This is a genomic window from Paracoccus yeei ATCC BAA-599 (assembly GCF_000622145.1).
Lineage (GTDB): Bacteria > Pseudomonadota > Alphaproteobacteria > Rhodobacterales > Rhodobacteraceae > Paracoccus > Paracoccus yeei.
This window is the reverse complement of the sequence record NZ_JHWH01000013.1, coordinates 1-55,474: the sequence shown is the minus strand read 5'-3', so window position 1 is coordinate 55,474 and position 55,474 is coordinate 1. Positions and strand designations below refer to the sequence as shown.

Sequence of the window (55,474 nt, the reverse complement as noted above, 5' to 3'; positions counted from 1 at the left end):
ATCGTTTGCGATTACGTAGGCGGGCGCGTTTGCAAGCAGAAAGGTGTCACCGGCTTCCAGCGCGAACGGCGCTTCGCCCGGCAGAATTATCCAGCATCGGCCCCTTAGCACGGCAACGAATTTCAACGCCGGCTTTGGCGGAAAGCGAAATGCCCACCTGCCTCCGACTTCGAACCGCGTGCATCTTGCGCTCTCTATCTCGACGAGCGAAAACATGTCGGACAGGGGATCGATCATGATGTTCTGGACGATCGCGACGAAAAAGAGGAGCATTCAGCATATATACTCCTTCTAGTCCGTGCAATCCTTGGGCAAAAGCCAAGGAGCAGCAGATGTCATCGATCAAGGACAAGGTGATCGCCATCACGGGCGCAAGCAGCGGTATAGGAGAGGCGACCGCGCTGATACTGTCAGAGCGCGGTGCGAGGCTCGTGCTCGGCGCTAGGCGGCAAGAACGCTTGGAGGCGCTTGCGAAGAAGATTGCCAATAATGGTGGTGAAGCAGCCCATCTGTCTCTAGACGTCAAAAAGCGATCTGATCTTGAAGCCCTTGTGGCACTGGCCTCCAACACTTTCGGGAAACTGGACGTTCTCATCAACAATGCAGGCATAGGACCCATCTCATTGATGGACGAGTTGCGCGTCGAGGATTGGGAAGAGATGATTGACGTCAATATCAAGGGACCGCTCTACGGCATTGCCGCCGCCTTGCCCGTCTTTCGCCGCCAAGGTTTCGGCCATATCGTCAACACCTTGTCGACGGCAGGCATCACTATCAGCCCCACCATGGCCGTCTATGCAGGCACCAAGAATGCAATGCGCACCATTGCCGAGGGTCTGCGTCAGGAAGCCGGGCCAAATCTGCGAGTCACCAATGTTTCACCCGGATTCATCAAGACGAACTTCACGGACTCGATGACGAACGATACGATCAAAGCCGAAATCGCCGCTAGCATGGACGAGATGGCGATCAGCCCCGACGCGATCGGGCGAGCTATCGCTTTCGCAATAGAACAGCCCGCTCATGTCGATGTCGGCGATATCGTCATTCGCCCGACCGCGCAGGCGTGAACATCCCGGCGCTTGCGGTTAGCACAGTGAATTTCCCTGTCGCGCAGGCCCCTCCTAACCAGTAAGCGCGCCGGAAGAAGAAATTTACGTATCCGAATTGTCCGCTCAAGCTATGGCTTTTGCATCGTAGAAGGCGACGCGCAGTCCGGGCCTGTCCTCAGAGACGAGGATATTGATGCGATAGCTTTGCCAACTGTCCTGTCCATCGCGAAGCGTGATGTCGGTATCGCCGATCCGGTAGATTTCGGCATCATCCCACCATTCCTTGGTTTGCTGAACGGCTTGAAGAACCTCGTTGAGGATGGAGCCCAAAATTGGGCTCTTCCCGCCCGTCAGATAGTCGTGGCGTGCCTTGAGCAGGACAAGCCTCGCGGCGAACTGCCAGTCTTGAATCCTTTGCCGGTAATGCTCGGAAAAGAAGACAATGCGAAGCATATTCGCTCGCGGCAATTTAAAGTCTTCGAACAAAAGACTGGCCGCCTCATTATGCGCAAGGATATCCCAGGAATTGTTCATGATGTAGGCGGCTTGATCGAGAGCATTGATCATTCTTACGAGCGACTGAGGAAGTTCAGCACTTTCAGTTCCATCCACGAATGTCTCGCGGCCGGCTAGTGCAAAAAGATGCTCCCTTTCGGCTCGGTCGAGCCGAAGTCCTCGCGCCAATCGATGCAGGAAATCATCCGATACCGCTATGTCGCGTCCCTGCTCAAACCAAGTATACCACGTCAAACCGACACCTGCCAGCGCGGCGACTTCTTCGCGGCGAAGGCCTCTGGTTCGCCGACGGCGCACCTGCGGCAACCCAAGCGATTCAGGCGAAATGCGTTCTCGGCATTTGCGGATGAAATCCGCAAGCGCCTCTCTGGCGGGAACGCGCGTTAAACGATCAGACGCCATTTCTCTCCTCTCAACGCATTACATTAGTAATAGCATAAAAAACACATTGTAACACGATAACTTGTCGGTAGGCTCTTGGACATGGCTAGTAACGAAATTCCGAAAGTCGGAAGGTTGGATGGAATGCTACTCTACCAGTTTCAAAAGGGGACGAACCCGCGGCGCGTAATCATCTACCTGAACGAAAAGGGCATCGACGTTCCGCGATATGAACTTGATTACGCGAGCGGAGAGCACAAATCGCGCGAGTACCTCGCGATCAATCTGAGCGGACGTGCTCCGACCCTCGTCACGGACGAGGGTGTGCCGATCACAGACTCGGCCGCCATTGTCGAGTATCTGGAGGAACTCTATCCCGACAAGCCAATGATCGGGACGGACGCCATTTCTCGCGCGAAAATACGTTCGCTCGAGCGCCTGGGAACCGATCTGGTGGTTAGGGCTCAACTTTGGCTTTGGAATGTCACCCAATCATTTCCTGCCAAGGAGCCGTCGCCTTCACTGGAGGTCGCTTCCAAACTCTTTGGATACATCACCGAAATATTGAATGTTCTGGAGACGACGATCGGCGATAACGAGTTCCTTGCAGGAAACCGACCTACGATCGCGGACTGCACAGTATTTTCAATTTTTCAAACATGCCGAGAGAGGTTCGACCAACCCTTCGGCTCGACTCATCCGCGCCTTGACGTCTGGTACAAGAATTTTCGCCAGCGGCCGAGCGCCGAATACTAAGACCTGGTTATCTTGGCAAATTGAGAGCTATGATCTGCAAATCGAAGAATATAAAGGCACAGGACGACACTACTGCCGTTCCCATCAAGCCGTCCAAGATCAGAATGACAATCATCATGATTGTATTCGTTTATCCTATCGTGACACTCCTACTATATATGTTGAGTCCGTTAGCCGACAACTGGGCATTGTGGCATCGAACACTGGTTCTGACGCCCGTCACAGTAGGTCTTATTGTCTTTGTTGTGAGCCCGTTGATAGCAAAACATTTCGACTGGTTCCTGCGGCCTCGTTCGGAGCTCTGAAGAATCATCCCGGAAGCGACACTAACCTACGCTTGGAAAGGAAATCGAAAATGGTAATGAACCGGCGCGCATTCTCGGCTACTTTCATCGGAGGAGTGGCGGCTACCCTCATTATGACGAAGGGCATGGCAGCTCCCGCATTAGGTCGTCCGCCTAAGGCCCGGAATATTGTATTCGTTCACGGCCTCTTTGCCGATGGCTCTTGTTGGAACGATGTCATATCCCTCTTGCAGCCGAAGGGGCTCAACGTCACTTCCGTCCAAAACCCCCTGACGACCCTGCCTCAATCGGTTGCAGCCGCAGAACGCGTGCTCGCCCGCCAGGACGGTCCAACGGTCTTGGTCGGTCATTCATTCGGTGGAATGATCGTCACCCAGGCCGGGATGCATCAGAATGTCTCGGCCGTTGTCTATATCGCCGCTCGCGCACCCGATGCGAACGAAGACTTTGCAGCGCTTGCCAAAAATTACCCCACTCCTCCCGCCACCGCAGGCATCGTCTATGATGGTGATGAAGGCAGGCTCTCTGAAGAAGCGTTCTTGCGTGATTTCGCCGGCGACGTCCCTCCCGCGAGGGCGAAGGTTCTTTATGCATCGCAGTATCCTTTCCAAAAAACCTTGCTCGAAGGACGAGTCACAGATGCAGCCTGGCGGTCGAAACCTGCCTATTATGCGGTATCGGCCGAGGACCGTACCATCAACCCGGAGTTGCAGAGATATCTGGCCAAGAGGATGGGAGCACAGACGATAGAACTGCCCGCCAGTCACCTTTCGATAATCTCGCGCCCGCGCGAAGTCAGCGAGCTTATTCTGGAAGCTGCAGGTCACGGCTAAGCGCTCTTGTGGGAGGAATGCAAGGATCATCGCAAGGATCGATTTCGGTCTCACTTTGCGGGCGAGACTGAAAGGCGACGCGTCTGCCAAATTCGTACAACTGGAAATCCCAGCCGTTCGGGCAACTGGTCTCGATGGATCGCCAGTTCAAAGGCGAAGAGCTCGACTATCGGTCGTCTGTATTGAACCCCTACCTGATCATCTCAGAGGATTGCGCGATGCATTCCTCTGAGACCGAACCCATTCCTGGGAACAGCCCGCTCAGTGCGTGGCAGGTGGACGATAAACCGGCCAAAGAGACCCACGGCGAACACGAGCAGTATCAAGGAGGCCGGAACGCATGCCAGATATGTCTCTCGACCTTCGGTACCTTCGTTACGCGATGGTCGCTGCCGAGTACGGGAGCTTTCGCCGCGTCGCTCAGGTTCTCGGCGTGCCACAGTCCACTGTCAGCCGACGTATTTCAATTCTGGAGCACAAAATCGGCTTTAGTCTTTTTGAGCGGAATTATCACGGTGTCCGAGTGACCAAAGTCGGTTCTGAGTTTTTGAAGCAAGCAGCCATGGGCGTGGGGCATTTCGAGCAGGCGATCAGGTTTGCAGTGTCTACACAGCGCGGCGATCGCGGCGAGATCAGGATCGCAATGTTGACCGCACTAGCAGCTGACCATTTCAACCGCATATTTCGTCAGTTCCATCAGAGTTATCCAAGCATCAAGGTACACATACGCGAAGGAACCTCACAGGAGAATATCCAGTGGCTGACGAGCGGTGAAGTCGATATCGTGTTCATCACAGGAACATATTCAATCCCGGGGCATGAGTCGGTTGTGCTTTGGTCCGAAGGGGTATTTCTTGGGTTGCCTGATACCCACCCTTTGACTGAGCGGGACGATCTCATATGGGCTGACTTTAGCAACGAGTGTTTTGTGGTCAGCAGCGGCGGGCTGGGACCGGAGGTTCGTGACTACCTCATACAGCGGCTAGCGCGGCTCGGCTTCAGCCCAACAATCGACGTGCATGACGTCGGTCGCGACAGCCTGATGAATCTTGTGGCCATTGGATATGGCTTGACCGTCTCCAGCGAGTCGACCTTTGGGATCGAATGGCCCGGCGTCGTCTTCAAACGAATGGTTTGCCCGGAGGGTGACCTTCCCGTGAGCGCGGTATGGTCCTCGACGAACTCGAACCCAGCATTGAAGCACCTGATGTCAATCGCGAGCGGCGTCTCGCGGAAAGTACGCGGCGCTCCTGGAAGGCAAAAAACTACTGCTTTCGCCAGCAAGCATTATAAAGCCTAAGCGGCCTCCCGCTCCACGGCACGATGAACGCCGTGGCCGATCTTCACCATTAAACACTTTTGGCACGTCCTTGTCAGATAATGCGAGGGCGATGCCATTGGCGGTAACTCGCGAATCTTCACGGTCTCACGCCCACAGGCCCAGCACAAGCTCGATCGGGAGGAATGGCTTCATACATCGGTAGCGGGCACGCGCGGTGCTGATTACTCATCGCAGAAAAGGAGGTCAGGACAGCACGGTTCAGCCTGCCGTGTTCCGAGTCGGGCACAAGATCAGCACCTCAGCGCCATAGCGCCCGCTGCGACAAGGATTGCGCCAACTTCCATGCTTCCGCGGAGGCCACATCAGCCAGCATCTGGTTGTGAGCTGATGAGCTCGTCACCTAGGCGGTGAGGACAGTTGTCTAAGTCACAGGACGATGGATCGATAGAACCCGAGGTCTGAGCTTATAGCAGCCGCAGCCGCCGAGGTGCGCGAGACGCTGACAATGCTGATGCCGCTCGGCCACATGGGGCGGGCCGGCGAGGTCGCTTTGGGGGGCGGTATTCCTCGCCAGTGAGGAAAGCAGTCTCATCACGCGCGCCGGACTGCCGGTCGATGGCTGCATGGCGCTGAAATCCAGACGGCTACTGGGTGGAGATCAACGATCATCTGAAGCCGAAGAGCGGCCAATGGAATTACGTCCAATCGTCGACGACTTCACGGTTTCGATTACGATCTCGCGGCATGCGCATCGTATGACCGCAGAAACCTGATGAAAGCCGTCAATTGCGGTGGAGGGCTACGGCGGCCAGGATAGTAGAGCATGTACCCTTCTTCCTCGGCGGTCCACCCCGGGAACAAGTCGACGAGCTCGCCAGCGGCGAGCCGCGCCTCGATTGTGTCTCTCAGGACGTAGGCAATGCCGAGCCCGGCTAGCGCGGCTTCAACCATGAGGACCATCCGGTCGAGCGTGAGTTGCCCGGGCACATCCAATTCGAGCTCGTCGTCGCCGCAGGAGAACTCCCACATGTACCGGCGTCGGTCGGGCATACGGATGCGTATGCAGCGGTGAGTCATGAGATCGTTCGGATGCTCGGGGCGGCCGCGTTGCTCGATGTAGTCGGGCGAGGCTACGGCGATCCAGCGGAGAGGCTTGCCGAACCGCACGCCGATCATGTCGCCCGGGACAGTCTTGCTCAGCCGGATGCCGGCATCGCATCCCTGCGCGACGACATCGATGAGCCGTTCTTCATGATGAAGCTCGAGCTCGACCAGCGGATGACGCAGTTCGAACGCCGGGATGATCTCTGAGAGAAGATAGAGCCCTGCTGACAAAGGCGCATTGATTCGAAGTACTCCCCGAACGTGGTCGTCTCCGCGGATCGGTGCTGCAAGCGCCTCTCCCAGGCCGGAGACGAACGGCTCGATCTTCGCCAGAAAGGCTGCCCCTTCGGGCGTTACCGCAACGCTTCTGGTCGTTCGATTGAAGAGGCGAAATCCAAGACCTCTCTCGAGCGACGTCATTGCGTGGCTAAGGGTCGATGGTGCGAGATCGAGCCGTTTGGCCGCCTCGCGGAAGTTGCCGGTATCGGCAATGCAGAGGGCGATGCGGAGGGCTTTCAGGTCAGGTTCAGGCATAGGTGGCAATCTTCGAACAGGGTGTGCACGACTATTGGTATTTTTCTTTCAATGCGACAAGTCCATGTTTGCGTGGCGGCCCCAATCGCGGGAGCCCGTCAACCAAAAGGAGCAGATCATGCCAGTCGGTAACGAGACCAATTTGAGAGCAGATGATCCCACCCTGTCGCAGCGTGCACGCGAGCTTATTCGGATTGGCGAGATCGGAATCGCTCGCGAGAACGCGGCCGAAATGAGCAAATTCTTCCACCCCGATTTCCGATTTTACGGTCCCGACGGCGGTGCGTTGACCCGCGAAGAGCTTTGGGACTTCTTCGCGGCCTGCCGGGCGGCGTTCGATGATTTTGCGGTCACCCGGCAGCAGATCTTCGAAGATCGACAATATCTCGGCGCTCGCACGACCTTTTCGGGCATCTTCGCTAGGCCATTCACGGCTTCGCCCGTTGAAACGATCCAACCAAGCGGTAAGCCGATGTTTTTCAACATCAACAACGTCTTCGGCTACGCACCCGACGGGACTCTGATCGAGGAATGGGCGCAATACGACAGCCGCCTATTTCTGGAGCGGCTCGGCGTCCGGCTGATCCCAGCCTCGGCCTAACCCCATCGGGAGGCCTTTCCGAAGATGCAACTACGACCATTACCTGGAGCCGGCGAGCAATCTACCTCGGCCCCGTCGAACCTCTAAAGAAGGTGGTGCGGATGGTCGGAAGCGAACCAACACTCCTTTCGGAACCGGATTTTAAAGGGAGTCACGTTTGCTGAATGCGTCCCGTCGTAGCGGGCCTACACGTTTCGAGCTTATCCATCAGCGCCTGTTCGCACCTACGCTGCACCTAGCCAGTCAGGAAGAACCCGCCGATGTGTACGCTATAGCCCGAAAACACCGTACGGCGTTTCGAAGGGGCTTCCAATATCAGCATCTATCATTCTCAATCGCCTCAGCAATGCAGGAGATTGAGCATGGAGAAGATCGAAACTACGCAAATTCGAAGAACAATCCGGCGGCAGCAGTTGCGGGAGATGGTGCCGATGGCTGACAGCACTATTTATGAAATGGAGCAGCGTGGCGAGTTTCCCCGTCGGTTCGCGCTCTCGCCGCGTTGTATCGTCTGGGACCTGGCCGAGGTCGAGGCGTGGCTAATGGCACGGCGGGCTGCCCCGATCCGTCGAGCACAGCACCCTGACGTCAACAAGCGCAAATCCCGCCCGGTCAAAGGGCGGGATCCAATTCCATCAAGGGCATAGCTTGCGGCAAAAGCGTGGGGGCATACTTCCGGCCGTCGATCCAGGCGTCCACGGTATCCGCCCACTGCTGCATCATATGCCGACGCTGCACCTCATACTCGGCCTTGTTATAGACGCCGCGCGACGAACGCCCGTCCTCGTGCGCCAGGCACTTTTCGATCCAGTCGCTGTTAAAGCCCAGCTCGTTTAACAGCGTCGAGCCCGTCCGCCGCAGATCATGGACCGTGAATGGCTCCAGCGGCAGCCCCTCCTTCTTGGCTCGCTCGACGACGGCGTAGGTGATCCGATTGAAGGTCGCGCGAGACATTGGCGCGTCCGCATCGTACCGGGACGGCAACAGATATCGGGAGTTGCCGGAGCAGGTCTTGAGCGCGATCATGATGTCTAACGTCTGCCGGCACAGGTAGACGTTGTGCGGCTTCGACCGCTTCATGCGCTCCTTCGGAATGGTCCAGACGGCGTTATCGAAATCGATCTCGTCCCAAACTGCATCCTGCAATTCGCTCTTACGGACCATGGTGAGGAGGAAAAGTTTCATGCCAAGGCGGATCGTCGGCAGCGTCGCGACATGCTCGAGCTGCCTGAACATGATGCGGATCTCGGTGGGCGAAAGTGCACGGTCCTTTGGCGTAAAGGTGGCGATCGAGGCCGGACCGACATCATCGGCTGGGTTGGCGACCTTCTCGCCGTGCAGAATGGCATAGCCATAGATCTGCTTCAGGATATCCCGAACATGGATGGCGGTCGCAGGCGCGCCCCGTTCGACGATCTTGCCGCAGTGAGCGCGCAGGTCGTCGGGTGTGATTTCTGTCAGGAGACGGTTTCGCCAGACAGGCATGAGTTCGCGCTCGAAGATAGAGCGGCGCATCGCTCGCGTGCTGTCGGCCATGGTCGCATTGGTCAGCCACTTCTCGCCGAATTCGCCGAAGCTCTTTGCTTCCTTGATCCGGCGCTTCTCCCTCTGCTTTTCGATGGCAGGGGACCGCCCCTCGGCGATCGCCCGACGGGCGTCGATGCACAGCTCGCGAGCCCTGGCGAGCGATATCCCGTCACGGGCATACCTACCGAGGTAGACGGTCTCCCGCCTGCCGTTCAGCCGATAGTCGAGCCTGAACGAGATGGCGCCCGACGGTGCAACGCGCACATACATGCCGTCACGATCAGATACCTTGTACATTTTTGCTTTTGGTTTCAAAGACTTGAGTGCTGCATCGGTCAACATTTAGGGCCTCCTTGCGGAAAAGTACCGTCACGCGGTTTTTGGAGGCCTATGGCGTAGAAAACGCTTATAATTCAGCGTTTTATATCAAAAAAAGTACCGTCATGAGCCTCATTGCTCCTGACGGTACTTTCGTTTTTCCGGTTGATCAATGGGGGCGAGGCCCGTCAGCGAGGCCGCCAAACGCCATCTATGCCCACCGATAGATGTCGATAGGCACAGACAGAATTTATTTTTGTTTTCAGTTGGTTATATCGTACTTCAGCGTAAATTCGGCGGCGTTTGGATGGGCCTGAATCATTCCCACTCGATCGTGCCCGGCGGCTTCGAGGTGATGTCATAGGTCACGCGGTTGATGCCCTTGACCTCGTTGATGATCCGCGTCGCCGTCTCGCCCAGGAATGTGTGGCTGAAGGGATAGTAGTCCGCCGTCATTCCGTCGACCGAGGTGACAGCCCGCAGCGCGCAGGCATAGTCATAGGTCCGCCCATCGCCCATCACGCCCACGGTGCGCACCGGCAGGATCGCGACGAAGGCCTGCCAGATCTCGTCGTAAAGACCGTGCCTGCGGATCTGGTCGATAAAGACCGCATCGGCCTTGCGCAGGATCTCCAGCTTGTCGCGGGTGATTTCGCCGGGGCAGCGGATCGCCAGGCCGGGGCCGGGGAAGGGGTGGCGACCGATGAATTTTTCCGGCAGGCCCAGTTCGCGGCCCAGGGCGCGGACCTCGTCCTTGAACAGCTCGCGCAGGGGCTCGACCAGCTTCAGGCCCATCTTCTCGGGCAGCCCCCCGACGTTGTGGTGGCTCTTGATCGTGACCGAAGGGCCGCCGCTGAAGGAAACCGACTCGATCACGTCAGGGTAAAGCGTGCCCTGGGCCAGGAATTCGGCGCCTTCGATCTCATTGGCATAGCGCTGGAACACGTCGATGAACAGCTTGCCGATGGTCTTGCGCTTGACCTCGGGGTCGGACACACCTTCCAGCGCGCCGATGAACAGATCGGCCTCGTCGGCGTGGATCAGCGGGATGTTGTAATTGTCGCGGAACATGGTCACGACTTCTTCGGCCTCGTTCAGCCGCAGCAGACCATGATCGACAAAGACGCAGGTCAACTGGTCGCCGATCGCCTCGTGGATCAGCACCGCGGCGACCGAACTGTCGACGCCGCCCGAAAGACCGCAGATCACCTTGCGGTCTCCCACCTGCTCGCGGATCTTGCGGATCGCTTCCTGGCGATAGCTGGCCATGGTCCAGTCGCCGGTAAAGCCCGCCATGCGGACAAAGTTCTCCAGCATGGTGCGGCCGTTCGGCGTGTGGTGCACCTCGGGGTGGAACTGGACCGCGTAAAAGCCCCGCGCCTCGTCCGCGATCATCGCATAGGGAGCGTTGGGCGAAGTGCCGATCACCTGAAAACCGGGGGCAAGCTGCGTCACCCGGTCGCCATGGCTCATCCAGACCTCCTCGCGGCCGGTAGCGAACAGGCCGGCAAAGATGCCATCGCCCTTGTGGCCTTCGGCCGGTGCGATGAAGGCGCGGCCGTATTCCGCGTGATGGCCGGATTCGACCCGCCCACCCAGTTGCTCCATCATCACCTGCTGGCCGTAGCAGATGCCGAAGACCGGCACTCCCATATCGAAGACCGCCTGCGGACACCGGGGCGATCCCGCCTGCGTCACCGAGGCCGGCCCCCCCGACAGGATCACTGCCTGCGGTGCGAAGTCTTTCAGGAAAGCGTCGTCGACCGCATTGAACGGATGGATTTCGCAATAGACATTCAGCTCGCGCAGGCGCCGCGCGATAAGCTGCGTGACCTGGGAACCGAAGTCGATGATGAGAAGGCGCTGATGCTGGGTCATGGCAAGGCTTTAGGCCGCGTCAGGCCCATTCGCAAGAGGGCAGGCGCCGTGCCTGCGTCGCGGGAGAGTTGGGTATTTATGAAACGGTGAACACGAAGGGCCGTGCCTCTTTGCGCCCTGCATCTGCATTTCACCGTTTTGCAAATACCCATGTACCGCGTGCCACAGGCCCGATCAGCGCCACAGATAGCCCAGCGCCTCGACCGGATCGCTTTCGGACCAGATTTCCGGGCCCAGCGCGATGAAGTCGCTGACCGGCGCGAGTTGGCCGATCAGGGCGGGGGTCAGCGCGCCCTCCGCCACGACGGGGATCTCGATCATCTCGGACCACCATTGGAACAGGTCCGGCTCGGCGGTCTCGCCATGGCCCAGGACGCTGGCGCCGCAGGGGCCGAAGCTGACGTAGTCGGCCCCGGCCTCGGCCGCGTTCATGCCATCGTGGCGCGACGCGCCGCAGAACGCGCCGACGATCGCATCCGCTCCCAGTTCCTTCCTTGCATAGCGCACGCTGCGGGCGCGGTCGGTCAGGTGCACCCCATCAAGCCCGTGGCGCAGGGCAAGCTGGACGTGATCCTCGATCACCACGGCCACGTCGCGGGCATGGGCGATTTCGCGCGCGAGGTCGCAGATGCGGCCCAAGTCCTCCTCGGACCCCGCGCCGGGTATGCGCAGGCAGGCCACGGGAAAGCGGTCCATAACATCGGCCAGCAACGGACCCACCGTCGAGGCCGCCGCCCCGACCGGGGTGATCAGATAAAGTTGCGGCGAATTGGGTTCGTCATTCATGGCACTGTCATCCTCGGGGTTCCGCTGCCAGATAGCGCAGCGCCGCGCGCCTTGCCAGTGCCTGCCGCGAAGGATATGGCCGCGCGCATGGAACCCGCGATCATTCTCGTCCGCCCGCAGATGGGCGAAAACATCGGCGCGGCCGCCCGCGCCATGCTGAACTTTGGCCTGACCGACATGCGGCTGGTGGCGCCGCGCGACGGCTGGCCCAACCCCAGGGCCGTGGCGATGGCCTCGGGCGCCGCGGGGCAGGTGCTGGACCGGGCGCGGGTCTTTGGAACCCTGGCCGAAGCGATGGCGGATGTGGACCATGCCTATGCCACCACGGCGCGGGGGCGCGAACTGACCAAGCCGGTGCTGACGCCCGCCACGGCGATGGCTGAGGCCCGCATCCGTCACGCGGCCGGGGGCCGGACCGCGGTAATCTTCGGCCCCGAGCGGGCGGGCCTGGAAAACGACGACGTGGCCCGCGCGAATGCCATCATCACCGTTCCCGTGAACCCGGATTTCCCGTCGCTGAACCTGGCGCAGGCCGTGCTGCTGACGGGCTATGAATGGGCGCGCGAAAGCTTGCCCGCCCAGCCCGCGCTGCCGGGCCGCCGCCCCGAGGGCGAGGCGCCGGCCACCCGGATCGAGATCGAGAAGCTGGCCGACCATTACGAGGCGCGGCTGGAGGAAGCGGGCTTTTTCTTCCCCCCCGAAAAGGCCCCCGCGATGAAGCTCACGCTGCGCAACCTGTGGTCGCGCATGGCGCTGACCCAGGCCGACACCCGCATCTTTCACGGCATGCTGCGACAGTTGACCCGCCGCGGCTGATTGAATTCCGGGCGCGACCGGGCCAAGGTCGCGCCCAAAGGCAAGGAAGCTGACATGGCAAGACGACCCGTCTTTCAGGAAGTCACCGAGACCACTCCCCGCGCGACCCCGCCTCAGGGCGGCATGATCGACCAGGGCCACCGCGGGGCGCGGGGCGCCATCCGCGCCTGGCTGGTCGTCCTGTTCGTGCTGGTCGTGGCGATGATCGCGCTTGGCGGCGCCACCCGGCTGACGGGATCGGGCCTGTCGATCACGGAATGGAAGCCGGTGACCGGGGCGATCCCGCCGATGGACCAGGCCGCCTGGGCGGCCGAGTTCGACAAGTATCAGCGGATCCCGCAGTTCCGGCTGGAGAATCCGGACATGGACCTGGCCGGCTTCAAGCAGATCTACTGGTGGGAATGGTCGCACCGCCTGCTGGGCCGGCTGATCGGGCTGGTCTGGGCGGCGGGCTTCCTGGTCTTTCTGGCCACCCGCCGCATTCCGACCGGCTGGACGCCGCGCCTGTTGCTGCTGGGCGCGCTTGGCGGGCTGCAGGGCGCGATCGGCTGGTGGATGGTCCATTCGGGCCTGTCGGGGGACATGGTGCGCGTCGCCTCGTACCGGCTGGCGACCCACCTGGGGCTGGCCTTTGCCATCCTGGGGCTGATCGCCTGGTATGCGCTGTCGCTGTCGCGCCCCGAGGCGGCCTTGCTGCGCGCCCGCCGCGCCGGAGAGGCGAAGCTGTTTTCCATGACCACCGGGCTGATGCATCTGGCCTTCGTTCAGATCCTGATCGGGGCGCTGGTCGCCGGCATCGACGCGGGGCGGATGTATACCGGCTGGCCCAAGATGGGCGGGGAATGGATTCCCTCGGCCCTGTGGGACGCGGCCCTGGGCTGGCGCAACTTCTTTGAAAACCCGGCGCTGGTGCAGTTCGTCCACCGCATGGTGGCCTATCTGCTGGCGATCTTTGCCGTGGTGGTGTTCCTGCGTGGGCGCCGTTCGCCGCATCCGGTAACGCGGGGGGCCTACGGCGTGATGATCGCGGCGGTTGCGGTCCAGGTGTTTCTGGGCATCATGAACGTGATCCACGCCTCGCCCCTGCCGCTGGCGCTGGCGCATCAGCTGGGGGCTGTGGCACTGTTCACGTTGATCCTGCGCGCCCGTCACCATGCGCGCTATCCTTATGAAACCTCGGTGCGGGGGACCATCCGATGAGCGCTTTCGACGACCTGCTGGCCTTCCAGCGCCAGACCGAAGCCCTGTCATCCGTGGCCGAGCGGCTGGGCTGGGACCAGGAAACCGTCATGCCGCGCGGCGCCGCCGAGCAGCGTTCCGAGGAAATGGCCGCGATGGAGGCGGTGCTGCACGAACGCCGCACCGACCCCCGCATCGGCGAATGGCTGGACCAGGCCGAGCCCGAGGACGACGAGGACCAGCGCATCCTGGATCTGATCGCGCGGGACCACCGCCGGGCCTCGCAGGTGCCGGCGCGGCTGGCGACGGAACTGGCGCGGCAGGTGTCGCTGTCCCAGGGCGTCTGGGCCGAGGCGCGGGCCAAGGATTCCCCTGAAGAATTCCTGCCGGTGCTCGCCGACATCCTGATGCTCAAGCGCGAAGAGGCGGCGGCTCTGGCCGACGGGCGCGACCTTTATGACGCGCTTCTGGACGACTACGAACCCGGCACGACGCAGGCCGACATCGCGGCGCTCTTTGACGCCATGCGTCCCCGCCTGGTCGCCCTGCGCGACGAGGTGCTGGGGGCCGAGTTCCAGCCCCGGCCCCTGACCGGCCACTTCCCTCAGGAAACGCAGCTTCGCCTGGCCCGTGCCTGCGCCACGGCCTACGGGTACGACTGGACGCGGGGACGCATGGACATCGCCGTGCATCCGTTCAGCTCGGGCCGCTGGCAGGACAGCCGCATCACCACGCGGGTGGTCGAGACCGACCCGTTCAACTGCCTGTATTCCACGATCCACGAGGTCGGCCATTCCAGCTACGAACTGGGGATCGACCCCGATTATGCCTTCACGCCGCTGGGGCGGGGCGTGTCGATGGGCGTCCACGAAAGCCAGAGCCGGATCTATGAAAACCAGATCGGCCGGGGGCGCGCCTTTGCCGGCTGGCTGTACCAGCGCATGTCGGATGCCTTCGACGGATTGTCCGTCCCGGGGCCGGATGCCTTCTACGCCACACTGAACCGGGTCACGCCGGGCTTCATCCGCACCGAAGCGGACGAGGTGCAATACAACCTGCACATCATGATGCGCTTTGATCTGGAACGCGACCTGATCGCCGGCCGGCTTGACGTGGACGACCTGGCCGAATCCTGGAACGCCCGCTTCCTGGCCGATTTCGGCGTCGCCGTGGACCGTCCGGCGAATGGCGTCCTGCAGGACGTGCATTGGGCGGTGGGTCTTTTCGGCTATTTCCCGACCTATACGCTGGGCAATGTCTATGCGGGATGCCTGAACAAGGCGATGCGCGCTGCGGTGCCCGATCTCGACCGCTTCCTCGCCGCAGGCGATGCCGCCCCCGCCGTCGAATGGCTGCGCGAGAACGTCCACCGCCATGGCGGCCTGTACCCGCCCCGAGACCTGATCGAACGCGCCATCGAGGGCCCGGTCAGCGAGGCGCCGCTGCTGGATTACCTCGAGGAAAAATTCGCCGGCATCTACCGGCTGTGACCGCGGCATGGGTATTTGGAAAACAGTGAAAACGGGGCGCCGCGCCCGGCTTTCACCGTTATTCAAATACCCGATCAACGCTTCGACAGGCGCAGGTGGATGCCGTTTTTTCCCCGCAGCGTCAGCCGCATGATCGGCACCGGACGTTCGACACCCGGCTCCAGCCGGTAGGCTGCAAGCAGCGCCGACAGGATCAGCGGCCCCTCGATCATCGCAAAGCCGGCGCCGGGACAGGCGCGCGCGCCGGCCGAGAAGGGGATATAGGCATCGCGCATGCAGGCGCGGCCATTTTCGGTTTCCCACCTGGCAGGATCGAAATGGTCGGGGTTGTCCCAAAGCCTTTCGTGGCGGTGCAGGTGAAAGGGCGACAGCACCAGTTGAGCGCCGCGGGGCGCCTTGCGGCCGCGCAGGGTTTCGGGCGCGGCGCATTGGCGGACGGTCATGGCGACGGGCGGATAAAGCCGCAGCGCCTCGCGGAAGACGGCGCGGGACAGGGGCAGGGACTTGATCGTGGCAAAGTCGGGCCGCAGGTTCTCGCGTGCCTCCCTGGCCAGCTTCTCTTGCCATTCGGGGTTCTCGGCCAGCAGGTAAAGCGCCCAGGCCAGGGCAGAGGCGCCGGTTTCGTGTCCCGCCAGGAAGAACGTCGCGACCTCGTCGATCATCTCGCGGTCCGAAAAGACCGCCCCGGTCTGAGGGTCGGGTGTGGTCATGATCTTGGTCGCGAGGTCCTGCGGCGCGGTTCCTGCCGCGATCTGCTCCGCCCTCCGGCTGACCAGTTGCCGGATCAGGCTGCGGATGCGCCGGGCGCTGTGGCGTACGCGGCGGCTGTGATACCGCGCCCAGCGCGGCAGGGCGATCAGCCCGCCCAGGTTCACCATCGGCTGCGCGTCCTGGTGGTCGCGGAAGGCCGAAAACACCTGCGCCGCCGTGGCATCCTCGATCGGGATCGAGAACAGGGTGCGAAAGATCACGTCGGCGGCAATGTGGCTGGTGTGCGGCTCGATGTCGAAATCCTGGCCGTCCGCCAGCTTTCCCAGCCGCGCCACCCCCGACTGCGCGGCGTCCCACATGGCGGGAAACGCCTCGCGCAGGCGACCGCCCTCGAAGGCGGGGTCGATGATGCGGCGCTGGTGCAGCCAGGACTCGCCGTTCGAGATGAAGCTGGAATTGCCCAGAAGCGGCTGCAGGCCCGCCGCCATGCGCGGAGACTTCGGAAAATCCATCGGCCGCTGCTTGAGGATCAGCGCCACCAGGGCGGGATCGTTGCAAGTGAAACTGTGCACGCCCGGGCCCCGGAATTCGGCCATCCAGGCGCGGTACAGCCGTTCGGACTGGGCCGAAAGGATGTCGCGGCGGAAATCGCGGACAAAGCGCCAGACCGAGCCCTTGCCCTGCCGCGACGCCGGCTTCGGCGGGATCATGTCGCAGGATATCCGTTCACGGCCCGCGCGATGCGCCCGGGCGAATGATGCCGGCCGGCAAAGCGCTGCGCCAGGGTCAGCGGGCCGGCCGTGATGGCGAAATAATCGTAGTCGCCCGGCCGGTCGAAGGCGCAGAGATACTGGAAATGCAGCCGGAACCAGCGGCCGCGCAGGGCGCGCTGCCGTTCCGGCGACAGCGTCTGCCGAAAGGCGGCCGACAGGACCAGCGGCTGGCGACGATCCGGCGGCTCGACCCCCGAGACGGCGACCGGGTCGCACAGACCGAAACAGCAGGCATCCCCGGGCGCCGTCACGTCCACCCATTCAAGCTCGGGCCGGGCCGACAGACTGCGCAGGTCGGCCCGCAGCCGGTTGGCGCGGGGAAGGAACGAGGCCATGGGGACGACATGGCCGAGCGACAGGAAGGAAAGTCGCGGACCCTGCGCGGGAACCCGGCCCGAGCGGATCAGCTCGGCCAGGACCGAGACGCCCAGATAGGCGCCCGAGCTGTGGCCGACGACCAGCACCTCGTCCCAGTCGCCGCGCAGGACCTCGGCGATGCGGTCGGCGAACTGGGTCAGCCGCCGTTCCAGCGCCGGGGGATAGGCACCGCTATGCTGCGCGGTGAAGGCATAGTCATGCATCAGGTAATAGGCAAAGATCCGGCCGTCGAGCCGGCGCCACAGCCGCAGCCCCGCCCAGGTCACGGCGGCAAGGACGGGCAGGGTCGCCCACCATTGTCCCGTCAGCCACGCCGCGATCCAGCCGGCCAGCGCACCCGCAAGCAGTGCCACCAGCAACTGTCCGATCAGCACCACCACCGGATAAAGCGCCGCGATCACTGGCCCCCGGCGCAGCCGCATCAGCCGAAGCAGCGCCCCCGAACCGATATAGGCCCAGGCGGTGCGGCAAAGCTGGCCGTAGGTCGCGGCGATGCTTTGCCCCATCGAGCCCTGCACGATGTCGGCCCAGACCAGGACCTCGAACTCCGCCTCGGCGCGGGTACCGGAAAAATTGCCCTCAACGCCCCAGCCAAAGCCGGTGCGGTCGCGCCGCGCGCCGAACTCCAGCCGATAGCCCGAGATGCGGGCCTGCTCGGCCCCTTCGCGCTTGTAAAGCTCGCGATAGCGGCGGGGCGGGATCGGGTCGAAGCCGGGAAGGTATAGGACGCGGCGGCGGAAGGTCATCTGAACTCGGCGGTTTTGCAACCGCAGCATAGTCCAAACCCCGTCCGCTACAAGTCAGGCGATGCCCCAGCGGCGTTCCAGCGCCTCGATGGCGGCGATGCGCTTGTCGGTCCGGGGATGGGACAGCAGCCAGGCCGGTGCGGTGCCGCGCCCCCCGGCCAGGGCATCGAGCTTGCGAAACAGGCTTTTCTGCGGCGCCGTGCCCAGGCCCGCCTTGACCATCAGCGCGCTGGCGAAGGCGTCGGCCTCGAATTCGTCCTGGCGCGAGAGGCGGGCCGAGACGGCGGTCGCCGCAAGGTTGGCGATCCAGGCGCCGATCCCGGGCAGGAACCGGCCCAGCACCCCGGCCAGAACCACGCGGATGACGTTCTGCCCGGCGAAATCGACCATGCGCCGGCGGCCGTGCCCGTGGGCCACATGACCCAGTTCATGGGCGATGACCGAGGCAAGCTCGGCCTCGGTCACGGCGCCGGCGTCGAGCTTGTCCAGAAACCCCCGGGTCAGGAAGATCCGCCCGTCGGGCGCCGCCAGCCCGTTCACCGGCGCGATTTCATAGACATGGGCGCGGATCGGGGGCAGGTCCATTGCCCGGCCCAGCCGTTCCAGCATCGGTTTCAGCCGGGGATGGTCCAGCGGCGTCGACCGGCTGTTCAGTTCGGCCTTGAGCCGCCACAGCGAAAAGAACCACATCGCCATGGCATAAAGCAGGATCAGCAGGATCGGGGTGAATTTCAGCATGATCCGAATATGGGCCCGCTGGCGGCATTAGCCAAGCAGGCGCATGGCGCGCGTCAGCCCGTCCAGCGTCAGGGGCTGCATCCGGCCCTGGACGATCTCGGAGATCATGCGGATCGAGGGGGTATGTCCCCATTGTCCCTGGGGCACCGGGTTCAGCCAGACGTGGTCGGGCCATGTCTCGCCCAGGCGCAGCAGCCAGGTTTCGCCCGATTCGGGGTTCCAGTGTTCGTTCGCGCCGCCCGGCACCGCAATCTCATAGGGCGACATCGAGGCGTCGCCCACGATGATCGCCTTGTAGTCGCGGCCATAGCGGTTCAGCACGTCCCAGGTGGGCATGGTTTCGGTCCAGCGGCGGCGGTTGTCCTTCCACAGCGCCTCATAGATGCAGTTGTGGAAATAGAAATGTTCCAGATGCTTGAACTCGGACCGCGCGGCCGAGAACAGCTCGTCCACCAGGCGCGAGTGGTCGTCCATGCTGCCGCCGGCGTCCAGGAACAGCAGGACCTTGACGGCATTCCTGCGCTCGGGCCGGGTCTGCACGTCGATATAGCCGTGCTCGGCGCTGGCGCGGATGGTGCCGGGCAGGTCCAGTTCCTCGGCCGCGCCGTGGCGGGCCCATTGGCGCAACCGCTTCAGCGCGACCTTGATGGTGCGGGTGCCCAGTTCCACCGAATCGTCGAAGTCGCGGAATTCGCGCTTGTCCCAGACCTTGACCGCGCGGCGGTGGCGGCTGGCGTCCTGGCCGATGCGCACGCCTTCGGGGTTGTAGCCATGGGCGCCGAAGGGCGAGGTGCCGGCGGTGCCGATCCATTTGTTGCCGCCCTGGTGGCGGCCCTGCTGTTCGGCCAGGCGCTCGCGCAGGCGTTTCATCAGTTCGTCAAAGCTGCCGGGCCCCTGGATGGCGGCGCGTTCCTCGGGCGTCAGCAGCTTTTCGGCCAGCTTCTCAAGCCATTCGCGGGGGATCGAGACCTCGTCCAGCAGCGCCTGAACCGGAATCTCGTCCAGGCCGGAAAACGCCTCGGCAAAGGCGCGGTCGAAACGGTCGATATGCGCCTCGGACTTGACCAGCGTGGCGCGGGCCAGGTGATAGAACCCTTCGGGCGTCCAGTCCGACAGGCCCGCCTGCAGACCCGCCAGCAGGTCCAGGTATTCCCGCAGGCTGGCGGGCACTCCGTGCCGGCGCAGGCTGTCGAGAAAGGGCCGAAACATCAGGTCATCCGGCTGACCAGCACGGTCAGGAAAATGCCCAGCACCGCGAATCCGATGGCGTGGGCTGCGGCGTATTGCACGCGGTCGGCCAAGGCGCCGCCCAGTTTCCCGGCGCGCATCCAGCCGATCGCGGCACCAAGGATCAGGGCGGCGATGACGATCATGGCGCAGGCATAGCCCGCCCGTCCTGCCCTGTCGAGAACCCGCGAGGACCCGCGGGGTCTTGAACCGCCGGGGGGCGCGCGTTACGTTCGTTTCAACTTGTTATCGGAGGGCGTGACATGGCGCCCAGGCGTCCTGCGGGTGCGGACGCGTTCCCGAAAAAAACGGTCGAGCCTTTCGTCACCCGCCCGGCCGAGGACGGGCTGCTTTACGCGGCCTTGGATCTTGGCACCAACAGCTGCCGGATGCTGATTGCCCGACCCCAGGGCAGTCAGTTCCAGGTGGTCGACAGCTTCTCGAAACCTGTCCAGCTGGGGCAGGGGCTGGAAGCATCGGGCAGGCTTTCGCGTCCCTCGATGGCGCGGACGGTCCATGCCCTGCAGGTGTGCCGGCGCAAGCTTGAGGCGCACAAGGTCACGCGCATGCGTCTGGTCGCGACCGAGGCCTGCCGGCGCGCACGCAACAGCCGCGACTTCCTGCGCATGATCCGGCGCGAAACCGGCCTGCCGGTGGAAATCATCGACGCCGAGGAGGAGGCCCGGCTGGCCGTGATCTCCTGCGCGCCGCTGGTCAGCCATCGCACGGACCAATTGCTGGTCGTCGATATCGGCGGGGGGTCCACCGAACTGGTCTGGATCGACCTCGAGGATGTCGAGCCGACCGAGCGGCCGCGCGCGATCATGCGTCTGGCCGACGGGTTCCGCAATCCGCGCCCGGGCGGCGCGCGTGTCGTGGACTGGATCAGCGTGCCCCTGGGGGTCGCCACGCTGCGCGACCAGTTCGAGGATGTCGAGGACGACCAGGGCCGTTTCGCCCTGATGTCCTGGCATTTCGAGGAGATGCTGTCGGGTTTCAGCCCCTATGCGCTGACGCAAAGCTTCGACGACAGTTTCCAGGTGATCGGCACCTCGGGGACGGTGACGACCGTGGCGGCCAGCCACCTGGGGTTGCGGCGCTATGACCGGACCAAGGTGGACGGGCTGACCATGACCTCGGCCCAGATCGACCGGGTGATCCGCGATTACCTGGCGCTGGGGCCCGAGGGGCGGCGCGCCGACCCGCGCATCGGGCGCGAGCGTCACGCACTTATCATGTCGGGCGCGGCGATCCTGCAGACGCTGATGCGGGTCTGGCCGACGACGCGGCTGTCGGTCGCCGATCGCGGCCTGCGCGAGGGGCTGCTTTACGCGCAGATGGTCAAGGACGGGGTCTTGGCCCCGGATGGATTGAACGGGGTGGCATGAGATGAGCCAGGGTAAGACGCCGGGCGAAAAGAAATCCTCGGGTCGCGGGCAACGCGACCTGCGGGTGCGGGTGAAATCGGCCAAGGGGCGCAAGCTGTCCAGCACGCTGTGGCTGGAACGCCAGCTGAACGATCCCTATGTGGCCCGCGCCAAACGCGAGGGCTATCGCGGCCGGGCCGCCTACAAGATCCTGGAATTGGACGACAAGTATCGATTCCTGGTGCCCGGCGCCCGGGTGGTGGACCTGGGCTGCGCGCCCGGCGGCTGGTGCCAGGTCGCGGTCGCGCGGGTGAATGCCCTGGGCGAGACCTCGGGCAAGAAGGTCGGCCGCGTGCTGGGCGTCGACCTGCAAGAGGTCGATCCCATCGCCGGGGCCGAAATCCATCAGCTGGACTTCCTGTCCGAGGGCGCGGACGACAAGGTCAAGGACTGGCTTGGCGGTCGCGCCGATGTGGTCATGTCGGACATGGCGGCGGCGTCGTCCGGCCACAAGGGCACCGACCATCTGCGCATCGTGGCCCTGGTCGAGGCGGCGCTGCAACTGGCCTTCGACGTGCTGGAGCCGGGCGGCACCTTTGTCGCCAAGGTGCTGGCGGGCGGGGCGGAGAACGACATGCAGGCGATGCTCAAGCGCAGCTTCACCAAGGTCGCGAACGTCAAGCCGCCGGCCAGCCGCTCGGATTCGTCGGAAAAGTTCGTCGTGGCCCAGGGGTTTCGCGGCCGCGATCCGCTTGCCGCGCCGGCCGAGGAGTGAGGGCCGGGGGCCAAGGGTGGCCTATTCGGCCGCCTCGGACCGGACCATGGCGCGGAAGTGGTCGGGCGTCTGGCCGGTTCCGGCCATGAAGCAGCGCATGAAATGGCCAAGCCCGCCATAGCCCAGTTCCTGCGCGATCTGCGTCACGGGTTGGTCCGTATCGCGCAACAGCCGGGCGGCCCGTTCAAGCCGCAGGGCATAGATCAGCTCCAGCGCGCTGCGGCCCCGCGCCGCGCGGCAGGCGCGGTCCAGTTGCGCGACGGTGCAGCCCAGATCCGCCGCCAGGTCGGCAATGACGATATCCCGGTCCAGGCGCCCTTTGGCCACGGCCAGGAAGCGTTCGGCCAAGGATGCGAAGTCGATGTTCGTCTGCGTTTCCGGGTCCGCTGAGGCCGGCGAAAGCCGGTTCAGCGCGGCCGCCAGCAGGCCAAGCTGGCAAGCGGCCGCCGCAAGATCCGCAGAGCCGCGCGGTATCCCGCGACCCAGGGCGCGCAGGGCGGGCTCGATCAACGGGGCATCGTCGGGGCGGGGCGGGCCACAGCGCCAGGCGGGCGGCAGGTCCACCGCAAGCTGCTGGGCAACCATGGGGGGCACCAGCAACACCAGCCCCCGGCATCCCATGCCCGGCTGCATCGCAAAGGCCGTGCCCGCCGGGACAAAGGCCAGCCGCCCGGCCGACACCGGATGGCCGCTGCGGGGCAGCTCGATGGTCATGCCGCCGTCCTGCACAAGGATCAGGACATGATCGCCCCGAACCCTGGGCCTGGCGCCTTGTCCGGCCCGGGCCCGCTGGACCGCGCCGCCCCAGACGAAACCGTCCAGCGGGATCAGCCGCAGGCCGTCGAACGGCATCGGGCGCCGAGGGCACGGCAAGGGCGAGGCAGCTGCGTCACCGGAAACAGGGGGCAGGGCGCGGGGATCCACGGGGGCAGGGTCCAGAATGGTCTCTGCCGTGATCCGGGCCTGGCGCAGGCGTTCCAGGGCGGGCGCCTCCGCCGGATCGTCCTGCCAAGGGAAAAGATGACGCAGGTTCATGACATGCCGCCGCCTTTGCGGTTCCCGAGGGCTGTGCCCCCTACACAAGCAACGGTTTAGACGCCGCAAGGTTGCGATATTAACGCGCGGCCTTCAATTTTCCCGGTCGACGGGAATTTGTCGCCAGTCGCGCAGCCTGCCCCGGAAAAAGATGCGCTGCGCCTTGGCATATTGCCGGGTCGCGACGATGGCGCGTTCGATCGCCTGATCCAGCGTCGATTCGCCGCGCAGATGCGCGACCAGTTCCGGTGCGCCGATGGCGCGCGCCCAAAGCGCACGGGGCTGCCAGCGCGGCAGCATGGCGCGCACCTCGTCCAGCGCGCCCTGCTCCATCATCGCATGAAACCGCCGCTCGATCCGCCGGGCCAGCCAGTCGCGGTCGCTGGTCAGGACAATCCGCTCGGCGGCCGACGCAGGGATCAGGGGCGGCGGCGTCTCGGCCTGCCAGGCGGCCAGGCCCCGGCCCGACGCGGTCAGCACCTCCCAGGCGCGCTGGACGCGGGCGGGGTTGCGCAGGTCGATGCGGGCCCGCGTGTCGGGGTCGAGATCGGCCACCATCCGCGCCAGCCCGCCGGGTTCCGCGATCAGCGCATCGGCCCGTGCCCGGACTTCGGCGGGAACCGGGGGCATGACGGCCAGCCCGCTGGTCAAGGCGTTCAGGTAAAGCCCGGTCCCGCCCACCACGATCAGCCGCTGGCCCGTCGCCAGGATCTCGCGCAGCTGCGCCAGCCAGTCGCCCACGGAATAGGGCGCGCCGGGCAGCATGTGGCCGTAAAGTCTGTGCGGGGCCTGCGCCTCCTCCTCGGCCGAGGGACGGGCCGAGATCACCCGCCAGCACGACCAGACCTGCAACGCATCCGCGTTCACGATGACCCCGCCCTGCGACCGTGCGATGCCCAGCGCCAGCGCCGATTTGCCGCTGGCGGTCGGGCCGGCGATCAGCACATGGCGGCCGGCCGGGATCAAGGCGGAAAGCCGGTCTGACATCAGGACAGCAAAGCGTGGTGGCGGTTGAACATCGGGGCTGTTTGCGACATTTTGCGCGGCAATGAAACTGCGAACAAGGCGGCCCGTGATGACCGACGACACCAAGAAGCCCGGCAAATACGGCCGCGTCATGCTGAAAATCTCGGGCGAGGCGCTGATGGGCGACCAGGGCTATGGCCTGCATCCGCCGACCGTGGCGCGCATCGCGCACGAAGTCCGCTCGGTCCACGACATGGGGGTCGAGATCTGCATGGTCATCGGCGGCGGCAACATCTTTCGCGGCCTGCAGGGCAGCGCGCAGGGCATGGACCGCGCGACCGCCGATTACATGGGGATGCTGGCCACGGTGATGAACGCCCTGGGCATGCAGGCCGCGCTGGAGGCCGAGGGCATCCACACCCGCGTCATCAGCGCCATCCGCATGGACGAGGTGGCCGAACCGTATATCCGCCGCCGCGCCGTCCGCCACCTGGAAAAGAAGCGCGTCTGCATCTTTGCCGCCGGCACCGGCAACCCCTATTTCACCACCGACACGGCGGCGACGCTGCGCGCCAATGAAATGAACTGCGAGGCGATCTTCAAGGGCACCAAGGTCGATGGCGTCTATGACAAGGATCCCAAGAAATTCCCCGACGCCAAGCGCTATGAAAACGTCACCTATGACGAGGTTCTGCAAAAGCACCTGGGGGTGATGGACGCCTCGGCCATTGCGCTGGCACGCGACAACGACCTGCCGATCATCGTTTTCTCGCTGGATGAGCCCGGCGGTTTCCGAGGAATCCTGGCAGGCGAGGGCACTTATACGCGGGTGCATGGTTAAAATGGCAGCATAGGCTTTGCCTTGCCGGCAAGGCTCGGCTAAAAGCGCTGAAAACCAACAGCAGAGGCCATGACCGAGCATGTCCGACGAGATCGAGATCGACACCGACGACCTGGAACGCCGCATGAAGGGCGCCATGGATTCGCTGCGCCATGAATTTGCGTCGCTGCGCACCGGCCGCGCCTCGGCCAGCATGGTCGAGCCGATCATGGTGGATGCCTATGGCTCGCCCACGCCCATCAACCAGATCGGCACGGTGAACGTGCCCGAGCCGCGTATGGTGACGATCAACATCTGGGACAAGGCGCTGGTCGGAAAGGCCGAAAAGGCGATCCGCGATTCCGGCCTGGGCATCAACCCGCAGTTGAACGGCACCATCATCATGCTGCCGATCCCCGAATTGAACGAGGAGCGTCGCCGCGACCTGACCCGCGTTGCCGCGCAATATGCCGAACATGCCCGCGTCGCGATCCGCAACGTGCGCCGCGACGGCATGGACCAGATCAAGAAGGCCAAGGCGGCCGGCATGTCCGAGGACGATCAGAAGTTCTGGGAATCGGCCGTGCAGGATCTGACCGACAAGATGATCGCGGCTGTGGACCAGGCGCTGGAATCCAAGCAAGCCGAAATCATGCAGGTCTGATCCAGATGGCCGATCCCGCAGCCAGCCTGCCCAAAGCCGGGGGCGGCGACGCCAAACCCCGGCATGTCGCCATCATCATGGATGGCAACGGCCGCTGGGCCGTCAACAAGGGCTGGCCGCGGCTTGTCGGCCATCGGCGGGGGGCCGAACGCGTCAAGCAGATCGTGCGCGCCTGTCCCGACATGGGGGTGAACTGGCTGACGCTTTACGCCTTTTCGACCGAGAACTGGAAGCGCACGGCCGAGGAGGTCCTGGGCCTGATGCGCATCTTTGCCCGCTATATCGAGCGCGAGGCCGATGGCCTGTCCGCCGAGGGCGTGCGGATGCGCTTCATCGGCGGACGCGAGCGGCTGGATCCCCGGCTGCAGCGGCTGATGGCCGGGATCGAGGCGCGCACCGCCTGCAACAGCCGGCTGAACCTGACCGTCGCGATCAACTACGGCGGCCGGGACGAGATCGCGCGCGCCGCCGCCCGCATGGCGGAGCGCATCGCCCGGGGCGAGATTCAAGCACCTACCGAGGCCGATTTCGCCGCCTGCCTGGATACGGCGGGTCAGCCCGACCCCGACCTGGTGATCCGCACCAGCGGGGAAACCCGGACCTCGAATTTCCTGCCCTATCAGGCGGCCTATTCGGAATACGAATTCACGCCCACGCTTTGGCCCGATTTCACCCCGGATCATCTGGCCGCCATCCTGGACCGCTTCGGGTTGCGCGACCGGCGCTTCGGGGGCGCATGACGGGGGGCGACACCCCTCGCGGGCGGTTGCGTGACAGGCTCAAGCCGGGCAAGTGGTCCGATCTGCGCAAGCGCTTCGGCTGGGGCGCGTTGCTGCTGGTCATCGGCATCGTGCTGCTGCTGTCCTCGGGCCTGTGGATGCGGCTGGGCGTTTCGGTCATCGCAGGTCTGATGATGTGGGAACTGGCCCGGCTGACGGGCTGGCGCCATCCCGAGTTTCACAGCCCGCGCCATCCGGTGCTGATCGGCCTGCTGTCGGGGCTGGTTCTGCTGACCATGCTGGTCCTGTCCGGCGACAAGCCTTTGCTGCTGATCTTGCTGCCGATCCTGGCCGGGCTGCCGGGCACGCACAGCCACGAACGGCCCGCCTATGTGCTGTTCACCGTCGCGATCCTGGGCGCCGCCTATGCGCTGGTCGCCATGCGCGAGGTGATGGGCCTGGCGACGGTGTTCTGGATCGTGGCGACCGTGGTGCAGTCGGATGTGCTGGGCTATTTCGTGGGCCGCAAGGTCGGCGGCCGCAAGTTCTGGCCCTCGATCAGCCCCAAAAAGACCTGGAGCGGCACGCTTGCCGGCTGGGTCGGCGCGCTGGTGCTGGCCCTTGGCCTGTGGGTGTTCGGCCTGGGGACTTGGCCGGTCCTGCTGGTCGGGCCGCTGCTGGCGATCGCGGGGCAGTTCGGCGACATCGCGGAAAGCTGGCTCAAGCGCCGGGTGGGCGCCAAGGACAGTTCGCAGCTGATCCCCGGCCACGGCGGGGTCATGGACCGTTTCGACGCCATGTCGGGGGCGTTGCTGCTTGCACTGGTGCTGATGCTGGTCCATCTGTTGCCGATAATCGGAGGCTGAGGACCATGCGCAGCGTTTCGGTGCTGGGGGCCACGGGGTCCATCGGCGAAAGCGCATTTGATCTGCTGATGCGTGCGGGCGGGCCCGAGGCCTATCGCACCGTCGCCCTGACCGGGGCGGCCAATGTCGGGCGCCTGGCCGAAATGGCGCGCGCCCTGCGGGCCGAGATCGCCGTGACCGCGCTGCCGGAAAAGCTGGGCGCGCTGCGCGAGGCGCTGGCCGGTTCGGGCATCGAGACGGCAGCGGGCCCCGAGGCCGTGGCCGAGGCGGCGGCGCGCCCGGCCGACTGGACCCTGTCTGCCATCATCGGCGCAGCCGGCCTGCCGCCGGGACTGGAGGTTCTGCGCCGTGGCGGCACGCTGGCCCTGGCCAACAAGGAATCGCTGGTCGCCGCAGGGCGCCTGGTGATGGGCGAAAGCCAGCGCAACGGGGCCGTGATCCTGCCTGTCGATTCCGAACATTCCGCGATATTTCAATCGCTTCACGGAGAAAACCTCGACAGTGTCGAGCATGTTACCATCACCGCCTCGGGGGGCGCTTTCCGCGACTGGCCGCTGGAGCGGCTGGCTCGGGCCACGGTGGCCGAGGCATCCTCGCATCCCAATTGGGCGATGGGGCAGCGCATCACCATCGATAGCGCCAGCATGTTCAACAAGGCGCTGGAGGTCATCGAGGCGCACGAATTCTTTGGCCTGTCCTGCGACCAGATCAAGGTGCTGGTGCATCCGCAATCCATCGTTCACGCCATGGTCAGCCACAGGGACGGCGGCTCGATCGCGCATCTGGGCGCGCCGGACATGCGCCATGCGATCGGCTATGCGCTGCACTGGCCGCAGCGCGCGGCCCTGCCGGTGCCGGCGCTGGACCTGGCGGCGCTTGGCAGCCTGACCTTCACGGCCCCGGACGAGGCGCGCTGGCCCGCGCTGCGGCTGGCGCGTCAGGTCATCCGGGCCGGCGGCGCGGCGGGCGCGGTGTTGAACGCGGCCAAGGAACAGGCGCTGGACGACTTCATCGCCGGCCGCATCGGCTTCATGGACATGGCCCCGGCGGTCGAACGTGCGCTGGACGCCTGTGCACGCGAGCCCGGCTTTGCGTCCAGCCCCGGCGATCTGGCGACCGTACTGGAATGGGACGCGCAGGCGCGGCGGCTTGCCGCCTGCACGGCGGGGGCGGCATGATCGGACAGCTTGTGGATACGCTCTGGACGGTCGGCGCCTTCATCCTGGCGCTGTCGATCATCGTCACCGTGCACGAATACGGCCACTACATCATCGGCCGGCTGTCGGGCATCAAGGCCGAGGTGTTCTCGCTGGGCTTCGGGCCCCGGCTGATGTCCCGCCGCGACCGGCGCGGGACCCTGTGGCAGGTCGCTGCGATCCCGCTGGGCGGCTATGTGCGGTTCCTGGGCGACGCCGACGCGGCCAGCGCAGGTTCGGTTCCCGTCGATCCCGACCGGGCCCGGCAGAGCCTGACCGGAGCGCCGCTTTGGGCCCGCTTTGCCACCGTGGCGGCGGGGCCGGTCTTCAACTTCGTATTGTCGATCCTGGTCTTTGCCGGAATGGCGATGTGGCAGGGCATGCCGACCGACGAGCCCGCCGTGGGCACGCTGCATCCGGTGCCGCCGGGGGTCGAGATCGGGCTTGAGCCCGGCGACCGCATCCTGGCGGTCGAGGGGCGCGCCGTCCCGGACTGGCAATCGCTGGGCCGGATCGCCGGGGAACTGCCGCCACAGCCATCCTATGCCTGGACGGTGCGCCGCGACGGGGCCGAGGTCACGGTTCCCGGCCCCTCGCCGATGCCGCCGCTGATCACCGGGGTTTCGCCCCGCAGCGCCGCAGCCTCGGCCGGGCTGCGGGCGGGCGACGTGATCCTGGCCATCGACAACGATCCCGTAACCCGCTTTGACGAATTGCGCGACAAGGTGGCCGAGGCGCAGGGCCGTCCCGTCCTGCTGCGCATCTGGCGCCCGGGCGAGGGCGAGGCCGACTATACCCTGGTCCCCCGCGAACAGGACCTGCCGACCGCGACCGGCTATGAAAAGCGCTGGCTGATCGGCGTCACCGGCGGGGGCGCCTTCTTTGACCCGGCGACCCGGCCCACGGGGCTGGCCGAGGCGGCGCAGATCGGCGTCGCGCGAACCTGGGACATCATCGCATCCTCGGTTTCGGGGCTTTGGGCGATGGCGACGGGACAGATCGGCACCTGCAATCTGGGGGGCGCGATCAGCATCGCCAAAAGCACGGGGCAGGCGGCCTCGGCGGGCGGGGGCGACTTCATCTGGTGGATCGCGGTGCTGTCCGCTGCCATCGGTTTCCTGAACCTGCTGCCGGTGCCGGTGCTGGATGGCGGCCACCTGATGTTTTACACCTACGAGGCGATTGCCGGCCGCCGCCCGTCGGACCGCGTCCTCGAGGTGCTGTCGGCGCTGGGAATGGCGGCGGTCCTGGCATTGATGGTCTTTGGCCTCACCAACGATCTTTTCTGTCCCTAGAGGGCGTTGCCTTTTGACAGTCCCGCCCGCTTCGCTGTATCCACGGAAGCAATTATGGCGGGACCAACCCGCCGGCCAAGGAATGACCGCGAGGGGCAGCGATGACGGACAAGAAACTCGGCAAGGGCGCGGTGGCGCTGATTTCGGCGCTGACGATGGCCGGCCCCGTGGCGTTCCTGCCGCTGCCCGCATCGGCCTATGTCTTCAGCAACGTGCGGATCGAAGGGAACCAGCGGATCGAGCCCGCGACGATCCTGTCCTATCTGGACCTGCCGCGCGGGCAGGACGTGTCGGGCGGCGACCTGAACGCGGCCTATCAGCGGCTGCAGAACTCGGGCCTGTTCGAGCGGGTCGAGATCGTGCCCTCGGGCGGCACGCTGGTCGTCCGCGTGGCGGAATATCCCACGATCAACACGATCGCCTTCGAAGGCAACCGCAAGCTCAAGGACGAGAACCTGGCCCAGGTCATCAAATCCAAGTCCCGCCACGTCTTTTCCCCCGCCCAGGCCGAGGCGGACGCGGCCGAGCTCAGCAAGGTCTATGCCTCGCAGGGGCGGCTGGCGGCGCGGGTCGATCCCAAGGTGATCCGCCGCGACGGCAACCGGGTCGATCTGGTGTTCGAGATCCGCGAGGGCGACCTGACCGAGATCGAGCGCATCGGCTTTGTCGGCAACCGGGCGTTTTCCGACCAGCGGCTGCGCAACGTCCTGCAGACCAAGCAGGCGGGGCTTTTGCGCAACTTCATCCGGCGCGACACCTTTGCCCCGGACCGGCTGCCGGTCGATGAAAAGCTGCTGACCGATTTCTATCGCTCGCGCGGCTATGCCGATTTCCAGGTCCAGGCCGTGGCGCCCGAGGTCGCGCGCGAACGCGATGCCTTCTACATCACCTTCCAGATCCAGGAAGGGCCCCGCTATACCTTCGGCAACGTGACCACGGTCAGCGAGATCCCCGGGGTCGACGCGGCCGAGTTCGCGGACCAGAACCGCGTGCGCCGGGGCGAGGTCTACAATCCCACCGCCATCGACACGACCATCCGCCGGATGGAGGCGCTGGCGCTGCGCAAGGGTCTGAACTTCGTCAATATCGAGCCGCGCATCACCCGCAACGAACGCGGCCAGACGCTGGACCTGACATTCGCCCTGACCCGCGGCCAGCGCGTCTTTGTCGAACGCATCGACATCGAGGGCAACACCACGACGCTCGACTCGGTCATCCGCCGGCAGTTTGCCACGGTCGAAGGCGATCCCTTCAACCCGCGCGAGATCAGGAACTCGGCCGAGCGGTTGCGGGCGCTGGGATATTTCGCCGATGTCCAGGCCGAAAGCCGCCAGGGCACCGCGCCCGACCAGGTGGTCGTCGACGTGAACGTCGAGGAGCAGCCCACGGGCAGCCTGACGTTCGGCGTGAGCTATGGCGTCTCGACCGGGGTAGGCTTCAACCTGGGGCTGACCGAAAAGAACTTCCTGGGCCGCGGGCAGGAGCTCAGCCTGTCCGTCGCCGCCGGTTCGGATTCGCAAAGCTCGGGCCTGACCTTTGTCGAGCCGTTTTTCCTGGGCCGCGACCTGAGGGCGCGCTTCCAGCTGTGGTACAACACCACCGACCGGCTGAACGCCGATTACAACACCCGCTCGGTCGGAGTTCAGACGGGGCTGGAGTTCCCGATATCGGACAGCGCCCGGCTGGAACTGCGCTACAAGATCAGCAAGGACACGCTGTTCGACGTCGAGATGGTCCATGTGGACGACGAAAGCAGCGAACTGGTCGGTTCGTCGCCGATCCTTTACCTTGAGCAGGGCGGCTATTTCACCTCGGCCCTTGGCTACAGCTACAACTATGACAGCCGCACCGCCGGACTGGATCCGTTGACCAGCTATCGGCTGCGCTTCAGCCAGGATTTCGCGGGCCTGGGCGGCGATGTGAAATCCGTCACCAGCGCGATCTATGCCGGTGCCGAAAGCAATGCCTGGCGCGAGAACGTGACCTTCCTGGCCGAGTTCGAAGCGGGCGCGGTCTATATGCTGAGCGACCAGACCAGCCGATTCCTGGACCGCTATTCGGGCAACGGCAAGATCCGCGGGTTCGAGCCGAACGGCTATGGCCCCCGCGACCTGGCGGCCCCGAACGAGGATGCCCTGGGCGGCAACTACTTCTGGGCGCTGCGTACCGAGATGCAGTTCCCGCTGGGCCTGCCCGAGGAATACGGCATCAAGGGCGGCCTGTTCGCCGATGCCGGGTCCGTCTGGGGCCTGCAGAACACCACCGGCTATGACGGCGTCGAGGTCGATGACGGGATGCATGTGCGCGCGGCGGTCGGCGCCTCGCTGTTCTGGACGACGCCGATCGGTCCGCTGCGCTTCAACTTCGCCAAGGCGCTGAAGAAAGAGGACTATGACGAAGAGCAGTCCTTCGACCTGACGATTTCGACCAAGTTCTGATGCGGGGACGGGCGGTCCTCGGCAGCCTCTGGGCCCTGGCGCTGGCCTTGCCGGCCACGGCCCAGGATGCGGCGGCCCCCCGTGCGCCGGCCGATGCCGTGCCGCCCCTGGTGGTCGATACCCGGTCGGCCGGGGCCGAGCGGGGCTTTCCCCCGATCATGACCATCGACCAGGAGCGGCTTTTCATGGGCTCGCTGTGGGGGCAGAGGGTCCAGGCCGAAGTCGAGCGCCGCTCGCGTGAGATCGCGGCCGAGAACGAGCGGCTGGCAAGCCAGTTCGCGGCCGAGGAGCAGGAACTGACCACCCTGCGCGGCACCCTTCCGCCCGAGGAGTTCCGACAGCGCGCCGACGAATTCGACAAGCGCGTGGTCGCCGTGCGCCGCGAACGCGACACGGTGGCGCGCGACCTGGATGCTCAGGTGGAACAGGAACGCACGGCCTTTCTGCGCGCGGCCCTGCCGGTGCTGGCGCAGGTGATGGAGGAGCGCGGCGCCGTGGTGGTGCTGGATCAAAGCGCGATCTTCGTCTCGGCCCAGTCGGTGGATGTGACGGGCGTTCTGATCGACCGGATCAATCGCGATATCGGCGCGGGCAAGCCGGTGGCGACGAGCGGCCAGGCCGCGCCCCAGCCTCAACCCCAGTCGCAGCCCCCGGCGGCCGGAGCGGCTAGCGGCGGTCCAACCCCGTAATCCGCTGGCCCAGCAGGGTGAAAAGCCCGTCCCGGTCCACATCCCGCAGGAACAGGGCATTGGCTGGGCGCCCGGTGACGCGCCACCAGTCGGCGACGGTCATTCCGGTGGTGAACGCGCCCTGCGTCTCGATCTCGACATTGATGTGGCGGCCGGCGAACAGGTCCGGCTGGATCAACCAGGCGATGGTGCAGGGGTCGTGCAGGGGGGCGCCCTCGGCCCCGTATTTTTCGCGGTCGTAGCGTTCGAAGAAGTCGGTCCAGCCGGCGACGGCCCGGCCCACCGGACCCGAGGCGCGCATCTGTTCGATCCAGTCGCGGCTGGTCAGCGCCTTGTGGGTGACATCGAGCGGCAGCACGGTCAGCGGCGCGCCGGCGGCAAAGACGATCTGCGCGGCCTCGGGGTCGACATAGATGTTGAACTCGGCCGCGGGGGTGATGTTGCCGACCTCGAAATAGGCGCCGCCCATCAGGACGATTTCCCGCAGGCGCGGCACGATGTCGGGGGCGCGGCGGAAGGCGGTGGCAAGGTTCGTCAGCGGGCCCATGGCGACCAGGGTGACGCTGCCCTCGGGTTCGCGGCGCAGGATGTCGATGATGGCATCGACGGCATGGCCGGGCGCCAGCGCCGATGCGGGCTGGAAAAGCGCGATCCCGTCCAGGCCAGACTTGCCGTGGACATGCTCGGCCGTGACCAGGGGGCGCGACAGCGGCGCGTCGCAGCCGGCATGGACCGGAATGTCGGGCCGGCCCGCGATTTCGCAGACGATGCGCGCATTGCGGCTGGTCAGGTCCAGCGGCACGTTGCCGGCAACCGTGGTCAGGGCCAGCACCTCCACTTCCGGGCTGGCCAGCGCCAGAAGGATGCCCACGGCATCGTCCTGGCCGGGATCGGTGTCGATGATGATCTTGCGCGGCATCGGGTGTTCCTGTCTGTGGCGCGGCCAGAATGACCGGCGCGGCGGCGGATGCAAGCGGGGCTATTCGGGGGCCGGCCGCAGGTGGGTGATGCCCGAGGCGCCCGCGCGGGCCAGGCCGGGGTCCAGCGACATGCCGACATATTCCCCGCGCCGCCACAGCTCGGCCATGTCGTCGTAATGGCGCGACAACGGATGGCCCGATTGCCCGGTCGAGATGACAAAGACGGAACTGTCGGGGTCCGCCAGGTCATAGACTCCGCGATAGGCAGCCCCGGTCACGTTCTGCCAGGGGTTCGGCCCCCGGCCCAGGAAGCCCGCCGCCGCGATGGTCGTGTCCGATCCCGAGGTAGGCTGGATCAGGTTGACGATATAGGACACGCCTCGCATGTCGCCCAGGCCCGGATGGACATGACGCGCCCGGTGCAGGTCGCCCCAGCGCCAGCTGGCAAGATCGGGGCCGAAGCGTGCCGTCAGATCCAGCAGCGCTGCGTCCAGCGCCTGGCGGGCGATCTGGGTGCAGGTCTCGACCGGGGCGGACTGGCGGATGTCGCACCAGACCCCGGCGCCCCGTGTGTTGCGGAACACGCGCTCCAGAAAATCGGGGTAAAGCCGGGTCAGGTCGTCGGCCAGCGGGCCCAGTTCATCGCGCAGGATGCGGTCCTGAAGCGCCCGCATCCAGGCCACATAGATCATGGGTTCCGGCAGGTGCTCGCTCATGGCGCCGTCCCAGTTCGCCAGCAGCGCCAGCGCGTCCTGACGCTGGCGTTCGGGTGTGCCCCGGGCCGCGGGCTCTCCGGTGAACCACAGGTCGGCCCCCACCAGCGGCAACAGCGCGCGCGCCACGGGGCTGACGATGTCGTTCTGCGCGGCGATGAAGCTGTCGCGGGAATGCACCTCGCGCGAGTCGATCAGATGGCGCAGGCGGGATTGCCGATAGGGGTCGCCCCGGTCGAAGCCCAGGACGGGTTCGTCCGGCTGGGCGGCGCCGGTCGCGGCCACCATGCCCGAGGCGGGGGCCAGCGTGGTCATGGCGTCCGGCGCCGGCAGCAGCTTGCCCCAGCGGTTGTCCGGCAGCCAGCCCGGCATGGGCAGGCGACCTGCGGTCTGATGCGCGGAACTGCGGCCGGGCAGGGCGCCCGCCAGCACCTGGCCCACGCCGTTGTCGTCGGCCAGCGTGACCAGAAGCGCGGGCGCGACCATCCGGCGCAGCCCCTCGACCGCGACCTGGCGCTCGGGCGCGCGCATCAGCCCGATCAGCGCGCTCATCGAGGTGTCGCCGCCAAAGCCTCCGGTCCAGGACAGGGTGGCGACATGACCGGCAGGCAGGATGCGCTCCAGGTCCAGTTGGCCAGGTGGCAGGACGGGGCCGTTTTCCGTGCGCCGCAGCGTGATCGACAGCGGCTCCTGTCCCTTGACGCGCAGGGTTTCACGCCGGGTCTGGAACTCGGTCCAGCCGCCCGCGCCACGGTAGCGGTTGGCGTCGCCCGGCTGGACTTCCTCGATATGCAGGTCCTGGTCGTCGATCTGGGCGGGGGCGATGCCCCAGGCCAGGTGCGTGCTGCGGCCGGACAGCACCGCCGGGATTCCCGGGATGGTTCCGCCGATCACCCCGCCCGAGCCAAGCTCGAGCCGCGCCAGATACCACAGTCCGGGCGCGGTCAGGGCAAACTGCGGATCATTGGCCAGAAGCGCACCCGAGGCCGCCGTGCGCCGCGCCGCCGCAGCCCAGCCGCTGCCCGAGGCGCCCTGCGCCGGCGCCAGATAACCCGCAAGGCTGGCGGCCCAGTCGGGCGCGGCGATGCGCCGTTCGGCCCCCGTGAACCGCGCGCCCGGAAACAGCGAGGCATAGGCGGGCATCGGCGGTTCGGTCGGCTCGGCGACCAGTTCCTGCCCGCGTTCGGGCGCGGCCAGCGACAGCCTGGCGCGCAGCACCTCGCGCCGCATCTGGACCGAGGCACTGGCCGCGAGCAGCTTCAGGATCGCCAGGGAATCGGCCGGCTCCCAATAGGCGATGTCGTCCGGGAACAGGAAGAATTCCGGCGCGCCACGGCCCAGGGCGCCCAGGTTCACCTGGTGGATCCAAGCGTTGACCCCTTCGGCATAGGCCTCCAGCGCCTCGCGCGTTTCCGGGTCCTGCGCCTCGACCGAGTCGCGGGCATTGCGGTACAGTTCCAGCCTGCGCGCCAGATCGTCGGCGGGCAGGGCGCCCGGCCCATAGATCTCGGCCAGGCGGCCCTGGGCGGCGCGGCGCAGGACGGTCATCTGGAACAGCCGGTCCTGGGCATGGGCCAGACCAAGGGCAAAGAACACGTCGCGGTCGTTGCCGCCGAAGATGTGCGGCACGCCCTCGGTCGTGCGCACGATCTCGACCGGGGCCGCGATGCCCGCCACGTCGAAGGTGGCGTTGTAGTCGGGCAGCGAGCGGATGGTAAAATACCAGACCAGCGCCCCCAGTCCCAAGGATGCCACGATCAGCCCGACCGTCAGCCGAACGAGCCAGCGGAATAGTGTCACCATGGACGCGCCCGAAGCTTGGCGCAGAGGTGGTTGACCCCCGCGGCAGGTGGTGGAATTCATCGGGGTGCATAGGACAGCGCGCGTTCCGGTTCAACGCGCCTTTCACAAGCCAAGGGAGAAAGTGATGGCACGCGTTGCATTTCTGGGACTGGGGGTCATGGGCTTTCCCATGGCGGGCCATCTGGCGGCGGCCGGGCACCAGGTGACGGTCTGGAACCGCACCGCCGCCAAGGCCGAGGCCTGGGCGGGCAAGCACACGGGCCGCGCCGCCGCGACCGCGCGCGAGGCCGCCGAGGGGGCCGAGTTCGTCATGGCCTGCGTCGGCAACGACGACGACCTGCGCCAGGTCTGCACGGCCCCCGAGGGCGCCTTTGCCGGCATGCAGGCGGGCGCGATCTTTGTCGATCACACGACCGTTTCGGCCGCGGTGACGCGCGAACTGTCGGCGCTGGCCGGCGAACGCGGCCTGGGCTTTGTGGACGCGCCGGTCTCGGGCGGGCAGGCGGGGGCCGAAAACGGGCAGCTTTCGGTGATGTGCGGCGGCACGCCCGAAGATTACGCCAGGGCCGAGCCGGTGATCGCAGCCTATGCCCGGATCTGCCGGCTGATGGGGCCGTCGGGTGCGGGGCAGTTGACCAAGATGTGCAACCAGATCGCCATCGCCGGTCTGGTGCAGGGCCTGTCGGAATCGCTGCATTTCGCCGAAAAGGCCGGGCTTTCCATCAGCGAGGTGGTCGAGGTCATCAGCCAGGGTGCCGCCGGCAGCTGGCAGATGCAGAACCGCCACAAGACGATGGAGGAGAACCGCTTCGACTTCGGCTTCGCGGTGGACTGGATGCGCAAGGACCTGGGGATCTGCCTGGCGGCAGCCGACGAGAACGGCGCCAGCCTGCCGGTGACCGCCCTTGTCGACCAGTTCTACAAGGACGTGCAGAACATGGGCGGCGGGCGCTGGGACACGTCCTCGCTGATCGCGCGTCTGCGGAAATGACGCCGCTGATCCATCGCGGCGCGTGCCCTGAGCCGAGCGCCGCATGGTTCGAAGCCCGCTTTGCCGAAAACGGCTGGAGCAATTCCTGGCGCGACGGCATCTATGATTTCCAGCACTATCACGCGACCACGCATGAGGTGCTTGGGGTCTATGCGGGTCGCGCCCGGGTTCAACTGGGCGGGCAAGGCGGTCCCATCCACGACCTGCAGGCGGGCGACGCGGTCGTGATCCCCGCCGGCTGCGCCCATTGCCGGATCGAGGCAAGCCTCGACTTCGCCGTGGTCGGTGCCTATCCTGACGGGGCCGAGCCCGACCTGGTTCGCGGGCCCGGCATCCCCGACCCGGGCCTGCCGCGTCCTGCTGCCGACCCGATCCTTGGCCCGGGCCGCGGCTTTTCGGCGTGACCGTGCCGCGCTTGCCAAGCCCCGCCGCATTGCGCTATCAGCAACCGGCGCGGGCGCTTCGGCCACCGGGGCGTTGGTCGGAAGACGCGCGGAAAACAACGGCATGATGGTCCCGGTTCGGGCAGCGTCGGTCGCAGTCGGGGCGGTAGCTCAGCGGTAGAGCGACACGTTTACACCGTGTTGGTCGGGGGTTCGATCCCCTCCCGCCCCACCATGTCCTTGCGTTTTATCTGGGCTGGTGGAAATTATATCAGTGAAATCAATTGTTTAAGCTCACACCCGATGAAGCGGAGAGTGGTATTATCCGGACATGGTATCAGCTTCGCACAGCAGAGGCGCGCAAGCTTGGGGCAGGGTGAGTGCTTCTGATATCAGGCTCTGACGGAAGACTTAGGCCGTCTGTGCAATAGCCGAGACATCTTCTGCGAACCGTTCCAACCGAGGCCGTCCACAATCTGGGAAGCTGGAGATTCGCCTCGTGCCAGCGCGCGATCTTGCGGCGTTCCTTGAGGCTGAGATGGACATAGGAGCGGGGCATGTGAATCCTCCTTTGGGAAACACATTGCTTTTGTCAAAAAAGTCGCACTTCAATCTTGAATCCATCCGACCAAAGCAAGAACAATGATAATGAGAATTATGTATAGGAACTTCCAAAACCTCATACTTTCGCCCAAACACAGTCTGCAAGCTCTCTCAAACCCGCGCTTGACCTGCTACCGTCGACCAGCATGAAAACCGGGAGGACGGATGGCGGTCAGACCACCAGTTTGCGACTTCGGGGCGCGCGCACCCGATTTCACCTTGCCGGACCCCGACGGACGCCTTCACAGCCTGGCGGAAATCGCCGGGTCTCGCGGTACGCTCGTCATGTTCATCTGCAACCATTGTCCCTATGTCCAGGCGATCATCGACCGGATCACTCGGGACGCGCGCGATCTGCAGGCGCTGGGGATCGGCGTGGTGGCGATCTCGGCCAACGACATCAGCGAATATCCCCAGGACGCGCCCCCGCACATGAAGGCCGAAGCGCTGAAGCACGGCTTCACCTTTCCTTATCTGTATGACGAAACCCAGGATGTCGCGCGTGCCTATGGCGCAGAGTGCACGCCGGATTTCTTTGGCTACAATGCAGATCTTGAACTGCAATACCGCGGCCGGCTGGACGCCTCGGGGCGCGCGGCGGCGGCACCGGATGTGCGCCGGGATCTTTTCGAAGCTATGGCGCTGGTCGCGCAAACCGGGCAAGGTCCGCGCGAGCAGATCGCGTCGATGGGCTGCTCGATCAAATGGAAAGCCTCATGAACACCTGCCTTGCCCCTTGCCCCGTTGTCTTTGATCTGGACGGAACACTGATCGACAGCGCCCCCGACATCCATGCCGCTGTGAATGCGGTGCTGCGGCTGAACAAGACGGCGCCGCTGACCCTGGACCAGGTGCGCAGCTTCATCGGCGGCGGCGTCGACCTGCTGTGGCGCCGGGTGATCGCGGCGACCAGCCTGCCGCTCGAGGCGCACCGGGACCTAGTCGCGTCCTTCATGACGCGCTATCATCAGGCGACCGCGCTGACGCGGCTTTATCCTCATGTGCCCGAGGCTCTGGGCCAATTGGCCGACCGGGGCTATCCGCTGGGGATCTGCACGAACAAGCCCATGGGGCCGACCCGGGCGATCCTGGATCACTTCGGGATTTCGGGGTTGTTCTCGATCGTCATCGGCGGAGATTCCCTGCCCCAGCGCAAGCCTGACCCGGCACCGCTGCATGCGGCCTTCGCAGCCCTTGGCGCCCATCCCCAGCAGCCCCGGGGGCTTTATGTCGGCGACAGCGAATTCGACGCCGAATGCGCCGAGAACGCCAATGTCCCGTTCCTTCTTTACACCCGGGGCTATCGCAAGGGCGCCATCGAGCAGATGCGCTTTGTCCAGCATTTCGACGACTACGCCACCCTGCCCCTGCTGGTCGAGGAAAACTGCCCCGTCGCCTAGGACCGACAGCTTGACAGCGGCCGCAAAGGGGGTGATCCGTCGTAGGGTCGCCCCGTCGCGGAACCTCAAGGAGACCTTCATGGACCTGCGCCAACTGACCCCGGACCTTTCGGTTTCCCCGCAGGTCCAGCCCGAGGACCTGCAGGCCCTTGCCCAAGCCGGCTTTCGCGTCCTGATCAACAATCGCCCCGACGCCGAGGTCGGCCCCGACACCGACAGCACCGCGATGCGCGCCGCGGCCGAGGCCGCCGGCATGGAATATCGCGAAATCCCCTTCGTGCCGGGCGAGTTGACCCCCGACATGGTCGAGGCTCAGGCCGAGGCGCTGGCTCTGCCCGGCCGCAAACTGGCCTATTGCCGTTCGGGCAACCGTTCGACCGTGCTCTGGGCGCTAACGCGCGCGGGGCTTGAACCGACGGAAACGTTGCTCGATACGGCGGCTGGCGCCGGCTATGATCTGTCGGGCGTGCGCGGGCTGATCGAGTCCCTGGCGCGCGGCCGCTGACACGTCCGGGAACCCGATCCACCGGGCCGGGGTTAGTCCCGCACGACCATGAAATCGCGGCCCTTTTCAACGCCGCGCCAGCAGGGGGAATTGGCCTTGAATTCGATCATCTACCTCGTCGGACTTGTCGTCGTGGTGCTTTTCATCCTCAGCATGCTGGGGCTGCGCTAGGCGCACGGGCGATTGTTGCTGGCATTTCGGCCCTTGCTGCGCTAGGGGGGCCGCAATCAATTCAAAGGCCAGCCCCCCATGGATATCCGCAATATTGCGATCATCGCCCACGTTGACCACGGCAAGACCACCCTGGTCGACCAATTGCTGAAACAGTCGGGTTCCTTCCGCGAAAACCAGGCCGTCGCCGAGCGCGCGATGGACAGCAACGACATCGAACGCGAACGCGGCATCACCATCCTTGCCAAGGCCACCTCGGTCGAATGGAAGGGCACCCGCATCAATATCGTCGACACCCCCGGCCACGCCGACTTCGGCGGCGAGGTCGAGCGTATCCTGTCGATGGTCGATGGCGTCTGCCTGCTGGTCGATGCCGCCGAAGGTCCGATGCCACAGACGAAATTCGTGACCTCCAAGGCGCTGGCACTGGGGCTGCGCCCCATCGTCGTGCTGAACAAGGTCGACAAGCCTGCGGCCGAGCCCGACAAGGCGCTGGACGAGGTGTTCGACCTGTTTGCCAACCTTGGCGCCAGTGACGAGCAGCTGGACTTTCCCCATATCTACGCCTCGGGCATCGGCGGCTGGGCGGACGAGTCGCTGGACGGCCCGCGCAAGGACATGTCGGCACTGTTCGACCTGGTGCTGCGCCATGTCGAGCCGCCGAAACAGGTCGCGCGCCAGGACGAGCCCTTCCAGATGCTGGCGACGACCTTGGGCGCCGACCCCTTCATCGGCCGCATCCTGACCGGCCGGGTCGAGGCCGGCCGCGCGAAGGCGGGCGACACCATCAAGGCCCTGTCGCGCGACGGCGAGCGGATCGAACAGTTCCGCATCTCCAAGGTTCTCGCCTTCCGCGGCCTGACGCAGACGCCCATTGACGAGGCGGTGGCGGGCGATATCGTCAGCCTTGCCGGCATGTCCAAGGCGACCGTCGCCGACACGCTTTGCGCGCTGGATGTCGAAACCGCCCTGCCCGCCCAGCCCATCGATCCGCCGACCATCAGCGTGACCTTCGGCATCAACGACAGCCCGTTGGCCGGTCGCGATGGCAACAAGGTCCAATCCCGCGTCATTCGCGAACGCCTGATGAAAGAGGCCGAAACCAACGTCGCCATCAAGGTCGAGGACACGCCCGGCGGCGACGCCTTCGTGGTCTCGGGCCGGGGCGAATTGCAGATGGGCGTCCTGATCGAGAACATGCGCCGCGAAGGGTTCGAACTGTCGATCTCGCGCCCGCGCGTCATCTTCCGCGAGGAGGACGGCCAGCGCCTGGAACCGATCGAGGAAGCCATCATCGACGTGGACGACGAATACACCGGCGCCGTCATCGACAAGCTGACCGGCAACCGCAAGGGCGACCTGGTCGAGATGAAGCCCGCCGGCCACGGCAAGACCCGCATCGTCGCCCATGTCCCCTCGCGCGGGCTGATCGGCTATCAGGGCGAGTTCATGACCGACACGCGCGGCAATGGCGTGCTGAACCGCATCTTCCACAGCTGGGCGCCCTACAAGGGCCCGATCCAGGGCCGCCGCCAGGGCGTGCTCATCAGCATGGAGGACGGCGTGTCCGTGGCCTATGCGCTGTGGAACCTGGAAGAGCGCGGCAAGATGTTCATCGGCGCACAGGAACAGGTCTATCAGGGCATGATCATCGGCGAGCATTCCCGCGACAACGACCTGGAAGTGAACCCGCTCAAGGGCAAGAAGCTGACCAACGTCCGTGCCTCGGGCACCGACGAAGCCGTGCGCCTGACGCCTCCGGTGCGCATGTCGCTGGAGGAAGCCATCGCCTATATCGACGATGACGAATTGGTCGAGGTCACACCCAAGAACATCCGCCTGCGCAAGCGTTACCTCGACCCGCACGAACGCAAGCGCCAGTCGCGCGCCGACGCCTGAACGAAAATCGCGCCTGTCGAAAAACACGGTTCCGCACCTGCGGAACTGTGTTAGGATTACCCTGTTTTTTAACCCGTTTCAGGAACGTCAGATGGCGAGCCAGGGCAATCTCTATCAGACGCTGGTCATGGCTGCCAAGGAACACCTGGACCGCACGGGCAGATTGCCCGATTCCGTGGCGGCCCTTGCCAGCCTGGCCAAGGTGGACCTCAAGGATGCGCAGCAGATCTTTGCCTCGCCCCAAGCGATCTACGACGGCCTGATCTATCAGGGCGTGATCCTGCTGAACGACGCCCTGCGCGAAGGCGTGCTGGAAACGGACTCGCAGGATCCCGTCTCGCAACTCCGGGCGCTGGCAGAAGGCTATGGCGAATGGGCCGAACGCAACCCCGCCCTGTTTCGCCTGCTGTCAGAGGGCCTGAACCAACCCATGGCCGAGGACGGGACCCTGCACCGCTATACGCTGTCGATGCGCGAACTGTTCCTGCGCAAGCTGACCGAAATGCGCGACCTGGGCATCCTGGCCAAGGACACGGACCTGAACGATCTGCTCTTGGTGCTGCATGCCCTGGTCAAGGGCGCGAACACGCTTTTCACGACGCGCTCGTTCGACCCCTGGCTGCACGGCGATTCACGCTCCAGCCGACTGCTGACCCGCATCGTCTTCGACGAATTCATCAACGGCATCCTGCGCTCCCATGCTCCGGTATCGGAGCACGCGGATTAGGGCCATCGGTCAGATCTGCCGCTCGGGCAGTTGCACCACAAGCCCGTCAAGGTCCGGCGTCACCTTGATCTGACAGGTCAGGCGCGAGCGGGCGGGATCGGGCTGCCAGGCGAAATCCAGCATGTCCTCCTCCATCGGGTCCTTGGGCGGCAGGCGGTCGACCCATTCCGGGGCGACATAGACGTGACAGGTGGAACAGGCGCAGGCGCCGCCGCAATCGGCGTCGATGCCGGGCACGCCATTGTCCCGCGCGCCCTCCATCACCGTCATGCCGGGCTTCACGTCGATCTCGTGGGCGGTGCCGTTGTGCTCGATATAGGTAATCTTCGCCATGGGTGCCTTCCTTCGCTTCGATCCCGCAGATAGGCCATCCCGGGCCCGGTGAAAACCCCGTGCCTCGGATCGTTTTTCACCGTTTTCCAAATACCCCGGGGTGAGGCGCGGCACGCGCCGAGGGGCAACGCCCCTGCCCCCTCAGACCTTGCGCAGCGCGATCACTGCGTTCAGCCCGCCAAAGGCAAAGGCGTTGGACAGCACCGCCTCGACCCGAGCCTCGCGCGCCTGGTTCGGAACCACGTCCAGCGCGCATTCCGGGTCGGGCTCCTCATAGCCGATGGTCGGTGCGATCACGCCGTCGCGCAGCGCCATGATGCAGGCCAGCAGTTCGACCGCGCCGGTACCGCCGATCAGATGGCCATGCATCGACTTGGTCGATGAGATCATCAGCCGGTCCGCGTGATGGCCGAAAGCATGCGCCACGGCCGCGCATTCCGTCTTGTCGTTCGCCGCCGTCCCGGTGCCATGGGCGTTGATATAGCCCACCTCCTCGGGTCGCATATGGGCGTCCAGCATGGCGTTGCTGATCGTCCGCTGCGCCCCGATGGCCGAGGGCATCACGATGTCCTGCGCATCGGCCGACATGGAAAAGCCCACCACCTCGGCCAGGATGTCGGCGCCGCGCGCCACGGCGTGCTCCCAATCCTCGAAGACGAAGACCCCCGCGCCCTCGCCCTGCACCATGCCGTTGCGGGTGGCGGAAAACGGCCGGCAGGCGTCCTTCGACATGACCCGCAGCCCTTCCCAGGCCTTGACCCCACCAAAGCACAGCATCGCCTCGGACCCGCCGGTCAGCATTACGGTCGCCGCGCCCGAACGCACCATGTTGAAGGCCATGCCCATCGCGTGGTTCGAACTCGCGCAGGCGGTCGCCACGGTAAAGCTGGGGCCCTGAAGCCCGTATTCCATGCTCAGGTGCGAACAGGCGGCGTTGTTCATCAGCTTGGGCACCACGAAGGGATGGACGCGGTTCTTGCCCTCCTCGTAGACGGTGCGGTAATTCTCGTCCCAGGTGTTCATGCCGCCGGCGGCGGTGCCCAGCACCACACCCGAACGCAGGCCCAGCTCGCCCTCGAAGACCAGCCCCGACTGCTCGACCGCCTCGCGCGCCGCAAGCAGCGTGAACTGGGTGAACTTGTCGTAAAGCACGATCTGCTGGCGATTGAAGTAAAGCTCGGGGTCCCAGTCCCGGACCTGCCCCCCGATCTTGACCGTCAGGCGGTCCACGTCGCGGAACTCCAGCGGGCCGATGCCGCAGCGCCCCTCGCGCATCGCCTCGAAGGTCGAGGGCACGTCGCGCCCCAGCGCATTGATCGTGCCCATGCCGGTGATCGCGACCCGGCGCAGCCCGCTGGCGTGCCGGCCCATGATGACCCGCCCCAGCAGCGTCCGCGCGCGCGAGGTCGCGGATTTCACCTTGCCCTTGACCTTGCCGGCCTTCGGGTCCGTCTTGGCGGGCTTGTCGCCCTTGGTCTTCTTGGCGTTCATGCCTTTTCAGCGACCAGCTTTTCGACGGCCGCGATGATCGAGCCCAGAGTCGAGATGTCGAACTCGGACTTCTCGGGCTCGTTGGCGTTGAAGGGGACAGAGATGTCGAACTCTTCCTCGATGGCAAAGATCGACTCCACCAGCCCCAGGCTGTCGATGCCGATTTCTTGCGGCGACAGCTCGGGCCGGAGTTCGGAAGGCTCCAGCATGGCCTGTTCAGCGATGATCTGGATGATGCGGTCGCGCACGTCTGTCATTTCGGTCTCCAATCAGCCCTTGCCGGCCTCGGGGCGCTTTTCCAACAAGTTCTTAACAATTTCGCGAAGCTCTGCCACCTGCGCATAAAGCCGCGGCAGGCGGCGGATGTTCTTTTGCGCCTCGACCTGGGTTTCCATCTTGACGGCGGGGCTGCCCAGCAGCACGCGGCCGGCGGGCGCGTTGGTAAAGATCTTGGTGGCACCGCCGGCGATCACATCGTCGCCCACGAAGATATTGTCCGAAACCCCGACCTGTCCGCCCAGCACGACACGGTTGCCGATCCGGGCCGAGCCCGCGACGCCGACCAGGCCGCACAGCATGGAATCCTCGCCCACGGTGCAATTGTGGCCGATCTGGACCAGGTTGTCGATCTTGGTGCCCCGGCCGATGCGGGTGGCGCGGATGGTGCCGCGGTCGATGGTGGAATTGGCGCCCACCTCGACATCGTCGCCGATCTCGACCCCGCCCAGCGAATGAATGCGGGTCCAGTGCTGCTGGCGGATCTCGTGCCGCTCGCCCAGGGTGTGGCGGATCTCCTCGACCCCCGACGTCTCGGGGGTGACAAAGGAAAACCCGTCCGCGCCGATGGACACGCCAGGATGCAGGATCACCCGGTCGCCCATCGTGACGCCATGTGCGATGCGCACGCCCGGGTGCAGCAGCACGTCCCGCCCGATCACCGTGTCCCGCCCGATCGAGACATGCGAGGCGATGCGCGCCCCCTGCCCCAGCCGGACCCCGGCGCCGATCACGACGAAGGGGCCGATGGCGGCATCCTCGGGAACCTGGGCCGTGGGGTCGATCACCGCGCTGGGGTGAATGCCCGGGGCGATCCCCGGCCCCGGATCGAACACCCTGGTCAGCCCCGCCATCGCCAGCCGTGGCCGGCCGACCAGGATGGCCGCGCGCAGGCCCAGGGCCTCGGGGTCCATGCCCTCGGCCAGCAGCGCGACGCCGCCTGGCTGCAAGCGCTCGCCATAGGCGGGAGTGGTGGCCAGGGCGATCTGCCCGTCCTGCGCCTGCCCCGCCTCGGCGGCGCTGTGCACCGTCAGGCTTCCGTCGCCCCACAGCCTGGCATCCAGCGCATGGGCGAGTTCGGCAATGGTCACTGTCATCAGGCATCCCCCTTGGTTGGGGATGATCTAATCGCCCGCGACCGCAGAATCCAGACTGCTGTCGATTCCGGCCTTGATCAACGCGGCATGGACCAGCGCATCGCGGCCGTAGATGTCGGGGAAACGCCGGATCTGGCCCGACTCGTCCGGGAAGGCGGTGAAATAGACCAGATGCACCGGCAGGTTGCCGCGGATGTTCAGATAGGTCTCGCGCCCGGTCCCCAGGGCCTTCGAGACGGCAGCCTCGGGATCGCTCAACTGGCCCTCCAGCAGCGCATGGGCCAGGTCGATGGGCCGGCCGACCCGGATGCAGCCGTGCGAATAGGCGCGGCGGCTTTCGTTGAACAGGTGCTTGGTCGGCGTGTCGTGCAGATAGATGTTCCAGGGGTTCGGGAACATGAACTTGACGACGCCCAAGGCATTGTCGTCGCTGGGTTTCTGTCGCATCCGATAGGGAAAGTTCGCGGCCGTGTAGCGGCGAAAGTCGATCCGCTCGCGCGGGATGACATTGCCGCGCCCGTCCACCACGTCCAGATGGCGCACCGCGTTCCGGTTCGCCTGAAGGCGCGGCAGGTATTCCTTGACCGTGATCGAGCGCGGCACGTTCCAGCGCGGGTTCACCACGATGTATTTCATGGGTTCGGTGAACTCGGGCGTCTCATAGGACGGGTCCGCCTTGCCGATCACCACCCTGGTCGCAAAACGCTCTTCGCCGTTCTCCAGGATCCGGGCTGTGAACTCGGGCAGGTTGACCCAGACCTGGCGGGTCAGCGGGTCGTGGCCGTGCATCCAGCGCATCCGTTCAAGCGCGACCAGGATGCTCCAGGATTCGGCGCCGGGGCCGCGGTTCAGCCGCGCCACGGTCCTGGGGCCGGCGACACCATCGTCGGCAAGCCCCGCCTGGCGCTGAAAGCGGGCGACCGCGTCGGTCAGGGGCGGATCGAAGGTGGTCGGATCGCCCAGCGGGGGCGCATCCAGCCCCAGCGCCCGCAGCCGGGCGCGCAGCAGCCCGACGGCGGGATCGGTCATCCCCTCGCGCCAGCTGCCCTCGGGGACCGGGGCCACATCGGCAGGCACAGTCAGCTCGGCTTCGTGCGACAGCGCCGCTTGCAGCGCCAGATAGCGCGGATCGCGCGACGGCAGCGCGGCCAGCCAGGCCCTTGGGTCCGGCGCCGCCGCAAAGGCGCGCATCATCTCGCCCGTCGAGGGACGCTGGACCTTGCGCTTGATGCCGGATTCGACCTTGCCGGGTTCAAGGATGCCGCCGGTGATGTCGTGGCTCCAGCGCGCGAAGGCCAGGGCGAAGGCGATTTCGGCGGTCAGCCAGTCCTGCGGCGCCTGGTCCAGCCTGACCAGCAGATCATGGCCATAGCGCGCCTGGGGAAGACCATGGCTGGCCGCCTGCCCCACCGCCTCGATCAGCGCGGCGCGACGCGCGGTCGCCTCGGCCCCGGTAAAGATCGGCTGCAATCCGTTCGTGCCGTAGAAATCGGCCAGGCCCGGGTTGCCCGCGACCCGGCCGGCCAGCCGCATCTCGTCTGCCGAAAAGCTCAGGCGCGGCGCAGGCAGCGTGGCAACCGCGCTTTGCGCCAGCGCCATATCGCCGGTAAGCGCAACGGCAATCGCACCATAAACAACCACAGCGCGAATCAGCCGAGCGATTTTCACCTTGCTATCCTTTGGTTCGTCTTCCCCGAAGTGTGCCCCAGCCGCAACCCGCGCACCAGAAGGCGCGCCATATTTCCCACGGTGGTGATGCACGCCGGGCACGCCGCCGGACAAAACCTGCAGTTGCGTTCCCACCGCTCTTTCCTGTCGGCGGATTATCGCCGAACATGGCGGATGTTCGCCGTCGGAGGAATCAAAAGCTTCCCTCCGCTCGCGCGCTGGTGACATATTCTTAATCAGTTTCGGGTAAACCCGAGGCCTGCCGGGCAGAGGACCGGCAAAACAAACGAAGCAGGACAGGCGATCTGACATGACGTTTGAAACTATCTCGCGCCGCGGCATCCTTGGTGTGTTCGCGGCGACGACGGTGGCAGCAGCGCCGGTTATGGCCAATGCCTTCGGACTGATACGCGGTGCGGGCGACATCCGGCGCATCCGCATGTATTCGGGACGCACGGGCGAAAGCATCGACACCGTCTATTGGGTCGAAGGCAAGTATATTCGCGACGCCCTGAATGAAATCAACGTGTTCATGCGCGACTGGCGCACGGGCCAGGTGATCGGGATCGACCCGCGCACCGTCGACATCGCCGCAGCCTCGCACCGGCTGCTGCAGACCAACGAACCTTACATGATGCTGTCGGGCTATCGCTCGCCCAAGACCAACGCCATGCTGCGTTCGCGGTCCTCGGGCGTGGCGCGCAACTCGCTGCACATGGTGGGCAAGGCTGCCGACCTGCGCCTGAAATCGCGCTCGGTCGGACAGATGTACAAGGCTGCTGCGGCCTGCCAGGCAGGTGGCGTCGGCAAGTACTCGCGCTCGAACTTCGTGCACATGGACTGCGGTCCTGTCCGTCACTGGGGCGCCTGACTCGCGATCCTTCAAGATTGCGTGACCACGCTAAGACCCGCCCCCTGGGGCGGGTTTTTGCGATTCGGCGTGTCGGGATCACGCGGATCACCGTGACCTCGGCGGGCAGCCGCCGATCCCTAGCGCAGCCGGGGCGGGGCCTTGGGGTCGCGGCGCGGCGCGGCCTCATCAACGGGCGTGGGCACCTCGATGACCAGCGTCCCGGCTGCAGGGGCGCGGTCGGAAAAGGCCAGGTCCAGTCCGCCATCAATCTCGGGCAAAAAGGCGAAAAGCTCGGCAAAGGCCTTCGCCACGGCGTCGCGGTGCCTGTCCGGGACCTTGCCCAGGACCAGGACGTGCCCCGACCGCCCGTCCTCCCATTCGAACAGCGACAGCGCCGCCCAGCCGGCCAGCCCGGCCATGTCGCCCAGCCGCTGGGCCACCGGCTCGGCCAGGATGGCGACCGCCTCGGGCGCGGGGGCGTGGATCAGGCGCGGCGCCTCGTCCGGGGCAAGCCTCGGCCGCGCTTCGAGCGAGGCGAGCAGCCAGGCCAGCGTCGACGCCGCCAGCAGCATCTCGGAGGGATGGCCGGGGTTGACCAGCAACCCCCGCCCCTCGGCCACAAGCGCCTGCGCCAGGACGCGGCCCGGCAAGCCGACGTAAGCGACCGGCCCGTCCAGAAAGCCCGCCAGCCGGTCCTGCGTGTCGCAGGCCAGCGCCATCGACCCGCCCGGCAGGTCGAAGATGCGCAGTTCGGCCCGGTCGCCGGCGGGCTCCTCGACCAGGGCGGCGAACAGTTCCGTGTCGGCCAGCCGCGACAGGACGCGGGCGCGGGCCGGCGGCTCGGCATCATGGAAGGGGATCGGGCACAGCGAATCCAGAGGCGTCATCATGGCTTTCCAGCGTTCTGGCCACGGCCAGGCGCAGCGCGGGCACCAGTTCGGCCTGAAACCAGGGATTGCGTTTCAGCCAGCCGGTATTGCGCCAGGACGGATGAGGCAAGGGAAAGATTGCGGGCGCGTGGTCGCGCCACTGCGTCACCGCCTGCGTGACGCCGTTCCGCGCGCCCAGATGCCAGCGCTGGGCGTGGCCGCCGACCAGCAGGGTCAGGCGCGGCTGCAGCGTCTCCAGCACCTCCCGGCGCCAGGTCTGGGCGCACAGCGGCGGCGGCGGCAGGTCGGAGCCCTTGGCGTCATAGCCCGGAAAGCAGAAGGCCATCGGGACGACGGCAATGCGGCGGCGGTCGTAGAAGACCGCGCTGTCGACCCCCATCCATTCGCGCAGCCGGTCGCCCGAGCGGTCCGCGAAGGGCCGCCCCGCAAGATGGACGCGCATGCCCGGCGCCTGCCCCACGATCAGGATCGACGCGCCCGGCCGGAACCAGGCCACCGGGCGGGGCGCGTGATGCGTCGCGGTCGCGGCAAAGCGCGCCGCGCAGAGCCGGCAGGCGGAAATCCGTTCGACAAGATCCATGCGCTGAAAATAAGAATGAAATGACCGCGAAAAACCCCGTTCCCGTTCACGATAGTTTAAGCCACTCTCGGCCAAGGTAGACAGCATCGCGGAGGGCGCATAAGGTCGCGCGGTGCAGCGCGGCAGCCCCTGGCGGCCGGGTTGTTGGTTCATGGCCCAGGCGCGTCCGGATTGTGCCGGGCTCGCGTCGGGCGCTTGTCGAAGGCTTCGGAATGATCGAGTTCGATAATGTGTCAAAGTCCTTCTGGACGGGCACGCAGCGCAAGGTCATCCTGGACCGCGCCTCCTTCAGGATCGAACTGGGCCGCTCGATGGGGATTCTCGCGCCGAACGGCACCGGCAAGACGACGCTGATCAACATGATGTGCGGGCTGGAAAAGCCGGACGAGGGCACGATCCGCAGCACCTGCCGGGTGTCCTTTCCGCTGGGCTTCATGGGCGGCATCACCGCAAAGCTCAGCGCGAACGAAAACGCTCGCTTCATCGCTCGCATCTATGGCCTCGATCCCGACTATGTCGAGGCGTTCTGCCGCTGGCTGACCGACATCGACGAGTATTTCGACCGGCCCGTCGGCACCTACAGCGCCGGGATGCGCTCGCGCTTTACCTTCTCGCTGATGCTGGCTCTGGAATTCGACCTCTACCTGATCGACGAAGGCATGCCGACCACGACAGACGTCGAATTCAACCGCAAGGCAGGGGCGGTGCTTTACGACCGGCTCAAGTCCGCGACCGTGGTGGTGGTGTCCCACCAGGCCCATACGATCGAGAAATTCTGCAGCTCCGCCGCCGTTCTGCGCGACGGAAAGCTTTATCAGTTCGAAACGCTGGAAGAGGCGAAACAATATTATGACTACACCTCCTAAGGCGCGCGTCTTTCGCACCAGCCGCGAGGAATCGGTCCTTTCGGTCAAGCGCAGCCCGGGTGCGGTCGAGATTGCCCGGAAGGTCCAGATCAGCGTCCGCAAACGCGACGACTTCCCCAGTGCCGGCTCGGCGCGCGATCGGGTCGCGGCCGATCCCTCGCAGCTTTTCGCCCCGCCCCCGGACGAGGACGGCTTCGGCGGCATGCGCTTTCCCGGCGCCGCGTCCAAGGCCGCCCAGGATCAGCCCGGAATGGAGGAGCGGCTTGCCGCGGTGCGGGCCGAAAACCTGACCGGCCGCCAGCTCCGCATGGCCCGCCGCATCGCCGCCATGCACGAGATCGAGGTGTCGAGCGATCACGAGGCCGTCGTCGCCCTGCGCGACCGCGGCATCGACCCGTTCCATCGCGCCTCGGTCGGCCAGGTCCTGTCCGAGGAAGGCGCCCGCGCCCTGCAGGAATCCCGCGCCAATACGATGCCGGTTCCGACCAAGCGCGAAGGCCGCCGCCGCGGCACCGAAATCGTGCCGATTCCGCCCGGCCAGACCAACCTGCCCTCGCGCGAGGCGCTGACCGAGGATCGCCGCGCCGCCGAAATCATCCGCATCCAGCGCGACATCGCCCGGCGCCGGCGGCGCAAGCTGATCATGCTGTTCGCGCGGCTCGCGGCCTTCGTCGGCCTGCCGACGCTGCTTGCGGGGTATTACTACTTCAACGTCGCGACGCCGCTTTACGCCACCGAATCGCAGTTCCAGATCCAGCAGGCGGAAAAGGCCAGCTCGGGCGGGCTGGGCGGGCTGTTCAGCGGAACGCAGCTGGCGACCAACCCCGATTCCGTCGCGGTGCAAAGCTATCTCAGTTCGCGCGACGCAATGCTGCGGCTGGATCGCGAACTGGGGTTCAAGCAGGCCTTCCAGGACGAATCCATCGACCCGATCCTGCGCCTGCCGCCCGACGCGACCAACGAACAGGCCTACAAGCTGTACCGAAACTCGGTGAAGCTGGGTTACGACCCGACCGAAGGCGTCATCAACATGGAGGTGATCGCCCCCGACCCCAAGCTCAGCGAGCAGTTCTCGCTGGCGCTGATCAAGTATGCCGAAGGCCAGGTGGACCAGATGACCGCCCGCCTGCGCGAGGATCAGATGAAGGGCGCGGTCGAAAGCTATCAGGACGCCGAGGCGAAGGTGCAGCAGGCCCAGGTCCGCGTGCAGGAATTGCAGCAGAAGCTGGGGGTCCTTGACCCCGTGGCCGAAGGCAGCGTCATCATGGGCCATATCGCCGAACTGGAACGCCAGCTTGCCGCGAAAAAGCTGGAATTGGGCCAGTTGCAGGCGAACGAGGTGCCCAACCGCAGCCGCGTGCTGGGCGTGCAGGGCGACATCTCGCGACTCGAGGCGATGCTGGACGAGACGCGCGGCCAGTTGACCGAAGGCAACAACGTCCGGGGCTCGCTCGCCACCATCTCGGGCGAGATCCGCATCGCCGAATCCGATCTCGTCACCCGGCAGGAACTTCTTGCCGCCGCCGCCGCGCAGATGGAGAACGCGCGGATCGAGGCGAACAAGCAGGTGCGCTATCTCGCCCTGTCGATTGCCCCCGTCGCCCCCGACGAGGCAACCTATCCCAAGGCTCTCCAGAACACGATCGTGGCCTTCCTGATCTTTGCCGGCATCTACCTGATGCTGTCGCTGACCGCCTCGATCCTGCGCGAACAGGTGTCCTCATGAACCATGTCAACGTCGGCAACGTCACCTTCGGCAACGACCTGCCGCTGGCCGTCATCGCCGGTCCCTGCCAGCTTGAAACCCTGGACCACGCGCTGGGTATCGCCGAAACCATGTCGCGCGCCTGCGCCCAGGCCGGCGCCGGCTTCGTCTTCAAGGCCAGCTACGACAAGGCCAACCGCACCTCGCTTTCGGGCCGGCGCGGCGTCGGCATGCAGGACGGGCTGCGCATGCTGGAAGAGGTGCGCGCCCGCATCGGCTGCCCCGTCCTGACCGACGTGCACGACATCGCCCAGGCCCGCGCAGCCGGGGCAGTGGTCGACGTGATCCAGATCCCGGCCTTCCTGTCGCGCCAGACCGACCTGTTGCTCGCCGCCGGGGAAACCGGCGCTGTGGTCAACATCAAGAAGGGCCAGTTCCTTGCCCCCTGGGACATGGCGAACGTGGCGCAGAAGGTCGCCTCGACCGGCAACCAGGGCATCATGCTGACCGAACGCGGCGTCAGCTTCGGCTACAACACCCTGGTCGCCGACATGCGCAGCCTGCCGATCATGGCCCGCACCGGCTGGCCGGTCATCATGGATGCGACCCATTCCGTGCAGCAGCCCGGCGGGCAGGGCAATTCGTCGGGCGGCCAGCGGGAATTCGCGCCGGTCATGGCCCGGGCGGCGGTATCCCTGGGCGTGGCCGGCGTCTTCATCGAAACGCACGAGGACCCGGACAACGCGCCCTCGGACGGTCCGAACATGATCCCGCTGGAAAAGATGCCGGCGCTCGTCGCCTCGCTGATGCGGTTCGACGCGCTGGCCAAGGCCGAGCCCGTCATGGGCTGAGCGTCGCTTCGGCGGCGATGCCGCGGGCGGCCGCATGGGCCGAGGCCCAGGCCCATTGGAAGTTGTAGCCGCCCAGCCAGCCGGTCACGTCCACCACCTCTCCGATGAAGTAAAGCCCGGGCACGGTCCTGGCCTGCATGTCGCGCGCGTTCAGGGCGCGGCAATCGACGCCGCCCAGCGTGACCTCGGCGGTGCGCCAGCCTTCGGTCCCGACGGGCCGCAGGCGCCAGCGATGCACGCGCTCGGCCAGACGGTCCAGATCGGCGTTGCGCTGGTCCGCCAGGCGCGCGGCGGCGCCGCCCAGCTCGTCCAGGATGGCATCGGCCAGCCGGGCCGGCAGATGGCGCGCCAGCGCCGTGCCCAGGGCGACGCGGCCGCCCTGCCCGCGCTGCGCGCGCAGCAGCTGGCCCAGGTCCTGGCCCGGCAGCAGATCGACCGAGATATCCTCTCCGGGCCGCCAGAAGCTGGAGATCTGCAGGATCGCCGGGCCCGACAGGCCGCGGTGGGTGAAGAGCAGCCCGTCGCGGAAACGGGCCGCCGCGCGGCCCTGGCCGTGGCTGACCTCGGCCAGGACCGACAGGCCCGCCAGCGGCCGCAGCCGCTCCAGGTCCTGGACCGCGAAGGTCAGCGGCACCAGCCCGGGACGGGGCTCGACAAGGCCCAGCCCGAACTGCGCGGCGATCTCGTAGCCCAGGCCGGTCGCCCCCATCTTGGGGATCGAGCGGCCGCCCGTTGCCACCACCAGCCGCCTGCTCCGCACGGTGCCCCGGCTGGTCGCGACCTCGAACAGCCCGTCCACCTGCCGGATCGCCTCGACACTGGTCCCCAGCCACAGCTGCGCGCCGCGCATCCGTTCCAGCAGCAGGTCGACGATCTGGCGCGCGCTGCCGTCGCAGAACAGTTGGCCCAGCGTCTTTTCGTGCCAGGCGATTCCCGCGCGGTCGACCAGCGCGGTGAAATCCTCGGGCCGATAGCCCGAGAGCGCCGAGGCGCAGAACCGCGGATTGCCCGACAGGAAGCGGTCCCGGCTGGTCGCCAGATTGGTGAAATTGCAGCGCCCGCCCCCTGAAATCCTTATCTTTTCGCCCGGAGCCCGGGCGTGGTCGATGACCAGGACCTCGGGCCGCGCGGCGGCGCCGGAAAGCTCGAGGAGGGAGCCGGCGCAAAAAAGCCCGGCGGCCCCCGCGCCCAGGATGATGGTGTCGAGATGTTTCATGCTGGGCCGCATATCGCCCCGCAAAATTGCCCACAACAAATTTCGAAAAGGCCCTTGCACCCCCTGACCGGCTTGGCTAGATACGCCTCCACAGAGTTGGGGCGTGGCCAAGTGGTAAGGCAACGGTTTTTGGTACCGTGTACCGTAGGTTCGAATCCTACCGCCCCAGCCAGTCATCTGAAAAGCACAGTTGCTTCAGCACGTTGATGCCGCCCGACAGGGGTTGGTGACAGCGCGTCAGCATAATGACACGCGGTCGTCCCTCCGTCCCGACCCGCTGACCCCACATCAAGGGGTCCACTTTGGGCATTGCAAACTATGTGTTTCGGCGCGGTCGGCTGTATGTGTGGCGGCGCCTGTATCGCGGACAAGCCATCCAAATCCCGCTCTCAACCGCTGACCCGTTCGAAGCGAAGCGGTTGGCAGGTGCCGCAATCAGCGTCTCAACCTCAGGTTGGAATCTGCTTGACCGGGGCGAGGCGGAGTTGTCCACTGTCCGCGACGCGATCCGCGCCGCCGTGAAGCGCGAGCGAGTCGCGTTGGATTATGAGGCCGCCGGGGGAAACCCCGCCACCTTTCCGGGAGTATCCGCCTTCTACTTCTTTTTCGGACTGACCGCCCCCGATGATGAGCCGGAGCGACCCAAGCGTGACACGCAGGGGCCGAACACTGCGGATGGCTCTGATGATGTGACCGCCCCCCCGACGGCTTCGCTGTGCCAGGGTGGGTCTGGGACGATCCACAGAGGGGAGAGGTCATGTCGGAGATTACC

54 protein-coding genes and 2 tRNA genes (1 of these 56 cut by a window edge) are annotated in these 55,474 nt (G+C 65.6%); 33 read left to right on the top strand and 23 right to left on the bottom strand.

The genetic code is table 11. The annotated features are described in order from the left end of the window. Positions 1 to 273 carry the 5' portion of an AraC family transcriptional regulator gene (locus BU28_RS22435; RefSeq protein ID WP_198944940.1) on the bottom strand. Its footprint begins 702 nt before the window's first position, so only the first 273 of its 975 coding nucleotides appear in the window; it begins with the start codon at positions 271 to 273; the stop codon falls past the left edge of the window. Positions 274 to 332: 59 nt separating this feature from the next. Between BU28_RS22435 and BU28_RS0108235 the strand changes: the two genes are divergently transcribed. Next, positions 333 to 1,070 (top strand): SDR family oxidoreductase, encoded by a 738-nt coding sequence (locus BU28_RS0108235; RefSeq protein WP_028719046.1) that lies wholly within the window; start codon positions 333 to 335, stop codon positions 1,068 to 1,070. Positions 1,071 to 1,175: 105 nt separating this feature from the next. Here the strand turns inward: BU28_RS0108235 and BU28_RS24585 are convergent, their stop codons facing one another. Then, positions 1,176 to 1,970, bottom strand: coding sequence for an MmyB family transcriptional regulator (locus BU28_RS24585; RefSeq protein WP_081791319.1), 795 nt, complete (start codon positions 1,968 to 1,970; stop codon positions 1,176 to 1,178). Positions 1,971 to 2,051: 81 nt separating this feature from the next. On the opposite strand from BU28_RS24585, the gene BU28_RS0108225 reads away from it, so the two are divergent. From BU28_RS0108225 to BU28_RS22425, 3 genes are all read left to right on the top strand, one after another. Then, a complete protein-coding gene (locus BU28_RS0108225) occupies positions 2,052 to 2,705 on the top strand; it encodes a glutathione S-transferase family protein (RefSeq protein ID WP_198944941.1) in 654 nt (217 codons plus the stop codon). A 355-nt stretch (positions 2,706 to 3,060) separates the two neighbouring features. Beyond that, on the top strand, positions 3,061 to 3,843 hold the full coding sequence (locus BU28_RS0108215) for an alpha/beta fold hydrolase (RefSeq protein ID WP_028719044.1): 783 nt from the start codon (positions 3,061 to 3,063) through the stop codon (positions 3,841 to 3,843). A 340-nt stretch (positions 3,844 to 4,183) separates the two neighbouring features. Next, positions 4,184 to 5,143 (top strand): LysR family transcriptional regulator, encoded by a 960-nt coding sequence (locus BU28_RS22425; protein ID WP_051578042.1) that lies wholly within the window; start codon positions 4,184 to 4,186, stop codon positions 5,141 to 5,143. 711 nt (positions 5,144 to 5,854) lie between these two features. On the opposite strand, the gene BU28_RS0108205 is transcribed toward BU28_RS22425, so the two are convergent. After that, positions 5,855 to 6,763 carry a LysR family transcriptional regulator gene (locus tag BU28_RS0108205; RefSeq protein WP_051578041.1) on the bottom strand — a complete coding sequence of 303 codons (909 nt, stop codon included), beginning with the start codon at positions 6,761 to 6,763 and terminating at the stop codon, positions 5,855 to 5,857. Between the two features lie 118 nt (positions 6,764 to 6,881). Between BU28_RS0108205 and BU28_RS22420 the strand changes: the two genes are divergently transcribed. Both BU28_RS22420 and BU28_RS24575 read left to right on the top strand, forming a co-directional pair. After that, complete coding sequence (locus BU28_RS22420) at positions 6,882 to 7,364, top strand: ester cyclase (protein WP_158212779.1); 483 nt, start codon at positions 6,882 to 6,884, stop codon at positions 7,362 to 7,364. Positions 7,365 to 7,726: 362 nt separating this feature from the next. Next, on the top strand, positions 7,727 to 8,011 hold the full coding sequence (locus tag BU28_RS24575; protein ID WP_080622523.1) for a helix-turn-helix transcriptional regulator: 285 nt from the start codon (positions 7,727 to 7,729) through the stop codon (positions 8,009 to 8,011). Here the strand turns inward: BU28_RS24575 and BU28_RS0108195 are convergent. The 3 genes from BU28_RS0108195 to BU28_RS0108185 form a co-directional block, all read right to left on the bottom strand. Beyond that, on the bottom strand, positions 7,977 to 9,233 hold the full coding sequence (locus tag BU28_RS0108195) for a tyrosine-type recombinase/integrase (RefSeq protein WP_028719042.1): 1,257 nt from the start codon (positions 9,231 to 9,233) through the stop codon (positions 7,977 to 7,979). The genes BU28_RS24575 and BU28_RS0108195 overlap by 35 nt on opposite strands. Before the next feature lie 294 nt (positions 9,234 to 9,527). After that, positions 9,528 to 11,087, bottom strand: coding sequence for a glutamine-hydrolyzing GMP synthase (gene guaA / locus BU28_RS0108190; RefSeq protein WP_028719041.1), 1,560 nt, complete (start codon positions 11,085 to 11,087; stop codon positions 9,528 to 9,530). Positions 11,088 to 11,261: 174 nt separating this feature from the next. Next, positions 11,262 to 11,873, bottom strand: a complete 612-nt coding sequence (locus tag BU28_RS0108185; protein ID WP_028719040.1) for a thiamine phosphate synthase — start codon at positions 11,871 to 11,873, stop codon at positions 11,262 to 11,264. 75 nt (positions 11,874 to 11,948) lie between these two features. Between BU28_RS0108185 and BU28_RS0108180 the strand changes: the two genes are divergently transcribed. The 3 genes from BU28_RS0108180 to BU28_RS0108170 are packed head-to-tail and all read left to right on the top strand — an operon-like array spanning position 11,949 to position 15,358. Next, positions 11,949 to 12,689, top strand: coding sequence for an RNA methyltransferase (locus tag BU28_RS0108180; protein ID WP_028719039.1), 741 nt, complete (start codon positions 11,949 to 11,951; stop codon positions 12,687 to 12,689). Positions 12,690 to 12,743: 54 nt separating this feature from the next. After that, positions 12,744 to 13,889, top strand: coding sequence for a heme A synthase (ctaA, locus tag BU28_RS0108175; RefSeq protein WP_028719038.1), 1,146 nt, complete (start codon positions 12,744 to 12,746; stop codon positions 13,887 to 13,889). After that, positions 13,886 to 15,358 (top strand): carboxypeptidase M32, encoded by a 1,473-nt coding sequence (locus BU28_RS0108170; RefSeq protein WP_028719037.1) that lies wholly within the window; start codon positions 13,886 to 13,888, stop codon positions 15,356 to 15,358. The genes ctaA and BU28_RS0108170 overlap by 4 nt, the downstream gene beginning before the upstream one ends. A 74-nt stretch (positions 15,359 to 15,432) precedes the next feature. Here the strand turns inward: BU28_RS0108170 and BU28_RS0108165 are convergent, their stop codons facing one another. The 5 genes from BU28_RS0108165 to BU28_RS25960 are packed head-to-tail and all read right to left on the bottom strand — an operon-like array spanning position 15,433 to position 20,077. Continuing rightward, positions 15,433 to 16,779 carry a cytochrome P450 gene (locus tag BU28_RS0108165; protein ID WP_028719036.1) on the bottom strand — a complete coding sequence of 449 codons (1,347 nt, stop codon included), beginning with the start codon at positions 16,777 to 16,779 and terminating at the stop codon, positions 15,433 to 15,435. Next, positions 16,776 to 17,966, bottom strand: coding sequence for a hypothetical protein (locus BU28_RS0108160; RefSeq protein WP_036762404.1), 1,191 nt, complete (start codon positions 17,964 to 17,966; stop codon positions 16,776 to 16,778). Before BU28_RS0108160 ends, BU28_RS0108165 begins: the two co-directional genes overlap by 4 nt. Positions 17,967 to 18,020: 54 nt before the next feature. Beyond that, the gene (locus BU28_RS0108155) at positions 18,021 to 18,704 is read right to left on the bottom strand and encodes a M48 family metallopeptidase (RefSeq protein WP_028719034.1); all 684 of its coding nucleotides are present in this window, start codon (positions 18,702 to 18,704) and stop codon (positions 18,021 to 18,023) included. Positions 18,705 to 18,731: 27 nt separating this feature from the next. Further along, entirely contained in the window at positions 18,732 to 19,913 is a 1,182-nt protein-coding gene (locus BU28_RS0108150) for a vWA domain-containing protein (RefSeq protein ID WP_028719033.1), read from the bottom strand. Further along, a complete protein-coding gene (locus BU28_RS25960; RefSeq protein WP_167553485.1) occupies positions 19,913 to 20,077 on the bottom strand; it encodes a hypothetical protein in 165 nt (54 codons plus the stop codon). The genes BU28_RS0108150 and BU28_RS25960 overlap by 1 nt, the downstream gene beginning before the upstream one ends. A 117-nt stretch (positions 20,078 to 20,194) precedes the next feature. Between BU28_RS25960 and BU28_RS0108140 the strand changes: the two genes are divergently transcribed. Both BU28_RS0108140 and BU28_RS0108135 read left to right on the top strand, forming a co-directional pair. After that, complete coding sequence (locus BU28_RS0108140; protein ID WP_028719032.1) at positions 20,195 to 21,319, top strand: Ppx/GppA phosphatase family protein; 1,125 nt, start codon at positions 20,195 to 20,197, stop codon at positions 21,317 to 21,319. A gap of 1 nt (position 21,320) precedes the next feature. After that, positions 21,321 to 22,073: an RlmE family RNA methyltransferase gene (locus BU28_RS0108135; RefSeq protein ID WP_028719031.1), complete on the top strand. Its 753-nt coding sequence runs from the start codon at positions 21,321 to 21,323 to the stop codon at positions 22,071 to 22,073. A 21-nt stretch (positions 22,074 to 22,094) separates the two neighbouring features. Here BU28_RS0108135 and BU28_RS0108130 read toward each other — a convergent pair whose 3' ends face one another. After that, the gene (locus BU28_RS0108130; RefSeq protein ID WP_028719030.1) at positions 22,095 to 23,108 is read right to left on the bottom strand and encodes a helix-turn-helix transcriptional regulator; all 1,014 of its coding nucleotides are present in this window, start codon (positions 23,106 to 23,108) and stop codon (positions 22,095 to 22,097) included. Positions 23,109 to 23,201: 93 nt separating this feature from the next. Continuing rightward, positions 23,202 to 24,095, bottom strand: coding sequence for a tRNA (adenosine(37)-N6)-dimethylallyltransferase MiaA (miaA, locus tag BU28_RS0108125; protein ID WP_036762433.1), 894 nt, complete (start codon positions 24,093 to 24,095; stop codon positions 23,202 to 23,204). A gap of 88 nt (positions 24,096 to 24,183) precedes the next feature. On the opposite strand from miaA, the gene pyrH reads away from it, so the two are divergent. The 8 genes from pyrH to BU28_RS22415 all read left to right on the top strand — a co-directional run bounded on the left by pyrH (position 24,184) and on the right by BU28_RS22415 (position 32,761). Next, positions 24,184 to 24,915, top strand: coding sequence for a UMP kinase (gene pyrH, locus BU28_RS0108120; protein WP_028719028.1), 732 nt, complete (start codon positions 24,184 to 24,186; stop codon positions 24,913 to 24,915). 79 nt (positions 24,916 to 24,994) lie between these two features. Further along, entirely contained in the window at positions 24,995 to 25,558 is a 564-nt protein-coding gene (gene frr, locus BU28_RS0108115; RefSeq protein ID WP_028719027.1) for a ribosome recycling factor, read from the top strand. Positions 25,559 to 25,563: 5 nt separating this feature from the next. Next, on the top strand, positions 25,564 to 26,298 hold the full coding sequence (gene uppS, locus BU28_RS0108110; protein ID WP_036762400.1) for a polyprenyl diphosphate synthase: 735 nt from the start codon (positions 25,564 to 25,566) through the stop codon (positions 26,296 to 26,298). Next, entirely contained in the window at positions 26,295 to 27,143 is an 849-nt protein-coding gene (locus tag BU28_RS0108105; protein WP_051578036.1) for a phosphatidate cytidylyltransferase, read from the top strand. The genes uppS and BU28_RS0108105 overlap by 4 nt, the downstream gene beginning before the upstream one ends. Before the next feature lie 5 nt (positions 27,144 to 27,148). Beyond that, on the top strand, positions 27,149 to 28,321 hold the full coding sequence (gene dxr, locus BU28_RS0108100) for a 1-deoxy-D-xylulose-5-phosphate reductoisomerase (RefSeq protein ID WP_028719024.1): 1,173 nt from the start codon (positions 27,149 to 27,151) through the stop codon (positions 28,319 to 28,321). Further along, positions 28,318 to 29,634: an RIP metalloprotease RseP gene (gene rseP, locus BU28_RS0108095; RefSeq protein WP_028719023.1), complete on the top strand. Its 1,317-nt coding sequence runs from the start codon at positions 28,318 to 28,320 to the stop codon at positions 29,632 to 29,634. The genes dxr and rseP overlap by 4 nt, the downstream gene beginning before the upstream one ends. Before the next feature lie 101 nt (positions 29,635 to 29,735). Beyond that, entirely contained in the window at positions 29,736 to 32,072 is a 2,337-nt protein-coding gene (bamA, locus tag BU28_RS0108090) for an outer membrane protein assembly factor BamA (protein ID WP_028719022.1), read from the top strand. After that, positions 32,072 to 32,761, top strand: coding sequence for an OmpH/Skp family outer membrane protein (locus BU28_RS22415; protein WP_051578035.1), 690 nt, complete (start codon positions 32,072 to 32,074; stop codon positions 32,759 to 32,761). The genes bamA and BU28_RS22415 overlap by 1 nt, the downstream gene beginning before the upstream one ends. On the opposite strand, the gene BU28_RS0108080 is transcribed toward BU28_RS22415, so the two are convergent. Together BU28_RS0108080 and BU28_RS0108075 are read right to left on the bottom strand one after the other, a co-directional pair. Further along, a complete protein-coding gene (locus tag BU28_RS0108080) occupies positions 32,739 to 33,680 on the bottom strand; it encodes a nucleoside hydrolase (protein ID WP_028719021.1) in 942 nt (313 codons plus the stop codon). The two genes, BU28_RS22415 and BU28_RS0108080, sit on opposite strands and share 23 nt — an antisense overlap. A 60-nt stretch (positions 33,681 to 33,740) precedes the next feature. After that, a complete protein-coding gene (locus BU28_RS0108075) occupies positions 33,741 to 36,197 on the bottom strand; it encodes a penicillin acylase family protein (protein WP_028719020.1) in 2,457 nt (818 codons plus the stop codon). A 124-nt stretch (positions 36,198 to 36,321) separates the two neighbouring features. Between BU28_RS0108075 and BU28_RS0108070 the strand changes: the two genes are divergently transcribed. The 8 genes from BU28_RS0108070 to BU28_RS0108030 all read left to right on the top strand — a co-directional run bounded on the left by BU28_RS0108070 (position 36,322) and on the right by BU28_RS0108030 (position 42,876). Continuing rightward, the gene (locus BU28_RS0108070; RefSeq protein WP_028719019.1) at positions 36,322 to 37,188 is read left to right on the top strand and encodes an NAD(P)-dependent oxidoreductase; all 867 of its coding nucleotides are present in this window, start codon (positions 36,322 to 36,324) and stop codon (positions 37,186 to 37,188) included. Continuing rightward, positions 37,185 to 37,592, top strand: a complete 408-nt coding sequence (locus tag BU28_RS22410; RefSeq protein ID WP_051578033.1) for a cupin domain-containing protein — start codon at positions 37,185 to 37,187, stop codon at positions 37,590 to 37,592. The genes BU28_RS0108070 and BU28_RS22410 overlap by 4 nt, the downstream gene beginning before the upstream one ends. 139 nt (positions 37,593 to 37,731) lie before the next feature. Next, positions 37,732 to 37,806, top strand: a tRNA-Val gene (locus tag BU28_RS0108060). Positions 37,807 to 38,339: 533 nt separating this feature from the next. Next, positions 38,340 to 38,894: a thioredoxin family protein gene (locus tag BU28_RS0108055; RefSeq protein ID WP_028719018.1), complete on the top strand. Its 555-nt coding sequence runs from the start codon at positions 38,340 to 38,342 to the stop codon at positions 38,892 to 38,894. Further along, a complete protein-coding gene (gene gph, locus BU28_RS0108050; protein ID WP_028719017.1) occupies positions 38,891 to 39,574 on the top strand; it encodes a phosphoglycolate phosphatase in 684 nt (227 codons plus the stop codon). Before BU28_RS0108055 ends, gph begins: the two co-directional genes overlap by 4 nt. Before the next feature lie 79 nt (positions 39,575 to 39,653). Next, positions 39,654 to 40,079, top strand: a complete 426-nt coding sequence (locus tag BU28_RS0108045) for a protein tyrosine phosphatase family protein (protein WP_028719016.1) — start codon at positions 39,654 to 39,656, stop codon at positions 40,077 to 40,079. Positions 40,080 to 40,328: 249 nt separating this feature from the next. Further along, the gene (gene typA / locus BU28_RS0108035) at positions 40,329 to 42,149 is read left to right on the top strand and encodes a translational GTPase TypA (RefSeq protein WP_028719015.1); all 1,821 of its coding nucleotides are present in this window, start codon (positions 40,329 to 40,331) and stop codon (positions 42,147 to 42,149) included. A gap of 91 nt (positions 42,150 to 42,240) precedes the next feature. After that, entirely contained in the window at positions 42,241 to 42,876 is a 636-nt protein-coding gene (locus BU28_RS0108030) for a hypothetical protein (protein WP_028719014.1), read from the top strand. A 9-nt stretch (positions 42,877 to 42,885) separates the two neighbouring features. On the opposite strand, the gene BU28_RS0108025 is transcribed toward BU28_RS0108030, so the two are convergent. The 5 genes from BU28_RS0108025 to BU28_RS0108005 form a co-directional block, all read right to left on the bottom strand. Continuing rightward, positions 42,886 to 43,209 carry a 2Fe-2S iron-sulfur cluster-binding protein gene (locus BU28_RS0108025; protein ID WP_028719013.1) on the bottom strand — a complete coding sequence of 108 codons (324 nt, stop codon included), beginning with the start codon at positions 43,207 to 43,209 and terminating at the stop codon, positions 42,886 to 42,888. A gap of 141 nt (positions 43,210 to 43,350) precedes the next feature. Then, on the bottom strand, positions 43,351 to 44,559 hold the full coding sequence (locus BU28_RS0108020; RefSeq protein ID WP_028719012.1) for a beta-ketoacyl-[acyl-carrier-protein] synthase family protein: 1,209 nt from the start codon (positions 44,557 to 44,559) through the stop codon (positions 43,351 to 43,353). A gap of 137 nt (positions 44,560 to 44,696) precedes the next feature. Next, positions 44,697 to 44,957 carry an acyl carrier protein gene (locus tag BU28_RS0108015; RefSeq protein ID WP_028719011.1) on the bottom strand — a complete coding sequence of 87 codons (261 nt, stop codon included), beginning with the start codon at positions 44,955 to 44,957 and terminating at the stop codon, positions 44,697 to 44,699. A 12-nt stretch (positions 44,958 to 44,969) separates the two neighbouring features. After that, complete coding sequence (locus tag BU28_RS0108010) at positions 44,970 to 46,073, bottom strand: UDP-3-O-(3-hydroxymyristoyl)glucosamine N-acyltransferase (RefSeq protein WP_028719010.1); 1,104 nt, start codon at positions 46,071 to 46,073, stop codon at positions 44,970 to 44,972. A gap of 27 nt (positions 46,074 to 46,100) precedes the next feature. Then, entirely contained in the window at positions 46,101 to 47,741 is a 1,641-nt protein-coding gene (locus tag BU28_RS0108005; protein ID WP_233144970.1) for a L,D-transpeptidase family protein, read from the bottom strand. 310 nt (positions 47,742 to 48,051) lie between these two features. Here BU28_RS0108005 and mepK point away from each other — a divergent pair, with 310 nt between their 5' ends. Next, the gene (mepK, locus tag BU28_RS0108000) at positions 48,052 to 48,612 is read left to right on the top strand and encodes a peptidoglycan L,D-endopeptidase MepK (RefSeq protein WP_028719008.1); all 561 of its coding nucleotides are present in this window, start codon (positions 48,052 to 48,054) and stop codon (positions 48,610 to 48,612) included. Positions 48,613 to 48,731: 119 nt separating this feature from the next. Here mepK and BU28_RS0107995 read toward each other — a convergent pair whose 3' ends face one another. After that, positions 48,732 to 49,484 (bottom strand): SseB family protein, encoded by a 753-nt coding sequence (locus BU28_RS0107995; protein ID WP_233144971.1) that lies wholly within the window; start codon positions 49,482 to 49,484, stop codon positions 48,732 to 48,734. Then, the gene (locus tag BU28_RS22405) at positions 49,441 to 50,064 is read right to left on the bottom strand and encodes a uracil-DNA glycosylase family protein (protein ID WP_036762397.1); all 624 of its coding nucleotides are present in this window, start codon (positions 50,062 to 50,064) and stop codon (positions 49,441 to 49,443) included. The genes BU28_RS0107995 and BU28_RS22405 overlap by 44 nt, the downstream gene beginning before the upstream one ends. Before the next feature lie 212 nt (positions 50,065 to 50,276). On the opposite strand from BU28_RS22405, the gene BU28_RS0107985 reads away from it, so the two are divergent. The 3 genes from BU28_RS0107985 to kdsA are packed head-to-tail and all read left to right on the top strand — an operon-like array spanning position 50,277 to position 53,486. Then, entirely contained in the window at positions 50,277 to 50,930 is a 654-nt protein-coding gene (locus BU28_RS0107985) for an ABC transporter ATP-binding protein (protein WP_028719006.1), read from the top strand. Next, positions 50,914 to 52,656, top strand: a complete 1,743-nt coding sequence (locus BU28_RS0107980) for a KpsE/RkpR family capsule polysaccharide export protein (protein ID WP_028719005.1) — start codon at positions 50,914 to 50,916, stop codon at positions 52,654 to 52,656. Before BU28_RS0107985 ends, BU28_RS0107980 begins: the two co-directional genes overlap by 17 nt. Next, a complete protein-coding gene (gene kdsA, locus BU28_RS0107975; protein ID WP_028719004.1) occupies positions 52,653 to 53,486 on the top strand; it encodes a 3-deoxy-8-phosphooctulonate synthase in 834 nt (277 codons plus the stop codon). The genes BU28_RS0107980 and kdsA overlap by 4 nt, the downstream gene beginning before the upstream one ends. Here kdsA and BU28_RS0107970 read toward each other — a convergent pair. Next, positions 53,476 to 54,702 carry a BaiN/RdsA family NAD(P)/FAD-dependent oxidoreductase gene (locus BU28_RS0107970; RefSeq protein WP_028719003.1) on the bottom strand — a complete coding sequence of 409 codons (1,227 nt, stop codon included), beginning with the start codon at positions 54,700 to 54,702 and terminating at the stop codon, positions 53,476 to 53,478. The two genes, kdsA and BU28_RS0107970, sit on opposite strands and share 11 nt — an antisense overlap. 97 nt (positions 54,703 to 54,799) lie before the next feature. Here BU28_RS0107970 and BU28_RS0107965 point away from each other — a divergent pair. Beyond that, a tRNA-Gln gene (locus BU28_RS0107965) sits at positions 54,800 to 54,874 on the top strand. Between the two features lie 130 nt (positions 54,875 to 55,004). Beyond that, positions 55,005 to 55,474 (top strand): hypothetical protein (locus BU28_RS26040; protein WP_211254159.1); only part of this gene is annotated, 470 nt, incomplete at its 3' end.

Coding starts and splice junctions, on each gene's coding strand:
- BU28_RS0108235 (WP_028719046.1), top strand. CDS start 333: ATGTCATCGATCAAGGACAAGGTGATCGCCATCACGGGCGCAAGCAGC.
- BU28_RS24585 (WP_081791319.1), bottom strand. CDS start 1,970: ATGGCGTCTGATCGTTTAACGCGCGTTCCCGCCAGAGAGGCGCTTGCG.
- BU28_RS0108225 (WP_198944941.1), top strand. CDS start 2,052: ATGGCTAGTAACGAAATTCCGAAAGTCGGAAGGTTGGATGGAATGCTA.
- BU28_RS0108215 (WP_028719044.1), top strand. CDS start 3,061: ATGGTAATGAACCGGCGCGCATTCTCGGCTACTTTCATCGGAGGAGTG.
- BU28_RS22425 (WP_051578042.1), top strand. CDS start 4,184: ATGCCAGATATGTCTCTCGACCTTCGGTACCTTCGTTACGCGATGGTC.
- BU28_RS0108205 (WP_051578041.1), bottom strand. CDS start 6,763: ATGCCTGAACCTGACCTGAAAGCCCTCCGCATCGCCCTCTGCATTGCC.
- BU28_RS22420 (WP_158212779.1), top strand. CDS start 6,882: ATGCCAGTCGGTAACGAGACCAATTTGAGAGCAGATGATCCCACCCTG.
- BU28_RS24575 (WP_080622523.1), top strand. CDS start 7,727: ATGGAGAAGATCGAAACTACGCAAATTCGAAGAACAATCCGGCGGCAG.
- BU28_RS0108195 (WP_028719042.1), bottom strand. CDS start 9,233: ATGTTGACCGATGCAGCACTCAAGTCTTTGAAACCAAAAGCAAAAATG.
- guaA (WP_028719041.1), bottom strand. CDS start 11,087: ATGACCCAGCATCAGCGCCTTCTCATCATCGACTTCGGTTCCCAGGTC.
- BU28_RS0108185 (WP_028719040.1), bottom strand. CDS start 11,873: ATGAATGACGAACCCAATTCGCCGCAACTTTATCTGATCACCCCGGTC.
- BU28_RS0108180 (WP_028719039.1), top strand. CDS start 11,949: ATGGCCGCGCGCATGGAACCCGCGATCATTCTCGTCCGCCCGCAGATG.
- ctaA (WP_028719038.1), top strand. CDS start 12,744: ATGGCAAGACGACCCGTCTTTCAGGAAGTCACCGAGACCACTCCCCGC.
- BU28_RS0108170 (WP_028719037.1), top strand. CDS start 13,886: ATGAGCGCTTTCGACGACCTGCTGGCCTTCCAGCGCCAGACCGAAGCC.
- BU28_RS0108165 (WP_028719036.1), bottom strand. CDS start 16,779: ATGATCCCGCCGAAGCCGGCGTCGCGGCAGGGCAAGGGCTCGGTCTGG.
- BU28_RS0108160 (WP_036762404.1), bottom strand. CDS start 17,966: ATGACCTTCCGCCGCCGCGTCCTATACCTTCCCGGCTTCGACCCGATC.
- BU28_RS0108155 (WP_028719034.1), bottom strand. CDS start 18,704: ATGCTGAAATTCACCCCGATCCTGCTGATCCTGCTTTATGCCATGGCG.
- BU28_RS0108150 (WP_028719033.1), bottom strand. CDS start 19,913: ATGTTTCGGCCCTTTCTCGACAGCCTGCGCCGGCACGGAGTGCCCGCC.
- BU28_RS25960 (WP_167553485.1), bottom strand. CDS start 20,077: ATGATCGTCATCGCCGCCCTGATCCTTGGTGCCGCGATCGGCTGGATG.
- BU28_RS0108140 (WP_028719032.1), top strand. CDS start 20,195: ATGGCGCCCAGGCGTCCTGCGGGTGCGGACGCGTTCCCGAAAAAAACG.
- BU28_RS0108135 (WP_028719031.1), top strand. CDS start 21,321: ATGAGCCAGGGTAAGACGCCGGGCGAAAAGAAATCCTCGGGTCGCGGG.
- BU28_RS0108130 (WP_028719030.1), bottom strand. CDS start 23,108: ATGAACCTGCGTCATCTTTTCCCTTGGCAGGACGATCCGGCGGAGGCG.
- miaA (WP_036762433.1), bottom strand. CDS start 24,095: ATGTCAGACCGGCTTTCCGCCTTGATCCCGGCCGGCCGCCATGTGCTG.
- pyrH (WP_028719028.1), top strand. CDS start 24,184: ATGACCGACGACACCAAGAAGCCCGGCAAATACGGCCGCGTCATGCTG.
- frr (WP_028719027.1), top strand. CDS start 24,995: ATGTCCGACGAGATCGAGATCGACACCGACGACCTGGAACGCCGCATG.
- uppS (WP_036762400.1), top strand. CDS start 25,564: ATGGCCGATCCCGCAGCCAGCCTGCCCAAAGCCGGGGGCGGCGACGCC.
- BU28_RS0108105 (WP_051578036.1), top strand. CDS start 26,295: ATGACGGGGGGCGACACCCCTCGCGGGCGGTTGCGTGACAGGCTCAAG.
- dxr (WP_028719024.1), top strand. CDS start 27,149: ATGCGCAGCGTTTCGGTGCTGGGGGCCACGGGGTCCATCGGCGAAAGC.
- rseP (WP_028719023.1), top strand. CDS start 28,318: ATGATCGGACAGCTTGTGGATACGCTCTGGACGGTCGGCGCCTTCATC.
- bamA (WP_028719022.1), top strand. CDS start 29,736: ATGACGGACAAGAAACTCGGCAAGGGCGCGGTGGCGCTGATTTCGGCG.
- BU28_RS22415 (WP_051578035.1), top strand. CDS start 32,072: ATGCGGGGACGGGCGGTCCTCGGCAGCCTCTGGGCCCTGGCGCTGGCC.
- BU28_RS0108080 (WP_028719021.1), bottom strand. CDS start 33,680: ATGCCGCGCAAGATCATCATCGACACCGATCCCGGCCAGGACGATGCC.
- BU28_RS0108075 (WP_028719020.1), bottom strand. CDS start 36,197: ATGGTGACACTATTCCGCTGGCTCGTTCGGCTGACGGTCGGGCTGATC.
- BU28_RS0108070 (WP_028719019.1), top strand. CDS start 36,322: ATGGCACGCGTTGCATTTCTGGGACTGGGGGTCATGGGCTTTCCCATG.
- BU28_RS22410 (WP_051578033.1), top strand. CDS start 37,185: ATGACGCCGCTGATCCATCGCGGCGCGTGCCCTGAGCCGAGCGCCGCA.
- BU28_RS0108055 (WP_028719018.1), top strand. CDS start 38,340: ATGGCGGTCAGACCACCAGTTTGCGACTTCGGGGCGCGCGCACCCGAT.
- gph (WP_028719017.1), top strand. CDS start 38,891: ATGAACACCTGCCTTGCCCCTTGCCCCGTTGTCTTTGATCTGGACGGA.
- BU28_RS0108045 (WP_028719016.1), top strand. CDS start 39,654: ATGGACCTGCGCCAACTGACCCCGGACCTTTCGGTTTCCCCGCAGGTC.
- typA (WP_028719015.1), top strand. CDS start 40,329: ATGGATATCCGCAATATTGCGATCATCGCCCACGTTGACCACGGCAAG.
- BU28_RS0108030 (WP_028719014.1), top strand. CDS start 42,241: ATGGCGAGCCAGGGCAATCTCTATCAGACGCTGGTCATGGCTGCCAAG.
- BU28_RS0108025 (WP_028719013.1), bottom strand. CDS start 43,209: ATGGCGAAGATTACCTATATCGAGCACAACGGCACCGCCCACGAGATC.
- BU28_RS0108015 (WP_028719011.1), bottom strand. CDS start 44,957: ATGACAGACGTGCGCGACCGCATCATCCAGATCATCGCTGAACAGGCC.
- BU28_RS0108010 (WP_028719010.1), bottom strand. CDS start 46,073: ATGACAGTGACCATTGCCGAACTCGCCCATGCGCTGGATGCCAGGCTG.
- mepK (WP_028719008.1), top strand. CDS start 48,052: ATGACGTTTGAAACTATCTCGCGCCGCGGCATCCTTGGTGTGTTCGCG.
- BU28_RS0107995 (WP_233144971.1), bottom strand. CDS start 49,484: ATGATGACGCCTCTGGATTCGCTGTGCCCGATCCCCTTCCATGATGCC.
- BU28_RS22405 (WP_036762397.1), bottom strand. CDS start 50,064: ATGGATCTTGTCGAACGGATTTCCGCCTGCCGGCTCTGCGCGGCGCGC.
- BU28_RS0107985 (WP_028719006.1), top strand. CDS start 50,277: ATGATCGAGTTCGATAATGTGTCAAAGTCCTTCTGGACGGGCACGCAG.
- BU28_RS0107980 (WP_028719005.1), top strand. CDS start 50,914: ATGACTACACCTCCTAAGGCGCGCGTCTTTCGCACCAGCCGCGAGGAA.
- kdsA (WP_028719004.1), top strand. CDS start 52,653: ATGAACCATGTCAACGTCGGCAACGTCACCTTCGGCAACGACCTGCCG.
- BU28_RS0107970 (WP_028719003.1), bottom strand. CDS start 54,702: ATGAAACATCTCGACACCATCATCCTGGGCGCGGGGGCCGCCGGGCTT.